Raw genomic sequence first — 57,374 nt, forward strand, 5'->3', positions numbered from 1 at the left:
GAAGCCCTCCTCCTCGATGAGATCCTCCAGGTCGCCGATGCGGGGAAGCACCGGCGGGCACCCGAAGGCCCCGGCCTGGTGCAGGACTCCGGAACTTCCGGTGGTCGCGGTGTACGGGAAGACGGTCAGGACGGCGTTGCGGAAGAGAGGTTCCACCTCCTCCTCGGGCACGTAGCCGAGGAAGTCGACGTCGGGGCCGCCGAGCTCGTCGGCCACAGCGTGCAGGTAGCCCGGCGTGTTGGGGCTGTCGGTGCCGGCGATGACGAGACGAAGCTCGGGTCGGTCCAGAAGCCGGAACGCGCGGATGAGGCCCTCGACCTTCTTGTAGGTCCCGAATTTCCCGAACGTCAGAATCGTCCGAGTCGGCGTGGAATCCGGCGGGGCGGCGGCGGTCGCGAAAGACCCGTGCGGGGTGAGCGCCACATTCCCGGCCCGATAGCGGCGGCGCAGGATCTCGACGTACCTCGGCATCGTGGTGGTGACCAGGTTCGAGGTGAGGATCATCCTCGTCAGGCACCACCCCACGGCACGCACCAGCGCCTCCCCCGCCCGGTTGCTGCGGAAGCCCGCGGCGCCGAGATCCACGGTCTCCATGATGTTGTGCAGGAGCGTCACCACGGGGATCCCGCTCAGCCGCAGCAGCGCCGGGGTCATCAACCCCAGGGCGGCGGCCGGCTTCGACGACCCGAAGCTGGTGAAGTGGGCGTTGACGATGACGACGTCCGCCCGGACCGCCCGGGCGGCCCGGAGGATCGAGAGCGGATTTCCGACGCTTCCGAACCGCCACGCACGGCGGATCTCCACCCCGTCGATGTCGGGGTAGGTCACCGGGAGGTCTTCCACGAGAGCCACCACCCGCACGCCGGGCTTGCGGCCGAGGGACGTGAGGAAGTGCAGGCCGTACTCGGCCAGGGTCGTGGGGCTCGGCGTCAGCGCCGTCACGACGGCGATCGTGGTGTCAGGCATGCGCGTACAGTCCTCTCGCGGCGTTCATCCGGATGCGGACGATCGAGGCCAGGAAGCGCACCGCCTCCTGCAGGGGGCGCACGGTCGAGCCCGGCGCGTCGTACCACCGCACCGGAACCTCCGCGACGGTGAGGCCCAGGCGCTCCGCCAGGTAGAGCATCTCGAGATCGAAGGCGAAACCGTCGATCGTGTGGACGGCGCACACCCTGCGCGCCGCGTCTGCGGTGAAGAGCTTGAACCCGCACTGGGTGTCGGTCACCGCGATGCCCAGGCCCAGCGAGACGAGTCGGCGCAGGCCGGTGGTCATCGCCGAGCGGAGGACGGAACGGTTGTTGACGTCGGCACCGTGCGCGGCGCGGGATCCCACCGCGACGTCCGCACCCGCGCGGAGCCGGGCGATGAGGCCGTCGATCTCCTGCACCGGGGTGGCGTTATCGGCATCGCAGAAGAGCACCATCCGACCGCGGGCCCCGGAGAACCCGCGGTGGACCGCCGCTCCCTTCCCGGCGTTCTTCGGCGCGCGCACGAGCCGCACGTTGACGTGCCCGATCAGCTCGATCAAGGCCGTCGTGGCGTCGGTCGATCCGTCGTCGGAGACCACGATCTCCCAGCACAGGTCGCGGGGCGCAAGATGCGCCACCCACGCGGCGATGGTCGGGATGATCCGCGCCTGCTCGTTGAAGGCCGGGATCACCACGCTCAGGTCGACGGGTCGAGAATTAGGGGTTTCGCGCCAGGCGACGCAGGCGGCGTAGGACGGGGATGGAGGGTTCATCGTCTTCTCATTTCGCGGAAACGGTGGGTGTGGTGGGGTGGAGCTCGCCCGCGTGCGGGCGGAGGGTGGGGCGTCGCATCCGGCGGGACACCACGAGAACGCCCTGGCCGGCGAGCGTGAGGGTCATGGTGAGCACCTGGAAGAGGATCAGGGACAGCGGGTCGGTGGCGAGGAACATCAGGATCGGCACCTGCAGCACCGCTCCGCCGAGCAGCACGGCGGCCGTTCCCGAGCGGCCGGCGGCCAGATCGACGGCGGCGATGAACGTCGACGCCGACAGGACGGTGGCGCAGAGCACCGAGGGGACGAGCAGGACGGTCGCAGCGCCGTAGGCGGGGCCGAACACGATGCGCACCGCCTCATCGCCCACTGTGGCGGCAGCGATCACGCCGAGCACACCGAGGGCGCAGATGACGCCGCCGGCGACCAGGATGATGCGTCTGCGGGCGGCCGCGGTCGCGGCGGAGGCCAGGAGCGGAACACTCACCTGGATCACGGTCCACGCCAGGAAGTACAGCGATCGGCACAGCACCGCGGCCGCGGCGTACGCTCCGGCGGCCGCCGGAGCGAACAGCGCCTTGGCGACCACCACATCCGCGTTGTTCACCAGTGCCTGCGCGAGGAGCATCATCGATGCCGAGGCCACTGCCGTTCCCAGCGCCGCGGCCGCCGTCTTGATGGAGCCGGACTCCGGACGCCGCGTCCAGGCGACGGCGGCCGATGCCAGGAACGACGCGAAGATCCCGAGGGCGGCGCCGATCGGGCCGAACCCCAACATGACGAGCGTCACGGCGATGAGGAGCCGGACACCCGCTTCGGCGGCGTAGCTCGCGGCGACCCGCGTGAACCGCAGCTGCCCCTGCAGCAGCCCACGATGAACGGCCTGGAGGAAGTACACCGGCAGGCCGGCGGCGATGATCACGAAGATCCACGGTGATGAGGTGCGCAGCAGATCGGCGAGGATCCACGCTCCGCCCCCGAGGAGGACGAGGGCCGCGGCACCGGCGACCGACGCGGCGCGCAGCAGGACACGCCGGACCGCCGGCGCGCTCGCCGGATCCGCCGCGACCGAGCGCGAGGCGACCATCTGCAGCGTCGCAGCGACGACGCTCGCGGTGAGGACCACCGTGATGGCGAGGGCGACGTCTCCGAACTGCGCAGGGTCGAGGAGGCGCACGAGCACCACGTTGAGCCCGTAGTTCACCGCACTCACGGCGACCATGGTCAGGGAGAGGACCGACGCACCGCCCAGGAGTCCGGGACGCATCCGCGCCGACAGCGGGCGAGTCATGCCGTCCTCGCTGAGATCCACGCCCGCACCCGGCCGAAATCCTGCTGGGCGCGCACGGTGAGCCGATCGACCGCGGACTGCTGCTGCTCCCGGGTCTCTCGCGGGGCGGCGGCGATCCGGCGGAGCGGCCCGAGAACGGCGTCGGCGGAGAACGGCACCGAGAGGTCGACGGCGCGATCGACGGCGCCGATCTGGTGGCTGATCTCGCGGACCTTGGTGTCGTAGATCAGAGGGACGACCGGGATGCCGAGCTTGGATGCGGTGATGAGAGCGTGCAGTCGCTCGGCGACCACCACGTCGCAGGAGCTGATGATCGACGCGACGTCGCGGTGGTCCTCGGGCGCGTGCTCGACGACGGGGACGCCGGGGAGGGAGCGGGCGAAGGCACGCAGGACGGTGGCGTCGTCGTGCTCCTTCCCGCGGGACTGCATGGGCAGGAGGTGAAGCTCGATGGACCGCTCCGCCGCGAGCACCGTCAACGCCTCGGACAGCGCCCGCATCGCGGCATCCCACAGCTCGGGTGCTTCGACATCGTGATTCAGGTTCAACGCGATGCGCCACGGCCCCGAGCCGTCGACGCGGTCGTCGTCGCCCCCGCGCAGCCAGCGAGGCGACACACCGAACACGGCATCGGTGGACGGACGGACGCGTCGGGCCGCGCCGATCCGACGGCACATCTCCAGCGAGGCCGCATCACGAACGGTGACGAAGGAGACCGAGGCCAGAATGAGCCGCGCGAGAAGCCGCCCGCGGCGCGTGCGGAGGGGTCCGACGCCGATGTTGAGCATGGCGATGGGCGTGCGGCCGGCGAGCCGCGCACCCAGAACCACCGCCCAGATCATCAGGAGCGTGGCGTACCGCGGGCGGCGGGTCGCCGCCGACAGCTCCTTCAGAATGCTCCCCCCGGCGAACACGACGAGCTCGGAGGTCCACAGGTGGCGCAGCAACGACCACCGGTCGCGAGCGGTGTCGATGAGCGTGTACAGGTAGCGGTCGCCCAGCCGCGCGGCGGTGTCTGCCCGGTCGTAGGTGTTGATCACGTAGTCGTGGTCGTCGCCGAGCTCGTGGAGGAAGGTCTCGAGCAGAAGCTCGTCGCCGATGTTGTGCTGCCCGTGGGTGCCGAGCAGCAGAATGCGACGCGGGTTCGAGCGGGATGCGTGAGATGTCATGGGGTGTCCTTCGTCGAATCGGGGAAAGGCGCGTCGTCGGGCGACGCAGCGGGTCGGGAGGGGACGACGGTGCCGACCTCATCCGGGCGCGGACGCGTCCGGGCACGGACGGTGAGTCCCGCGGCGAGCACGAGAGCCGCGGAGAGGATCAGCACCAGCCAGTCCGCCCCCAGCCCACCGGTCTCGTCGGGGGTGAGCTGTTCGACGCCGGAGGCGGCGAGATTGAGCAGCTCCTCCTCGGAGAGGTCCTCGTGCACCTCGCCGGCCGCGGGGTCGACATAGCCTTCGCTGTCGGGGCCGAAGACCTCGTAGGTGCGCGAGCACGACAGATCCGCCGCCGACACCGTGTCGGGGGCGCCGGCCTCGGTCACGCGACCGTACTCGTCGTCCGGAACGAGAAGCACGCCCTCCACGAGAAGCGGGTTGGCGTCGAGCTTGTCGAACCGCAGCGTGTGCGAACCGGCGCTGAGCTCCACCGTCCCGAGGTCGTGGTACTCGTAGCGGGAGTTCACCGGCACGAGCCCATCGGCCATCCGCTGCTCCAGGTCCGAGGGAGACAGTACCTCGGTCGCAACCGGCACGCGGTCGGACGAGTAGACCGTCTCCTCGGGGTAGAAGTCCAGCGATCCGGGAGTCGAGCGCATGTCGAGCGAGCGGACCACCTCGGCCGTCGGCGAGTCGAGGGTGAGCGCGTTGATGGTCGCCGCACCGCGGAGGAGCAGGCGGTAGCGCCCTGCCTCGGGTGCACGCAGCTGGATGGCGAAGTTCGTGGCCCGCGGCACGGCGACGAAGGAGCCCTTGAGCGTGCCGAACACCCCCGGGGTGATCATGCCGGTGCGGTTCCACTTCGTGGTCGAGAACATCAGGAACGCCCGGAACATCGGGGAGAGGTAGTAGCTGGATGCCACGATGTCGGAGTTGAAGGGGAACATCTTCGGCGACGGCGTGAAGAACGCATCCCGATGGGCGAGCGCCCATCCGTCGAGCGCCGTCGTCCCCGACGCCGCTCCGGAGAAGAAGAGCGTGTCGGGATCGCCACCCGCCGCGACGGTCTTGTCGGTGAACGGAAGGTACTCCAGGTCGTAGCAACGGCTGAGTTCCAGACGGTTCCACAGCAGGGCGAGATAGTCGCTCCACCCCGATGTGACGACCAGCGACGGCCGTTCCTCAGCCGGCGGGTCGACCAGTTCGTACAGCACGAAGCTGTCGTTCTCGAAACGCTCCTCGACGAACCCGAAGGCTTCCTGCCGCTTCATGGCCGGACCGATGTAGTCCTCCACGTCCGGCAGGTATTCCGCCCCCACTCCTCGGTTGTCCCGCAGCTTCTTGTTGACCACGAGGTAACGCAGATCGATGTCGCGGGCGACGTTGATCCACCAGTCCTGCTGGTAGTACAGGCCGCGCAGCAGCAGGAAGAACTCGAACTTGTTGGAGCTGTCACCGGTGAGCCCGTAGTAGTAGCTCGGAACATCGAGGTAGTAGATGAAGAACTTGTCGATGAACTTGTGATCGATGCCGTCCTCGGCGGTGACGAGCTTCGCCGTCTCCGTCGGAGGGAGCACGACGGTCTTCCCCTCTTCGAGCGTCTCGAGCTCGGCTTTGAGGGCGCGCAGGTCGTGCAGCGGGTATGGGGCGAGGAAGGTGCCGAAATTCCCTGAGAGCAGCACGGTGCGATAGTTCGTGTTCGACAGCAGGGGGGCGAAGAAGACGGCCCCCACCGCCACCACGGCCGCGCCCCGCAGCAGCATGGTGTCGCGGGACGACCGCCGGCCTTCGGTCACCGCCGCGTCTCGCCGCACCATCCACCGGTGGTGCAGCGCGTCGACCGACCACGCGAGGGTCAGCGACATGACCACCGGGGCGAGGACGAAGAGGAGGAGCTGGAAGCGGTGCGGGAAGCGGAGCACCTGGACGATCGTCGAGGCGATGTTCACGCTCATCGACCCGACAGGCCCCTCGACGCCCGCGAGCGTCCGCGTGACCGCCGCGAGAGACCGGTGGAAGCTCGGGAACCACTGCGGCTCGGCGTAGCCGATCGTCGCCCAGCCGGCGAACAGGGCGACGACCGCGAGGACGCCGAACAGCTGCCGGTGCGCCCGCGTCCGCAGGAGCGAGCGTCGCACGGCCGGCACGAGGAAGGGGATGAGGAAGACGAGGGTGTAGACGATGTTGCTGACCCTCGGCACCTTCGCCAGGTAGTCACCGTAGAGGACTTTGTCCATGATGCCGGCGAGGTCCCAGCTGAGGACATGGAGCCACGACACCGACGCGTCGCGGATGAAGTAGTAGTCGCCGGGCACCGTCTCGGAGAGGTTCTCCACACCGCGCAGCGCCACGAACTTCACGAAGAGGACGTACGGGATGAGCGTCACCAGCGCGAAGATGATGACGATGACGATGCCGCGGCCGAGGGTCGTGCCGCCCCAGCGGTGCAGGGCCTGCCGCAACCGCGGCATCCGGTCAGGGGATCGGACGCTGTCGAAGAGGGCGGCCGGGAACCTCTTCAACCGTCTGGGCCCGCCGGAGCGGATCCACCGGGCCAGCTCCCCGAGGGCGAGCGTGACGCCCGCGATCAGCAGGAACACCGCGAACAGCACGAGATAGTGCACCGCAGGGTTGAGCAGCACGAGCAGACTCGCGATCACCGAGCGCCGAACCCAGTGTTTCGGCTCGAACAGCAGGGCGTGCAGGACGATGAGGATCGCCATGGTCACCAGCGCCAGGCCGAGCACGAGCGTGTAGAAGTGGGTGATCTTGGCGTAGATCATGATCGCGTAGATCAGCCCGACCGGAAGGGCCGTGACGAGGGCGATCGTGACCGGCGAGAGGGTGCGGAAGACATCCGTGACGAACCACACCACCGTCCGATAGGCGGCGACGACGATGGTCGGGATCACGAGGAGGATCGCGAAGGGAAGCACGTGATAGTGCCGGAGCCAGGTGGTGAGGAACGAGTAGCGCACGCGGAACTCGTATCCGTGCGTGAGCTGATTGAACTCGCCCGCTGCCTGCTCGAGCAGCTGGCTGTTGACGTTGAAGAAGGGCACCAGCTCGTCGCCGACGATGACCGCGTCACCGCGCAGCACCGAGGGGATGGCTGCCAGGACGTCGCGGAAGACGACGAACGCGATGATGAAGAAGAGCACCGACACCACCCGAGCGACACGTCGGCCGGCGCGGACCTCCGACGAGCGGTCGGATGATGCGATGCTCACGTGACGATCGCCAGAACTGCGCGGTCGTCGACCGCAGGCATCCACCCCGCGTGGTTCTCGAGGGCGTCGAACGTGCGGGCGACGATCACGGAAGGGTCCGACGTCGGCGTCGATCGCAGCGCGGTCGCGAGACCGGCGAGACCCAGAGGCGATCCGTTCGGATCCTCCTGATCGACGACACCGTCGCTGACCACGACGAGGGCGCTGCCGGTCCCCCTGTCCCAGGCGCGTTCGACGCTGCCGCCGACGTCGACGCCCATGGGCGGGCAGGTGGCGGCGACGTGGCTCACCCGGCCGCGATCCACGCGCATGATCGGGTGGTGACCGGCGGAAACCAGGCGGACGAGCCCCGCGCGGGTGTCGACGGCGACGATCGCGAGGGTGATGATGCTGCTCGTCCGGTCGAGCGCGCCGCGCATCGAACTCGACACGGCGCGGAGGATCCGGGCGGGGTTCGGACCGAGGTCCTGCGCGTGGTGCTGCAGGCTCCCGAGCGCCATCGCGGCGAGGAGGGAGGCCGCGACACCCTTGCCCGACACGTCACCGAGCACGGCGATGAGGTGTTCGTCGACGCGGAGGACGTCGACGAAGTCCCCGCCGACGCCCGAGAGGTTCCGCACGTCTCCCGCCGCGGCGGTGCCGGCCGCGCGCTGGTGAGAGGACGTCGCCAGGGCGCTCTGGACGCGCGCGGCCTGGGTGATCGGATCGTCCCACGCGGCGGCGGGGGGTGCGGGGGCGAGGAGCGTCATCGTTCCACCGCGATCCGTGCGGGCCCGCGATCCGCGGAGACGTCCGCCACGACCGGGAACACACCGTCCAGTCGGGTGAGCTCGAGGATGATGCGGGCCGGGTCTGACACCGCAACGAGCGTCACGACGCCGCCGCTCGCGGTGCACGCCTTCAGGGTTCGCACCAGACATGCCAGCGCGCTCGAATCCATGAATTCCACGCCGGCCAGATCGATCTCGACGTTTGCGCGATCCGGGCCGATCTCGCTGATGACGAGACGCTCGTACTCTTCGGCGCAGTGCGCATCGAAGCGTCCGGCCAGCGTCACGGCGACGACGTCCGTGTCGGCGGTGACAGAGATGTCCATGATTCCTCCTTGGGGCCCGCCCGACGTCTTCGGGTGACGAGGGGCATCCGCTCACGCGGTGGCAGGTTGACTTTATAGTCCTTTATATACCCATGTCAACGCATGATGCGCCATTCTGGGGATCATGAGCGCGACGACGGAAGGCACCGGGCGCGCGGTGCCGGCGGCAGACCACGCGCTGCGGATCCTCGAGCTCATGGCGCAGCAGGCCGGGCCGGTGACGGCGCACGCCGTGGCGACGTCACTCTCGCTCCCCCGCTCGAGCGTCTACCATCTGCTCGGCACCCTCGCCCGGCGGGGATTCGTCGTCCACCTGCCGGATGAACACCGCTGGGGCCTGGGGATCGGCGCCTTCGAGCTGGCCGGGGGATTCGCGCGACAGCAGCCGCTCGCTCGCCTGGGGCGCCCCCTGGTGGCGAGCCTCGTCGACCGAATCGGGGAGAGCGCGCATCTGGCGGTGATGAGTGGGCGCGACGTGGTCTATATCGTCGAGGAGCGCGCGCCGCACCGGCCCACCCTGGTCACCGACGTCGGAGTCCGACTGCCGTCGCATCTGACCGCGACGGGCCGCGCGATGCTCGCCGGCCTACCCAAGGAGCAGGTCAGAGCCCTCTACCCCGACGCGTCGGTGTTCTCCGATCGGACCGGACGAGGACCCCGCACTCCCGGCGAGCTCCGGGAACTGCTCCGCCAGGCTCGTCTGGACGGGCTCGCCGTCGAAGAGGGCGAGGTGACCCTCGGCTTCCGCTCGATCGCGGCATGCGTCACCGATCACACCGGATGGCCGGCTGCCGCGATCGCGGTCACGTGGGACGAGGATCGCCCCCCGGCCCGCGATGATGTCGCCGACCTGATTCGCCGGACCGCGGCCGAGCTCTCGCGGCGCATCGGCGGATGATCGTCGCTTCGCCCCGCTCAGCGCACGACGAGGCGGGGTTGAACGAGCATCCGCTCGGGCGGACTCTCGCCGGTGGAGATGCGCCGCCCCGAATCGTCGGTCAACAGATCGAGCGCCGCGGCGGCGACGAGCTCCGGCGACTGCTCCACGCTGGACAGCCCGAGCGCCTCGGCGACGGGCGTGTTGTCGAATCCGAACAGTCCGATGTGCGTGGCGCCGGTGTCCATGGCCGCGAGATGCGCGCCGACGGCCAGCGAGTCGCTCGCGCAGACCACCGCGTCGATCCGGCTCCGCGTGTGCGGATCGGTGAACGCCGCGGTCATCACGCTCCGCGCTGCGGCGACACCGTCGGGCACGCGATACGCCGGCGCGGAGTCGGCGCCCGCGCCCATCGCCTCGCGCCACCCGCGCTCCCGGTCATCGCCCGTCCCTGCGTCCGCCGGCCAGCCGAGCCAGGCGACGCCGGGCCCGGAGGCCTGAAGCGCATACTCGGTGGCGGCGCGCGTTCCCGCCGCGCCGTCGACATCGACCCACGAGTGGCCGGACTCCCAGACATCGCCCCCGCCCCAGGGCCTGCCGAACGCGACGTAGGGGACGCCCCGGCCGTCCAGCCATCCGGCGCGGGGATCGCCGAATGCCGTTCCGGTGATCACGGCGGCATCGATCTCGCCCCCCTCGACCAGGTCGCTGAGCCGGGTGATCTCCTCTTCCCGACTGGCGGCGCTGTAGATGAGGACGCGCAGTCCGCGTTCGGTGGCATTCTCGGTCAGCGCATGGATGAAGCGGTCGAGGATGACCCCCGAGATCCCGCCGCTGAAGGGATCGATGTGCACGCCGATGGTGGAGCTCCGGCGCGTGCGCAGACTGCGCGCGGCCACGTGGGGTCGGTAGGCGAGCTCGTCGATCGCGCGCTGCACGCGTTCCCGCGTCTCCTCCCGCACGATCGCCGGAGTGTTGATCACGTTCGACACCGTCTGGCGCGACACCCCCGCGCGACGCGCGACGTCTTCGACGGTCGGAGCTTTCGCCATCTTCCGCCCCCCGGTGGTGTGGACAAAGACTGGATCTGAACGATCAAATCGTTACTTGAGCGTAGCCGTTCGGCGTTGACACCCGAAAGACCACCGACTTATTGTTTTCCCGACACCGGATTTGAACGTTCATATTTGATCGATCAAAGAACCCCGGACCAGCTCACCGGTGTCGCGACTTCATTCAAAGGAGAGGGAGACATGACACGCAGGAAGATGCGCGCCGCCTTCGGCGCGGGAGCGATCCTCACCGCCGGAGCCCTGGTGCTGACCGGATGCGGCGGAGGAAGCTTCGACGACGGCGGCGGCGGAGCCGCGGCCGACGGCGAGCTGACCTCCTCCGACGAGCCCATCAGCGTCCTCATCGCGTCGAGCGGCGAGGCCGAGGCCACAGCCGTCGAAGAGGCCGTCGCCGCGTGGTCGGCCGAATCCGGCGTCGAGGCGAGCGTCGAGATCGCCAGCGACCTCAACCAGCAGCTCGCGCAGGGCTTCGCCGCGGGGTCGCCGCCGGATCTGTTCTACCTCTCCCCCGACGCCCTCGCCGGCTACGCCGACAACGGCTCGCTGCGGGCGTATGGCGATGAGCTCTCCAATGCGGGCGACTTCTATGCGCCGCTGGTGGAGAACTTCACCTACGAGGACGAGTTCTACTGCGCCCCGAAGGACTTCTCGACCCTGGCGCTCATCATCAACACCGACCTGTGGGCGGCCGCAGGGCTGACCGAAGACGACGTGCCGACCACGTGGGAGGAGCTCGCCACGGTCAGCCAGACCCTCACCACCGGCGGTGTCACCGGCCTCGCCTTCGGTCCCGAGGTGCAGCGCGTCGGCGCCTTCATGGCCCAGGCCGGCGGCGGCCTCGTCACCGACGGCGCAGCCACGGCGAACAGCCCCGAGAACGTCGAGGCCCTGGAGTACGTCAAGACCAACCTCGAGGGCGGCAACTTCGCCTACGCCACCGACATCGGCGCCGGGTGGGGCGGTGAGGCGTTCGGCCTCGGCTCTGCCGCGATGGTGATCGAGGGCAACTGGATCGAGGGGGCCATGCGCAACGACTACCCCGACGTGAACTACCTCGTCGCCCAGCTGCCCGAGGGCCCCGGCGGCCCCGGAACCCTGCAGTTCACCAACTGCTGGGGCATGGCCGCCGACAGCCCCAACCAGCAGGCCGCCCTCGAGCTGGTGGAGTACCTGACCGCCTCCGAGCAGCAGCTGGCCTTCTCCGAGGCCTTCGGCATCATGCCGTCGCTGGAGACCACCGCCGACGCGTGGCGCGAGGCCAACCCCGACCTCGCCGCCTTCATCGACGGCGCGGAGTACGCGCAGTTCCTGCCGACGCAGGCCGACGCCGCGGCCGTCATCACCGACTTCAACGCGCAGCTGGAGTCGCTGGCCGAGTCCGACCCGACGACCATCCTCGACTCGGTGCAGGGCAACCTCGAGGCCGTGGTCGGCTGACATGACCGCCACGGTCACCACCCCCCGCGTCGGATCCCGCAACACCGGGATCCGACGCGGGGAGGCCGCCGCGGGGTGGGTGTTCGTCCTCCCCGTCATCCTCATCCTGGGTCTGTTCCTGCTGATCCCGGTACTGATGGCGCTCTGGGTGAGTTTCTCCGACTGGGCGGGACGGGGAAGCCCCCTGTCGGGATCGGTGAACTTCGTCGGCCTGGAGAACTACGCCGCGGTGACCACCGGTGGCGGGCTCGCCGAGCGCGACTTCGGGATCTCGCTGCGCAACATCGCCTGGTACGTGCTGCTCGTCGTCCCGCTCCAGACCGCGCTGTCGCTCTTCCTGGCGGTCCTGGTGAACCGCGCGGTCCTCCGCGGCCGCGGATTCTTCCGCACCGCGTTCTACTTCCCCTCCGTCACCTCCTCGGTGGCGATCACGATCCTGTGGCTGTTCCTCTTCTCGCAGACCGGTGTGGTCAACGCCGTCCTCGCCTGGATCGGCATCTCGGGGCCGAACTGGTTCCAAGAGCCGAGCGGCATCGTCCACAACGCCCTCGCCGGCATCGGGATCACCACCGGTCCGGAGGCGCTCACGCAGACCGACGTGCTCGGCGTGAGCCTGTGGGAGTGGCTCGCCGGCCCCTCCGTCGCCCTGTCGGCCTTCATCCTCATGGCCGTCTTCACCACGAGCGGCACGTTCATGCTGCTCTTCATCGCGGCCCTGCAGAACGTCGGCGGCGAGCTCGGTGAGGCCGGGATGATGGACGGCGCCAACGGCTGGCAGCGGTTCTGGCACATCACCCTCCCGCAGCTGCGCCCGACGATCTTCACCGTCGTGACCCTCGGGGTCATCGGCGGCTGGCAGGTCTTCGACCAGATCTACACCGGCACCGAAGGCGGCCCGGCCAAGACCACCGTCACCCCCGCCTACCTGTCGTACGAGGCGGCGTTCACCCGTCAGGAGTGGGGCGAGGGGTCGGCGATCGCCTTCCTGCTCTTCCTCATCATCATCTTCTTCACGATCATCCAGCGCTGGGTGCTGCGTGAACGCGGGGTGTCCAAGCGACGCGCCGCACGCTACGAAGTGAAGGGGGGCCGGTCATGAGCGAGACCCTGCCTCCGCAGGCGAAGGTCGCCCAGGTCGATCCGGGCCGACCCGCTCCCGCGCCTCGCCCCCGCCGCAACGGCCTCTCCCGCCGGGTCAGCGGTCAGATCTTCCTGTACGCGCTGCTGGTGATCCTCGCGATCATCTACATCTTCCCGTTCCTCGTGCAGGTCGCGACCTCGTTCAAGACCGACTCCGAAGCGGCGAGCAACGCGCTCTCCCTCTTCCCGCAGACGGTGACGTTCGCGGCGTACGAGACCCTCTTCGGCCGGAGCGACTTCCCGCTGTGGTTCGTCAACTCCACGATCGTCACGGTGGTGGTCACCCTCGGCCGGGTGTTCTTCGTCTCCCTCGCCGGGTACGCCCTCGCCCGTCTGCACTTCCGGGGTCGCGGTGCGATCTTCGCCCTCGTCGTCGCCGTCATGGCGGTGCCGGCGGTGGTGCTCCTCATCCCGAAGTTCCTCGTGCTCAATCAGATCGGCATCTACGACACCTATGCCGCGATGATCCTGCCGCTCCTCGTCGATGCCGCCGGGGTGTTCATCATGAAGAACTTCTTCGAGTCCATCCCGGTCTCGGTCGAGGAGCAGGCACGCATCGACGGCGCAGGCGCCTTCCGGGTGTTCTGGTCGGTGGTGCTGCCGATGGCGCGGCCCGCTCTCATCACCATCGTGATCCTGTCGTTCCAGGGATCGTGGAACGAGCTCAGCCACTTCATCGTCGCCACGCAGTCCCCTGAGCTGACGACCCTCACCAAGGGCGTCGCGTCGCTGGCCTCCGGTCAGCTCAGTCAGGGCACGCAGTATCCGATCAAGCTCGCCGCAGCGCTGATCATGACGATCCCCGTGGCCGTGCTGTTCTTCATCTTCCAAAAGCGCATCATGAACACCAGCGAAGGAGCCGTCAAAGGATGAACCCCCTCACCGAGCCCGCGACCCGCACGCGCCAGCCGCTGCTCGACGACGCGGTCATCGCGCTGCGCGCGCCCACCCAGGTGTGGTCGCGCGAGACCGGCGACGCCGGCGCGGGCGCGATCGACGGGGTCTACCACGGCGACGTCCGGCACGTGCGCGAGCTGGAGCTGACCTGCGACGAGTCCGATGTCGAATGGATCTCGATCGCTCCCGACGGCCCCTCGCGGGTGGTCTTCAGCGCGGTGCTGCGCGGGCTCGACGACGACACCCCCGACCCCAAGGTGCGGCTGCTGCGGGATCGCGTCGTCGCCCCCGGCGAGGTGCGTGAGACCTGGACGCTGCGCTCCGCGCGCGACGAACCGGTGTCGGCGACCCTCCGACTGCGCGTCGGTGCCGAATTCGCATCGCTCCACGACGTCAAGGGCGGCCGTCCCGAAGCGGCGGTCACCGAGGTGCACGGGACGGATGCCACGGCGTCGGCTCGTTCTCAGACGGCGTCGTTCCTTCTCAAGGCCACCGGCGGCGCGGTCGAGACGAGCGGATCCGACATCCGTGCGGCATGGTCGATCACCCTCCCCGCCCGCGGCGAGGCGACGGTCTCCTGGCGGATGATCCTGGAAGACACCACCGTCGTCGTATCCGGGGTGTCGCACCCGAGCCGCATCGACGTCCCGGCCGCCGTGCAGGCGGCCGGCGGCGGCGATCCGCGTCTCGGCCGGTGGCTGGAAGTCGCCCTCGGCGACCTCGAGGCCCTGCGGCTCACCCTCCCCGACGAGCGGGACGATGCGTTCTACGCGGCCGGCGCGCCGTGGTTCTTCACGCTGTTCGGTCGGGATTCGCTCTGGGCGGCACGCCTCGCCCTTCCGCTCGACGTCGGCATGACGGCATCCACCCTTCGCGTGCTCGCGCGTCTGCAGGGCGACCGCGACGAGCCCGACTCGGCGCAGGAGCCCGGGAAGATCCTCCACGAGCTGCGTTCCACCACCCTCGAACAGCCGGGTGAGGGAATCGCCCTCCCCCCGCTGTACTACGGGACGGTCGATGCGACTGCGCTGTGGGTGTGCCTCCTCGCCGACGCGTGGCGCGCGGGAATGCCCGAGGCGGAGGTCGCGGCGCTCGTGCCCGCTCTGCGCGGGGCTCTGGACTGGCTGGTGCATCACGGCGACAACGACGGCGACGGCTTCATCGACTATCTCGATCGCACCGGCCACGGCCTCGCCAACCAGGGGTGGAAGGACTCGGGAGACTCGATCCAGTGGCGCGACGGACGCCTCGCCGAGGGGCCGATCGCGCTGTGCGAGGTGCAGGGCTACGCCTACGAGGCGGCCCTCGCCGGGGCCGAGATCCTCGAGGCGTTCACGGGCGACGCCGAGGAGGCAGCCCGGCTGCGGGCCTGGGCGCGTGAGCTGCGTGAGCGCTTCGCTGCGGCGTACTGGGTGGAGACCCCCGAGGGACGCTATCCGGCAGTCGCCCTCGACCGGCACAAGCAGCCCGTCGACACCCTGACCAGCAACATCGGCCATCTCCTCGGCACCGGCATCCTCGACGCCGCCGATGAGGCGCACGTCGCTCGGCTGCTCCTGGGCGCGTCGCTGTCGAGCGGCTTCGGCATCCGCACGATGTCCACGGGCGCAGCGGGCTATTGGCCGTTGTCGTACCACGGCGGGAGCGTCTGGACGCACGACACGGCCATCGCCGCGCACGGGATGCTGCGCGCCGGCCTTCACACGGAGGCGGAGGAGGTCGTCGCCGGCATGCTCGCCGCGGCAGAGGCGTTCTCCTACCGGGTGCCCGAGCTCCACTCCGGCGATCCGATCACCGAGACCTCGCGCCCCGCTCCCTACCCCGCGGCCTGCCGGCCGCAGGCGTGGTCGGCGGCTGCCGCTGTCGTGGCGCTCAGTGCGGTGCAGGGGCGCTGACGGCCCGCCCGCTCAGTCGACCTTCGACACCGTCCCACCGGTGAGGCCGACCAGCTCGTCGAAGGTGAGCGGGAAGACGGTGTGCGGGGTGCCGCCGGCGGCCCAGATCTCGGGGTACTGCGCGAGATCCTCGTCGACCACGGTGGGAAGCGGCGCCGGATGACCGGTGGGGGCCACTCCCCCGATCGCCTGGCCCGTAGCATCCCGCACCTGCTCCGGCGTCGCACGTCGGATCGATTCGCGCCCGAGACGGGCTGCGAGGGCGACGGTGTCGACGCGGTGGGCGCCGCTCGTCATCACCAGGAGCGGTTCGCCGTCGCTCCAGAACACCAGGCTGTTCGCGATCGCGCCCACCTCGACACCCAGCGCCTCGGCGGCGAGGACGGCGGTCGACGCGGCATCGGGGAGCACGACGATGTCGCCGGCGATTCCGGCGGCGCGGAGGGCGTCATGGACGAGACGGCTGCGGGGCGGGAGCGAGGAGGTCATGCCCGCCAGCCTAGGGTCGCGGCGCGGCACTGTTGAGCGGGCACAGTTGAACCGCGGCGCCGGCGATGATGCAATGGAGTCGGATGCGGCGAAGCGGCCGCATCCGACAGAGCACGCCCACAAGGCCCGCCGAAAGAGGACGCGATGACGCACACCCTGCCCCTGCCCGATTTCACCCACGAGCGCGTGGAGGTGATCACGGGGCGGCGGAGCGGACTGTTCCTCGCGGTGGCCCTGCACTCCTCCGTCCTCGGCTCCGCGCTCGGTGGCGCCCGCCTGTGGACCTACCCGCACTGGAGCGATGCCCTCGGCGACGCCCTGCGCCTCTCGGCGGCGATGACCCTGAAGAACGCCGCCGCGGGCCTCGACGCCGGAGGCGGCAAGGCGGTCATCGCGCTTCCTGAGGGGACGATTCTCGACGCCGAGCGCCGGCGGGCCGCCTTCCTCGATCTCGGCGACGCCGTCGAAGCCCTGAACGGTCTGTACCGCACGGCAGAGGACGTCGGCTCGACCACCGACGACATGCTCACGGTCCACGAGCGCACCGAGCACGTCGTCGGCCTCCCCGACGCCGTCGGCGGCTCGGGTGAGCCGGCAGGCCCCACGAGCCTCGGGGTCTACGCGTCGCTCCGGGCGACCCTCGAGCGCGTGACCGGAAGTGCGGATGTCGCGGGCCGACGCATCACGATCTCCGGCCTCGGACAGGTCGGCAGTCGCCTCGCGCTGCGCCTGGCCGCCGAGGGAGCCGTCCTCACGGTGACCGATGTGAATCCCGCCAAGCGCGACCTCGCCCGCGAGCTGCAGGCCTCCTGGAGCGAGCCCGGATTCGAGCACCTCGTGCCGGCCGACATCTTCGTCCCCGCGGGGATCGGTGGCCTCCTCACCTCCGAGGTCATCGACGACCTCGACGCGCGCGCTGTCTGCGGCCCGGCGAACAACCCGCTGGCCGAGCACGCCGGCGCTGACCGGCTCGCGGCGCGGGGCATCCTCTACGCCCCCGACTTCGTCGTGAACGCGGGCGGGGTGATCTACCTCGACCTCGAGGCGAAGAAGCTCGGCACGCGCGAAGAGATCATGGACCGGGTCGCCGGCATCGGCGACACCCTCCGCCGGGTCTTCGACGACGCCGCCGAGCGCGGCATCACGCCGCTGATGGCCGCCGAGGGGCTCGCCGCGCAGCGGCTGTCGGTCGGACAGGAACAGCACACGCTCGCGCACTGATCCGGGTCACCACTCGGTGAGCGTCCACACCTCCGGGCGCGCCGCCGATCCCTGCACCTCCGAGAACGCGATGGCCGAGGCCCGGAGCTCGGCCATCGCTTCCTCGTCTCGCCCCGCCGCGTGGAGGAGGTCGGCCAGATGCGAGTGCAGAGCGCCCTGACGGTGCCTGTCTCCCTGTCGGTCCGCGCAGCGGAGAGCCTGGCGCGCGGCGTCGAGCGCCTCGTCGGCCGCCCCGCGCTGGGCGCGAGCGCGCGAGAGGTTGTTGAGCGTCGCGATCAGCAGATCATCGTCGGCGTAGGCGTCGGCGCGCGCTACCGCGTCCTCGAGGTGGGCCTCGGCGTCATCCTGCTCCCCCTCGGCGAGCGCGATCATGCCGAGGACGTTCCCGGCCTGGATGACCGCGGCAGCGTCACCTTCCTCCATGCCCGCCACGCGTGCCGTCGACGCCGTCGCCCGTGCCTCGTCGCGCCGGCCGAGACGGTGCAGCACGAGAGCGAGATCCGCCACCATCCTCGCCCGTCGCCCCCGCCCCTCCGGCCCGCTCGATTCGAGCGCTGACTCCAGGTGCGACAGCGCCAGCTGCAGGTCGCCGCGACGGTCGTGCACGCGCGCGATCGCATGGTCGATCTCGGCGCGACGGCCGGCGTCGGACTCCGCCGCCGCCGAGGCCTGATCGAGGGCGACGAGCGCTTCGTCGTACCGCCCGAGGCGAACCAGCGCCGTCCCGATCGACGCGTGGACGTCGCTGTCGCGCCGACCGAGCGCGAGCGCGGACCGCAGCTGGCCGATGGCCTCCTCGTGCGCGCCCAGGCGAGAGGAGTCCGACGCCGCGGCGAGGAACCAGTCGGCCGCCTCGTCCTCCCGTCCGGCGGATGCGAGGTGCCGCGCGACCGCACCGGCGGGCGTCAACGACGGATCGACGCCGTGCCGTCGGATGAGGACGTCGGCGAGCCTGCCATGCAGCAGACGGCGCCGCGCGAGCGACAAAGCCTCCTGCGCCGCGTCGCGCACGAGGTCGTGCGGCACGTCGTACCCCGCGGTCTCGGCGTGCTCGACGAGGAGTCCGCGCGCGACCGCCTCTTCGATCGCATCGACCGTCTCGCTCTCGTCGCGGCCGCTGACCGCACGGAGGAGCTCGGGGGGAGCCACCGTCCCGATGACGACCGCTGACGTCACCACCTGCCTCGCGGTGTCGGACGCGCCCGCGAATCGCGCCGCGACGATGTCGCGCACATCGGTTCCGGCGACCCCCGCAGGAGACCCGGCCTGCTCGGTGACGAGGAGCGGGATGCCGCGCGTGCGGCGCAGCACCTCGGCGGGGTCGAGGGCCTCCCCGACGAGATCGGCGATCTGATCGGCGTCGAGCGGCAGCAGCCTGCGGGCCTCGCCGGTCTCGGAGACGGCGTGCTGCAGCGGACCGCCCGTGGTGCCGGGACGCCAGGCGACGAGTGTGAGGACTCCGGGTGGCAGCCGACGAACGGCGTAGGCCAGGAGCAGCGCGGAGGGGCGGTCGATCAGCTCGGCGTCGTCGACGACCAGGAGCACGGGTCCGGCGTCGGCGATGCGCGAGAGCGCCGCACGCACGGCGTCGTGCACCCGCTGGAGGTCGCCGGCGGTCCGGATCCCTCGCGCGTGCGGCGAGGCGATCTCCGACGCCAGCGCGCCCAGCGCACTCACCGAGGAGCGCGGCTGCGTCGCGAGTGCGGGCTCGATGCTCAGCATCGCGCGCACGAAGTCGTTCGCCGCCGCGTAGGCGAGGGATGTCTCCGAGGCCCGACCGCCGACCCGGAGGATCCGGGCACCCGCTCGACGGGTCGCGACGTCGAGGAGCACCGTCTTGCCGAGGCCGGGTTCGCCGACGAGACCGAGCACACGCCCCGGACGCCCTTCCGCGGCGTCCCGCCAGGCCGCCTCGAGGGCGGCCAGCTCGGCCTCCCGCCCGACGAGGCGCACCCGCTCGCGCGGCGCTCTCGCGGCCGGGGTCACCGCCTCTCTCTCGCGTGGGGCCTGCAGCCGCCCGGCGCGGATGTCGTCGTGAAGCGCCATCGTCTCGGGGAGGGGGGCGACGCCGAGCTCGGTGTCGAGCAGGCGCACGAGCGAGCGGTAGGCCTGGACGGCGGCATGGCGGTCGCCGGCGAAGGCGGTCGCTCGGATCAGGTCCGCATGCGCCGGCTCCGAGAGCGGGTCGATCTGCACGCGACGTCGCGCCCAGTCCCGACCTTCCTCCCAGTCCCCGTTCGCCCCCGCATCCCGCGTGAGCCGGGCGAGCACATCGGAGAGCGCGTCGGTGAGCTCCGCCGCGACGCCGATCGCCCAGTCGTCGAAGGCCGGACTGTCTCGGAGGGAGAACCCGTCGAGAAACCGGTCAGCGGGAAGGAGCGCCGCGGACCGCCAGTCCTCCACCTCCGATGACGCGGCGAGCCGACGGAATCGGACCACATCGCAGTCGACTGGCTCGATGTCGAGGTCGAGACCGACCCGGTCGCCGCGCACCGCGAGGGCCGGGCCGACGGCCGCGGCGACCGAGAGCGTCCTTCGCAGCGTGGCGCGCGCGCGCGCCCGCTCGAGGTCGGGCCAGAGCAGGCTAGCGATGGCGTCCCGGCCGTGATCCTCGCCGGTCACCGCCAGCAGGCACAGCAGCGCCACCGCCTTCCGGGTGTCGAAGCGCACGACGGCGGCGGCTCGTCTCACGCGAGGCGGGCCGAGGAAATCGAGCTCTACCGCCACGATCGCCCACTCCGTTCACCGTCGGATGTGCTCACCGTAGCGCGCCCAGGCGTTCCGGTCATCAGCTCACCGCCGGCCCCGTAACGCTTTCGGAACGCCCCGCGGAGGATCATCGTTGCAGTACCGATCGCGGAACGGCGAGCGGGACGGGAGGATCCGATGACCGACACGCTCGAGACGCCCGAGACGCGGACCGCAACGCCCAGGGCGAAACGCGCGCGGCGGATCGACATCGAGATCGACCCGGACGATCCGCTCCTGGTGTACCTGGAGTCGGCATCCGGACCGGTCGAGATCGGCGCCCTCCCCACCGCGTCCCCCGCCGTGACGCGCCTCCTCGCTCAGGACGTCGAGCTGGTGGTCCCCCTGGTGACTAGCGGCGAGCTCGTCGGCATCCTCGCCCTCGGCCCTCGGCTGTCGGAACGCACGTACTCGCGCAACGACCGGCGCCTCCTCGACAGCCTGGCGCGCTATGCCGCCCCGGCTCTGCGCCTGGGTCAGCTGATGCGCACGCAGGAGAAGCAGGCGCGGGAGCGGGAGCGCATCGAGCAGGAACTCCACGTCGCCCAGCTGATCCAGCAGCAGTTCCTGCCGGCCGAGCTCCCCGAGCTCGGTGGATGGCACCTCTCGGCCTTCTATCGTCCGGCGCGCACCGTGGGCGGCGACTTCTACGACCTGATCGAGCTCGCCGACGGGCGCATCATGCTCGTCACCGGCGACGTCACGGACAAGGGAGTCCCGGCGGCGCTCGTGATGGCCAGCACGCACGCCCTGCTCCGCTCGACCGCCGGGGTCACGACGTCCCCGGGCGAGGTGCTGCGCCGCGTGAACGAGCTGCTCATCCCGCAGATCCCCGCCCATATGTTCGTCACCTGCCTCGTACTCGTGATCGACCTCGAGACCGGCCGCACCCAGTTCGCCAACGCCGGCCACAATCTTCCCTTCGTCCGTCGCGCACGCGGGGTCGCTCAGCTGCACGCACGCGGGATGCCGCTCGGGCTGATGCCCGGCAGCGTCTACGAAGAGCACGAGACCGTCATCGACCCGGGTGAGATCGTCCTGCTCTACAGCGACGGCATCACCGAGCAGCACAGCGTCGACGGCGAGATGTTCGGATTCGCCCGCACCGGCGACCTTGTCTCGCGCGCCGACGCCGGCCAGGGACTCATCGACGACGCCGTCCAGACCCTCGCCCGGTTCTCGGCCGGGGTCGAGCAGGAGGACGACATCACCCTGGTCGCGCTCGTGCGCGGTCGACGCGGAGGTGCGTCCGAGACGGTGCGTTTCGTCGTCGCCAGCGTGCCGGGAAACGAACGTGGCGCGATGGACCGGGTCACCGAGATCGTCTCGTCCCACCTGGCCGGCGCCCGGCTCGACGCTCTGCGCACGGCGGTCAGCGAGACGGTCATGAATGCGATCGAGCACGGAAACCGTGGGGATGCCGGTCTGGAGGTCACGGTGACCGTGCGATGCGCTCCGGAGATGGTCACGGTCGACGTCGAGGATTTCGGCCGGGGACGCCGCACCGAGGCCGAGACGCCCGATCTGGATCTGAAGCTCGCCGGTCTCCAGACACCACGCGGATGGGGACTCTTCCTCGTCCGCGAGCTGGTCGACCGTGTCGAGGAGCACGGCGATGCAGACCGTCACGTCGTCCGGCTGATGATGCGCACGCACGGGGCGGATGCGGCGGAAGCCGCGGCGCCGGAACGGAGGGGACATGAGTCTGAGTCATGAGATCCGGCGGCGCGACGACGTCGTCGAGATCGTTCTGAGCGGCCGGATCGACCGCGACGCGGCTGCCGCGCTGGAAGAGGCCGGCATCGCGGCATCCGAGGGTCCCCCCGCCTCGATGCTCCTCGATTTCTCGGGAGTCGACTACATCAACTCCACGGGCATCGCGTTGATCGTCGCGCTCCTGGCTCGCGCCCGCGCCCAGCGGATCGCCGTCCGGGCGACCGGCCTGACGGAGCACTACCGTCACATCTTCGACATCACCCGGTTGAGCGATTTCATCGAAATCGTCCAACCGACCCCGAGCTAGGAATCGACATGGGATCGGCACACATGGCGGTCACCCGCCCCGCACCCGGCGCCGCCGAGATCGCGATCGTGGGTGACGTCACCGCCGCATGCGAAGACGACCTCATGACCGCTCACGAAGAGGCCTCCGACGCCGGCGCGACCGTGATCGTCCTGGACTTCGCGCAGATGGAGTACATGAACAGCGGCGGCATCGGCATGCTCGTGACCCTTCTCGTCCGCGCGCAGCGACGCCAGCAGCGCATCGCCGCCGTGGGACTCACCGACCACTACCGACAGATCTTCGAGCTGACCCGGCTCGATGAGGCGATCGTGCTGCACGACGACACCGCCTCGGCGCTCCGCGCGCTCGCCCCGAAGGAGGGACGGTGATGGACGGGCCTGTCGGCAATGCGCCACGGGATGCCGCGAACTGGGCACGGAAGGTCGACCGCCTCCAGGTCACCGATCCCGCCGAGCCGCACGGCTACAACATTGAGGGCAAGCGAGTGGCGGGTCCGATGAACGGCTTCGGCCGGCTGTGGCAGCGCCTGTACCTCGCCGATCTGGGCACGACGGTCACGCCTGAGGCCGTCGTGGCAGACTGGCGCGCGCACTTCGGCGACTACTGGCCGCGCATGGGCCGCTTCCACAGTTCGCTCTCCACCATCCAGCCGGGCGATGTCACCGCGCTGACCGCGGGCGGTGTGACGACCGGGATCATGGTCCTCTACGCCGACGACACGTCGTTCACCTTCCTCACCCCGGAGGGCCACATGTTCGCGGCGATGATCACGTTCTCGGCGGATAAGGAGGCCTCTGAGAAGGATGCCGCGGAGCGGACGATCGCGCGGATCTCGATGCTCCTGCGCTGCTCCGACCCGCTCTTCGAGAGCATGTGGCCACTCGCACGGCGCGGCGAAGACGTCTTCTGGCCGGGGGTCCTCCGCAATCTCGCGCGCGCCCACGGAGTGACCGAGGTGACCATCACTGAGCGGACGGTCTGCGTGGATCGTCGACGCCTCTGGGCCAATTGGCGGAACATCCGCCACAACAGCGGCATCCGTACGGTCGTCCACGCTCTCTCCGCGCCGATCCGTCGCGCCCGGGCGGGAAGGACGACCTGATGGCGGCGCGCGAGGTCGGACGGCGGGCGGGCATCCTGATGCTGTTCGCCGGCTACCTCGCGCTCTGCGGGCTGACGATCGCCTCGACAGGCGAGACCTGGAGCCTTGTGGCGTGGGGAGGGTTCGCCGCCGTCGGGGCACTCCTGCTCCTGCGCCGCTCCGGCAACGCGATCGGGCGCATCCTCCTCGGGCTCGCCGTGTACTGGGGCCTCTACGGGGCGTTCACGATTCCGAGGGTCGCTGAGGAGCTGCCTGTCGTCTTCGAGCTCACGCTGTCCTCCCTCGGGTACGGCGTGTGGATGCTGCTGCCCGTCCTCATCGTCGTCTTCCCCACCGGCCGGGTGACCACCCGGCTCGGCAGGATCGTGACGGTCCTCGCGCTGGGCGTCGTCGCGATCGTCGTGACCGCCGCCGCAATCCATCCCGGGCCGCTCGCCTTCTCGGAGCGCCCGAACCCCCTCGGCATTCCGGCGGCGGCCCCGCTGTCGGCGGTCGTCCTCGGCGACGACACCTTCCTGGCGGTTCCTCTCGTCGGGGCCGTTGCCCTGGTGGACCTCGTCCTCCGGTGGCGGCGAGCGGACGGACCGACGCGACTGCAGTTCCGGTGGCTGGCGTACGGAACCGCCGTCACCGTGCTGATCCTCGGCAGCTCGCTGCTGTTCGAGGATCCGCTGCTTCTCGTCACGGTGGCGTTGACCCTCGGGATCAACGCGATCCCCGTCGCGATCTGGATCGCCGTGACGCGGCACGGGCTCTACGAGATCGGCCGGGTCGTCTCGCGGACGGTCTCGTATGCGATCGTGACGGCCGTCGTCATAGGCATCTACGTGGTGGCGGTCACCTCGACCACATGGCTGGTCCCCGACCTTCCCGCCCTCGGCGTCGCGGTGGCGACCCTGGCCGCGGCAGCGATCTTCCTCCCCGTCCTCCGCGTCGTGCAGCGTCGCGTCGACCGGCGCTTCGATCGCGAGCACTTCGACGCGCAGAAGACGGTCGACGGCTTCGGCGAGCGCCTTCGCACCGGCACCGACCCCGCCGCCACGAGCGATGATCTCCTCGCTGCGGTCGAGGGCACGCTCCAGCCTCGAACGCTCGGGATCTGGGTCGGGGGTGCGACGTGAGGACCGCTCCTCACCGTCGCGGGGCTCCCTGGGCGGCCGTCGCGGGTGCGACCCTGATCCTCGCGGCGATCACCCTCGCGATCAGCGCCGTCGCCTCCGGCATCATGGCCGACACCGTGGCATCCGTTATGACCACCCTCGTCGTGACCGCCCCCTCGATCGTCGTGGGGGCACTTCTCCTTCTTCGCCGGCCGTTCCTGTGGGTCGGCGCCCAGCTCGTCGCCGTCGGTGCGGTGCCCTTGATCACCACCGTCTGGGCGATTCCCTTGTGGCTGGCCGACACCGTCTGGACTATCGTGCCGAGCGCGATCTCGTGGCCGTTCTGGCTCATCGCGCCGCTGCTTCTGGCGTTCACCTTCCCCGATGGCAGGGCGCTCTCGCGGTGGTGGCGGCTTGCCCTCTGGGCCGTTCCGGCGGTCGTCGCGGGGTGCCTCGCCGGCATCCTCCTGTCTCCGTCGGAGTGGCGGTACTCGGGGCTCGAACCGCCCCCGCTTCCCGGGGAAGCTGTAACGACCGCCGTCTCCGTCGTCAGCATGGCGGGGCTGCTGGGCGTCCTCGTGCTCGCCGTGATCTCGGTGCTCCTCCGCTATCGCCGCGGTGACGACGTCGAGCGCCTGCAGGTGCGGTGGCTGGGGCTCGGATTCCTCATCCTGCCGATCGGGATGGTCCTGGCGCTCGTCAGCGCGGCCCTGCTGGGTGAGGCCGCCGTCATCGGTTCGGTCTTCCTCGCAGCCACCGCCCTCGCTCTCCCGCTGGCCATCTGGGTGGCGGTGACCCGTCACGGTCTCTACGAGATCGCACGGGTGGTCTCGCGGACGGTGTTGTATGCGATCGTCACCGCCATGGTCGTCGGCATCTACGCGGTTGTCGTCACCTCGGTGACGTGGCTGCTCCCCGGCCTTCCGGCCCTCGGCGTGGCGCTTGCGACGCTGGTGGCCGCCGCCGCGGCGCTTCCGGCGCTGCGGCTCGTCCAGCGCCGGATCGACCGGCGGTTCGACCGCGCGCACTACGACGCGGACGAGGTCGTCGGGGCGTTCGGAGAGCGACTGCGCACCGGCACCGACCCCCTGACGACACCGGATGACCTCACGCGCGCCGTCGAGCGGACCCTTCAGCCGACCTCCATCGGCATCTGGACGACGGGGGCGCGGCGATGAGCGGGCGCCGTCGCACGGTCTCGCGGACGGCGGCGTGGCCGGCGATTGTGGTCGGCGGGCTGGTGTGCGCAATGCTCGCCGTGACGGCCGTCACCTCGTTCGTGCGAGATCGTCCAGGGCCCGAGTCGGCACCGTTCCTCGTCCTCCTCGCCGTCTTCGTCGGCGTCGGCTCGCTGCTGGCGTGGAAGCGCCCGGGCAATCCCATCGGGTGGCTGCTGCTGGTCATCCCGGGCCTGTTCGCCCTGGCAACGCCCGCGATGCTTCTCGGTGAGGCCCTGCTCGATCCGGCTCCCTCTGTCTCGGCCTGGCTCTTCTGGTACGGGTACGACCGGGAGGACACGTGGATCTGGCTGCCGCCGATCGGACTGCTGCTCACCCAGATCCCGCTGCGATTCCCCGACGGCGCCCTCCCCTCGCCGCGATGGCGGTGGTTCTCGTGGTTCACCATCATCACGCTCGTCGTGGTCAGCGCCGTGCTCTCCACCGCGTCGGCGGAGGTGTACCCCGGCGTTCCGAATCCCGTCCACAGCGGAGCCCTCCCCGGTGAGCCGGTCGCCATCGTGGTGTGCTTCGGCGCCCTCGCCGTCGCCTTCGTCGGATCTCTGGCGTCGCTCGCGGCCCGGTACCGGAGCGCGGGCGAGATGCAGCGTGCGCAGCTGCGGTGGATGCTGTGGGCGGTATGTCTCGTCGTGGTCATCCTGATCTCCAGCTGGGTCGTCGCAGACGACTGGGCGGGGGCGAACACCCTCGTGCTCGTCTCGTACGGGCTGATCCCCGTCGCGATCGCGATCGCGGTGCTGCGCTACCGCCTGTACGAGATCGACCGGGTCATCTCTCGCACCTCGGCCTATGTGCTCGTCACCGCATCCGCGGTGTCGATCTACGCGCTGGTGGTCACGTCGGTTGCGTGGCTGCTGCCGGATGCGACGACACTCGGTGTGGCCCTGGCCACCCTGATCGCGGCGGCGGCCTTCCTGCCGCTTCTCCGCGTGGTACGTCGACTTCTCGACAGACGCTTCAACCGGACGCAGTACAACGCCGAACGCGTGGTCGACGCCTTCGGCGAACGCCTCCGGACCGGCGCCGACCCCCACACCGCGGCCTCCGATCTCGCCGACGCCGTCGACCGGACTCTCGAGCCTTCGGTCGTCGGCGTTTGGACGCGGCCGCAGGGGTCGTGACGTGCCCTCAACCGCCGCGAGCCGTCAGAAACCGCTGCTTCCGCCGCCTCCGAGCAGCAGTTCTCGACGGGTCGCGGCAGATAACACCGTCCAACGGAGAAGAGCCCGCCCTCCGGGGCGAGCTCTTCTCGGTGTGGTGGACCTGAGGGGATTCGAACCCCTGACCTCTTCATTGCGAACGAAGCGCGCTACCAACTGCGCCACAGGCCCGAGAACCTCCGTTACATTATCACCCCCGCCGGGCGACCGACGAATGCCGTCCGGCCCGCCCGGGGATCACGCGCCGGCGGCGCGACGCTCGAGCAGGCGACGAACGTGATCTTCGATCTCGGCATCGTCGACGTAGCCCATCCGAGCGAAGTTCGGCCCCGGCTGCACGGCGCGCGCAGCGCGGGCGACCTCGATCGACGGGGGGCGCTGGGCCTCGGCGCGCATCCGCGCCGCTTCGGCGACCGCGGCCTGCCGGAGCTCCTCGCGGGCGTCTTCGACGTCGCGCACCGCAGCGGCCTGCGAGCCCGCCGACACGGTGAGAGGCTTCGGCAGCTCGCGCGGTGCCCACACCGCCCGCTGGCGGGAGGTCGGGAGCGCGACATCCTGCACCACCGGCGCCTGACGGGCGATGGGAACAGTGGATGCCGCAGACCTGCGTGCCACCCGCACGGCGACGCGAGCCATCTGCGCCAGAACCGAGAGTGCCACCACGACGAGGCTCAATCCCCCGACGAGTGCGCCGATCGATCCGGTCGACACGGTCAGCCAGGCGCCCCATCCGGCGAGACCCAGGCCACCCAGACCCAACGTCGTCGCAACAAGCCGCACGCGGCGCCGAGCACGGGCCTGTCGGGCTTCGGGAGCAGCTTTGGCGGCGGCCTTCTCGGCGCGTGCCCGTTCGAGATCGACGCGGGCCTGTTCGAGTGCGGCCTCCTCGCGTTCGGCCATCGCGCGTTTGGCGAGCTTCTGCTGCGCTGCCGCCGTGCGGGCCGACAGCTCGAGGTGCACCTCGGCCGGCGTCTCACTCGTCTCTGCGAGGACGCGCAGGGCCTGGTTCAGTCGCACGGCGTTTCGTTCTGCGGCGTCGAACTGACGACGGCTGTGCCATGAGGGCAAGAGGTAGACCAGCCACAGCAGCACCGCCACGAGCACGATCACCCCGCCACCCAGCACCTGTCCGCCCATGCGCATAACGGTATGCGACACCGGCACCCCGGCCCGGCAAGGCGGTGCGTGTCGCGGTGTCTCATGCGGCTGCGCACGAAGAATGCTCCTGCCGCGCCGGTTCGACCTCAGAAGGGTGCGGGTTCGTGGGGGTCGTCGGCGGGTTCGTCGGTGATCCGGAATTCGCCGGTGAAGGTGGTCCATTTCACCCACAGGTCGTCGGGGACGTCCTCCTCCGGTGAGAAATGCACCCCATGGCCCGGTGGGTTGTCGGTGTAGACCCGCCCTGTGGGGGAGGTCCACTCGATGACCCCGCCGTCGAGTTGTTTCACCTTCCAGGCGGTGAACTGTTTCATGCTGTGGTGTCGTTGGCACAGGCAGCAGAGGTTGCAGATCTCGGTTCTCCCGCCGAGGGCGGCGTCGTGATTGTGGTCGACCTCGCATGTGCGGGCGGGCATCCGGCACCCCGGCCACCGGCAGTGCTTGTCGCGGCCCTTCAGGAACAGGACCATCGCCCCAGTCGGGCGGTACTGGTCCACTGCCATCGTCAACCCCGTCACCGGATGGACGAGCAGCCGCTCCCACACCCCGTCGCTGTTCCCCGCGAGCAGTCGTGCCGTCTCAGCGTCGATCGGTCCCACCCCGGCGAGATCGCACGGGACATCGCTCTGCCCCATGAGAGCCATCACGGGGATCACGACCTGCACTTTCGCGGTGATCGCCCCCAGCCCACCGGCGCTGTCGCCGCAACCGGTCGGCTCAAGGCTCGGGGCGGAGGTGAGGAGCATGTCGGCGAACACGTCGGCACGGACCTCGTCCAGAGACCGGGTGTCACCCGATCCCGGTTCCCGAGAGGCGATGACCTCGTTCGCCTGATCAGTGACCCGCTGGAAGATCCCCTCCACCAGCACCGTGGAATGCACCGACCGCAACTCCGACATCCCCTCCCCGAGGCTGTACCGGACGATCCTCCGCTCCCGAAACGCCCCCGCATGCCGCTCCGTCAGAGTCCGCGGGTGCATCCGTTCCGCGAGGATCTCCAGATCCGCACGCGCACGACCCGGCGTCTCGTCCAGGCAGATCTCCGCCGCGAGCTGATCGAACTCCCCCGTCACCTCCGGCGGCAGGCGCCGCCCGACATCCTCCACCACCGCGACATGCGCCCGCGTGATCAGCCCCTTCTCCCAGCAGTGCACCGTCGCCGGGTAGTCGTTCACCAGCGCGTACGCGGTGTCGATCTGGCGCTGCACCGACCGATCCGACAACCGCACCGCCGCGGCGATCTCCGCCGCCACACCCCGCAACGCCATATCCCGATCCCGCACCACCGCCGACGACCCCTCCGCCAGCCGCGCCGCGAACGCCCCCGCCGCAGCCAACACCCGTGCCTGCGCGGCCTCCGCCGCCGCCAACGCGACCTGCGCGGCCTCTACCTCACCGAGGATCCCCGTCAGCTCAGACCGGTCCTCGTCACTGAGGAGAGTGAGCCGCGGGTTCGAACGCATGTATGAATCATGGCACCACCCTCCGACATTCGACCTCGAAACCTTGAATCACAGGTTGAAGCAGATCGCTGACGGCAGGGGTGGCATCGGGACACCACGCACGCCGTGGGCGCAGGCGGCACGAACCACAGGCGATCCGGGTCAGGCGTGAAGTCGGTCCGCGGGCGGAATCGTCGCCGCATCCTGCGGAACACGCCCTTCGAGCCACCGGGCAAGCACTCCCCCGGGAACGTCCTCGCGCACCAGCGCGAAGCAGTAGTGATCGCGCCAGTCCCCGTCGATGTGGATGTACCGGCGCCTGAGACCCTCGTAGCGGAACCCGAGTTTCTCCACCACGCGCAGACTCGCCCGATTCTCGGGCCGGATGCAGATCTCCATCCGGTGCAGCCGCGCCTCCGTGAAGCACACGTCAGTCGCCAGCGCCACAGCGGTGGGCGTGATCCCGCGTCCCGCGAACCGCTCGCTCACCCAGTACCCGATGGTGGCGGTCGCCAGAGACCCCCGCGCGATCCCCCACACATTCAGCTGTCCGGCGATCTCGCCGTTGTACTCCATGACGAAGGGGATGCCGGCGCCGTCACGGTACTGCTGCAGCAGACGGCGGATGCCCGCGCGCATGTCGAACGACACCGGACCGTCGGGGCTGGTGGCCTCCCACGGGCGAAGCCATGACCGATTGGTCAACAGCTCGTTCTGCACGACCCGCGCATCGCGCTGGCGGATGAGCCTGATCGCGATCGGGCCGTGGTGACGAGGGGCTGACAGGTCCACACACCCCCCTCGCTACGGCGATGATGCCGTGTGTCAGGTCACAGCTTCGCCGCGAACTCCTTGAACCAGGGACGCAGCTCCGGACCGAGGTCCTCTCGGTCGGCGGCGAGCTGCACGATGGCCTTGATGTAATCCACTCTATCGCCGGTGTCGTAGCGCCGGCCGCGGAACACCACGCCGTACACGCCGGGCCCGTCGGGGTCGGCGGCCATCTCCTGGAGGGCGTCGGTCAGCTGGATCTCGCCGCCCTTGCCGGGCTCGGTGCGCTCGAGGATGTCGAACACCGACGGCGACAGCACGTAGCGCCCGATGATCGCGAGATTGGACGGGGCGTCCTCCTTCGCGGGCTTCTCGACGAGGCCCGTGACCTTCACGACGCCGTCGTCGTCGGTGGCTTCGACCGCGGCCGCGCCGTAGAGGTGGATCGAGTCGGGGTCGACCTCCATGAGCGCGACGATCGCCGCGCCCCGCTTGGTGTGCTCCTCGAGCATCGTGGTCAGCAGAGGGTCGCGCTCGTCGATGAGGTCATCGCCCAGCAGCACGGCGAACGGGTGGTCGCCGACGTGGGCGCGGGCGCGCAGAACGGCGTGACCGAGACCCTTCGGCTCGCCCTGACGCACGAAGTGGATGTCGGCGAGGTCGCTGGAGTGCTGCACCTTCGCGAGCTTGGAGTGATCGCCCTTGCGCTCGAGCGTGGATTCCAGCTCGGGAACGGAGTCGAAGTGGTTCGAGAGGTTGTTCTTGTTCCGGCCGATGATGATCAGCACGTCGTCGATACCGGCGGCGGTGGCCTCCTCCACGACGTACTGGATCGCCGGCTTGTCGACGACGGGGAGCATCTCCTTGGGCATGGCCTTGGTGGCGGGCAGGAAACGCGTTCCGAGTCCGGCGGCGGGGATCACGGCTTTGAAAGAGCTACGAGGCACGCCCCCGATTGTAGGGGGTCGATGTTTCGGGAAAGCACTCACCGCGCCCGACCGCCGGGATCCGCGCGAGCCGTCCGCCTAAGATCGACCCATGTCAGACGCGATCGCCGACGCCAAACGAGCGCTCCGCGCTGACCTGCGCGAGCGCCGGAACCTGATGTCGTCGACGGCCCGGGAAACCGCGGAACAGGGCATCACGGCCCAGCTGGACGCCCTGGTCGAACGCTTCGGCGTGAGCTCGATGTCGTGCTTCCTCTCCACCACGACCGAGCCGGGCACGCGACGCTTCGTCTCCGAGGCGGTCCGCCGCGGCATCCGGGTGCTTCTTCCCATCACCCGCACCGACGGACTGCTCGACTGGTCGGTCGCCACCCCCGACCTCGACATCACCGAGGGGATGTACGGCCTGCCCGAACCGGTCGGCGACGTGCTCGGCCCCATCGCGGTGAACGACGTCGACCTTCTCGTCATCCCCGCCGCCGCTGTCGGGCAGGACGGCACGCGCCTCGGCTGGGGACGAGGCTTCTTCGACAAGACGATCGGGTCGATGGAGCGATGCCCCCCGGTCTACGCCGTGATCTACGACACCGAGCTGCTCGACGAGGTGCCGCGCGACGTGCACGACCAGCCGGTGTCGGGCGTGGTCACCCCGACGCGTACCATCGATCTCGCGACAACCCGACGCTGACGCGGCGCACCCTCGACGAAAGACACCGACATGCCCACCTACGCCTATGCCTGCAAGCAGTGCGGGCACCGCTTCGACGCCGTGCAGTCCTTCGCCGACCCGGCCTTGACGACCTGCCCCGAGTGCGACGGGCCGCTGCGCAAGGAATACGGCTCGATCGGCGTCACCTTCAATGGTTCGGGCTTCTACCGCACCGACTCTCGGGCCGGAGGCGGCGGAGAGTCCAAGAAGAGTGAGAGCGCACCGGCGAGTTCCGGTGGCGATTCGACCGGCTCTTCGCCATCATCGAAGTCCGAGGCGAAGGCCTCGCCCGCGTCCAGCGGTTCGTAGTCCGGCGGCAGCCGGCGAGGTCGGAAGGCACCATCGATGATCAAAGGCTTCAAGGAGTTCATCCTCCGCGGGAATGTGATCGATCTGGCCGTCGCCGTCGTCATCGGCGCCGCATTCACCGGCATCGTGAACATCCTGGTCACAGCCTTCATCAACCCGTTGATCGGGCTGATCTTCCAGACCGGCAATCTGAACGACGCGCTTGTTCTGCGGGTTCCGACGTTGTTCGGGGGCGAGTCCGTCTTCTCCTTCGGCGCCATCATCGCCGCGGTGATCAACTTCCTCGCCGTCGCCACCGTGGTCTATTTCGTCTTCGTCATGCCGATGAACCACTGGAAGAAGCGCCAGGAAGCACGTGCGGGCGCGGCGACCGAGGCCGCAGCCGACCCCGTGCCGACCGAGCAGGAGCTGCTCATGCAGATCCGCGACCTGCTTGCGGCGCAGCCGGGCGCCGGCGCCGGCGCCTCGCGCACCACTCCCCCGACGCCGTAGCGGCTTCGCCGCGGGCGCCCCTCAGTAGTGGGGCGGCTTCTCGCGCCGCATCCGTTCGTCATTCGGCCCGGAAAGACCATCGGATGCCGCCTCGGCGGCGTCGTCGCGATCGTCGACGGCCGCGGGCTCGGCCACCGTATCGGGCGCAGGGGTCAGCCGCGCGCGACGCGAGCCTGGAACCCTTTCGATGCGCTGGCGGGGTTCGTCCTCGCTCACGGCATCACTCGATGAAATCGACCGGCTGCGTGTCGGGGTCGGCGGTGACCGTCGGTGCACCGAGCAGCTCGGCAATCCGGGCGGCGACCCCGGCCGGATCGCTGTAGAGGTCGAACGAGTGCACGCGCACGTAGTGCCAGCCGAGGCGCCGCAGGATCTGCGGGCGAAGGCGCAGCGCCTCGCGCAGCGACTCGCCGCGCGTCTCGGGATCGGTCTCGGCGACGACCGCCTTGCCGTTGTACTGGGCGACGAGGGGCAGAAGCCCCCGGTACTGCACGTCGACCGAGACGCCGAGGCGGCGGAGTTCGCGCGCCAGCGACCGGGTGAGGGGGTCGGCGAGGTCTTCCAAGCGCGCTTCGCGCGAGCGGGCGGCGATGCCGCCGAGGATGCCCATGAGGGTGGCCGCCCCGTGCTCGAGACGTCCCTCGTCGAACGCGGAGGGACGGATCGACGACACGATCACCATCGACCGGCGTGCCCGGGTCATCCCGACCGTGAGCAGACGCTCGCCGTCGGGGGTCGAGAGGTCGCCGAAGTCGCTGAGCACGCGACCGTGTTTGGTGAGGCCGAACCCGAGCGAGAAGATGACCCGATCGCGGCTCTCGGCCACCGACTCCTCGAGGCTGAGCACGGCGAACGGCTCGGCGGTGTCACGGCCGACGAAGTCCGCCACATCGGCTCGTCCGGCGAACGCCGCGCCGACCGCCGCGCGGATGCGCTCGGCGTGACGCCGCGAGGCGGTGACGACCATCAACGACTCCGACGCGCGGTTGACCGCGTGCTCGACCACCAGGGTGACCACGCGCGCCACCTCGGCGTCGGGGCTTTCGACGGCGCCGCTGATCGGGTCGGGAGCGCCCGTGCCGCCTTCGACGTAGTCGACGCTGAGACTTCCGCGACCGAGGTACGACCCAGCCCAGGGCAGCGACACGATCTCGCCGCCGTAGAAGGCGTCGTTGACGAGCGCCGCGAGGTCTTCTCCCCCGGCGCGGTAGCTGCGGGTGAGCGTCTCGACGGGGAACAGCTCGGAGAGCCGCACGAACACGCTCTCCTCATCGAACGGCTCGTCAGGCGCATCGGGGTCGTCGGTCGGTATGGCCGACGCCACGCGGAACGGCGTGGGCTTCTGCGTCACCGGGTCACCGAAGATCACCAGCTGCCCACCGCGCCGCAGCGCGGGCGTCGCCTCGGCGAGACAGAGCGCCCCGGCATCCGCGATGATCACCACGTCGAACCGGAGGGTGTCGGGAATCAGAGGCACGTCATAGGGCGAGGCCAGCCACACCGGCGCGAGGGCGCGGGAGAGGGTGGGAGCGGCCTCGAGGAACTGAGCGGGGCTGATGTCACCCGACTTCAGGGCGGTGCGGAGCGCCGCGGCCTCATCGGCTTCGTCGACGATGCCGATGCGCCACTGGGTAGCCAGCTGCGAAGCGAGGAGCGGGCCGGACGCGCCGGTGTGCGCCTCGTCGACGAGGCGGAAGTCGCGCTCGAGGCGATCCACGACCGCCGTGTTGGCGCCGAGGAGCGCGCGGTCGGTGCGCAGCAGGTACTCCAGCGCCGACTGCCACCAGGCCCATTCGAGCTCGGCGCCGACCTGCTGCTCGGGAACGTGGCGCACCGACAGCTCGGTGAGGAGCGGCTCGAGGCCGAGCCCGGCCAGCTCCGAACGCAGGGTCGCCCGCTCGACGAGGTTGTCGAAGACATCCGACTCGGCGGCGAGCTCGGCGAGGGTGCGCACCAGCTGCGACACCGGGATCGACGCGAGCGCGTCGGCACCCGTGCGCCCGAGCACCTCATCAAGCTCCGCCAGGTCGGCGTCGACACGCTGCCACGCGACCTGGACGTCGGCCAGCCCGAAGGGTACCTCGGGGATGACGCCGGCCTCGACGTAGCGGTGCCATTCGGTGCGCTGCTGCTGCACGCGCAGCAGAGCCTCGTGCATGTCGACGATGTGCACTCCGGGCCGGATGTACTCCCGCGAGAGCCGCTTGAGTCGGCGGCGATTGGCCGCATTCATCGATGCCGCATCGCGTCGCGGACCGTGGGCCTGGATGAGCTCGCCGAGCGGTCGCTCGAACACGGTCGGGCTGAACCGGTCGAGCGAATCGCGGATGCCCGACAGCAGCCGCAGCTGCACCCCGAGTTCGGCGACACTCTGGAACGGGCGCATATGGGTCTGCCCGACCATGGCGTATCCGCGCTCGAGGAGGGCCGGCACGTCGGCGCGATGCAGGCGGGCGGCGAGGCCATGAGCACGACGGGCTTCGGCGGTGGTGGCGAACGAGACGCCGAACCACGGCGAGTCGTGCGGGCCGAACCGGAATTCACCCAGCCGCGCGGCGGTGGCGAGCTTCGTCGCAGCCTCTCGGCGTTTCCCGGCCAGGCGGATGAGCGTGCTCACGTCGAATCGTGCGGCGGTCGACGGGGTGGGCTCGAGTGCCGAGAGCTCGGCGAGCCGGCGCAGCACGTCGAGGGTGCAGACGCCGAGGTCGGAGTGCGTGGTGGTGAGGGCGTGACGGTAGTCGCGCAGCACGGTCCGCAGCCGCACGAGGGCGTCATCGACCTCGGCGACGGCCGGCTTCTCGGCCTTCTCATTGCGCCCGATCGCGCGGATCAGGTCGCGACGCACGTGGCGGGGCGAGACGGTGAGGCCCGGCAGGCCCACCCCCGCGAGGCGGTGGCGAACGCCCTCGAGCGTGGCACGGCGAGCGCTCACGACCAGCACGCGGCGCCCCTCGCGAACGAGCGAGCCGACGGCGTTGATGACCGTCTGGGTTCCGCCGGTACCGGGGAGTGTGTGCACGACCAGCGACTGGCCCGACGCGATCCGCGCGAGCACGCCCTCCTGCTCGGCGTCGGCATCGAGAAGCAGGGCGTCGGCGGCGGGGGGACGTTCATCGGCGGGGAGGATCGAGGGGATCTCGCGACGGTGCATCACCCGTTCGCGATCGGCAGGATGCCCCGCCAAGGCGTTGAGCACGGGGTGATCGAGGTGGGCGGCGTCGCGCGACATCACCGAGGCGACGTCGGCGAAGGTCGACACCACCAGTCGGGGCTGCACGGCGACGTTCGGCAGCGAGGCGGTGAGGGCCCGAAGGTGGTCGATGACCGGCTGGGGCTTGAAGACGCCTCCGTCGTAGGCGAGTGCGGCGAGCGCCCGCGCATCGACGGTGATGCCGAAGTGGGTCTTGAGCGCCCGGATGAGCTCGGGGTTGACGTGGAACGAGCCGCGGAGCTTCAACTCGAAGTCGGAGTGGTGCCGCCGGATGGCGAGCGGGCGCAAGAGCACCGGTGCGGTGCACGCGAGCCCACCCAGTCGCCAGGAGGCGAGGCCCACCGCGAGGTGCACGGCGTCGATTCCCCGCGACGTGCGCAGTTCGACGTTCTTCGCGGTGATGCGCTCGGCGGCGAGCCGGGCGTTCCGCAACGCGACCTCGTCACGGAACAGGCCCGAGAGCAGTGTCGAGCGCCCCGTGATGAACTGCGGGAGGCTCCCGGGGTGGGCCCCCGTGATCTCGATACCCTCCTCGCGGGAGTCGCTGTAGTGCAGCAGGGTCGATCGTCCGCCCAGCTGCGACGCTTGGCGGCGCAGGGTCTCCCGCACGGGGTCGGCGATATGCGCGACCGTGACACCGGGCTCTGAAAGACCGAGGTCGCCGGGGTTCACGGCCGGACCGGACACGGTTCCTCCCCGGTTCTCCATGACATCGGACTCGACTCGCCACACGTCAGCCACACTAAGCGCCCGCCCGGTCAGGCGCGGTTAGGCGGGGCGGGTTTTCGCGGTATTGACGACACGCCGAGTGATCGGCCTTTCCTGCACAGGCGCCCCCGGTGACCGATCGCTCACAGATGACGCGCCGGCACCCGCGGGCGCGGGCGTGACGGGCGAGGATGTCGTCATGATCGCCGCCCTCGCCCCTCGGTTCCTCCTGCACCCCTCCCCCGTCGGCGAGGTGCTGATCGTCGCGCGCGACGACGCCCTGCTCACGGTTCATCCGATCCACGGGCCGGCAGAGCCCGAGCTCGAGGGCCTCGCCCGCCGATACGGCGATGTGGAGCCCGGTCCCGCGCATCCGCTCGCCCGCCGTGCGGCCGATCAGCTGGACGAGTACTTCGCCCGAGAGCGCCGGGACTTCGACCTCCCTCTCGACCTCGGTGCGACGACGGGCTTCACCCGGCTCGCGCTGGAGGCGATCCGGCAGATCCCCTACGGCGAGACCGCCGGATACGGCGAGGTGGCGATCGCGGCGGGAAGCCCCGGCGCGGCACGGGCGGTCGGCACCGCCTGCGCCCACACGCCCTTCTCCATCGTCATCCCGGTGCACCGGGTGGTGCGGGCCGACGGGTCGCTCGGCGAGTACGGCGGCCATCCCGAGGTGAAGCGGTTCCTCGTCGACCTCGAGCGCGCGACAGGCGTGTAGGCCGCCGGTCGCGCGCAGCGGCCCCGCGGGAGTTTCCTCTCCGCGGGGCCGCTGCGCCGTGGCATCCGGATCGAAGACGCCCTAGTGGTTCGTCGCCTTCTCGGCACCGAAGCCGGTCAGCGAGCGCACCTCCATCTCGGCCGCCTTCGTGCGGTTCTCCCCACCGCGCGAGGTGACCGATCCCAGCCAGCCGAGGAAGAACCCGAGCGGGATCGAGACGATCCCGGGGTTGTTCAGCGGCCAGATGGCGGTGCCCACCTTGAACACGCTCGTCTCCGATCCCCAGAAGACGGGCGAGAGCACGATCAGGATGATCGCGGCGGCGAGGCCCCCGTACATGCTCCACACCGCGCCGCGCGTGGTGAAGTTCCGCCAGAACAGCGAGTACAGGATGGTCGGGAGGTTGGCCGATGCCGCCACCGCGAAGGCCAGCGCCACCAGGAACGCGACGTTCTGACCCTGCACCGCGATGCCGCCGAGGATGGCGAGGATGCCGATCACGATGACGGTGCGCCGGGCGACCTTCACCTCACCGTCGGGCGGCACGTTGCCCTTCTTCACCACGTTGGCATAGATGTCGTGCGCGAACGACGCCGCCGCGGTGATGGTGAGCCCCGCGACCACCGCGAGGATCGTCGCGAACGCGACCGCGCTGATGAAGCCGAGCAGCAGCGGGCCGCCGAGCTCGAGCGCGAGGAGCGGCGCGGCCGAGTTGACCCCGCCGGGTGCCGAGGCGATCCGCTCCGGGCCGACGAGCGCCGCAGCGCCATAACCCAGCACGAGGGTGAGCAGGTAGAACAGGCCGATCAGCCAGATCGCCCAGACCACCGAGCGACGGGCTTCCTTGGCCGTCGGCACCGTGTAAAAGCGCATCAGCACGTGCGGTAGGCCCGCGGTGCCGAGCACGAGGGCGATCGCGAGGGAGATGAAGTCCCACGGGTTGCCGCCGTACTGCAGGCCCGGCCCGAGGATCGCATCGGCGGGCTCGGTGACCGATGCGGCCACGGCGTTCTCGAGCAGCGTGTTCAGGCTGAAGCCGTTGATCGCGAGCACCCAGATGGTCATGATCAGCGCACCGCCGATGAGCAGGAACGCCTTGACGATCTGCACCCAGGTGGTGCCCTTCATGCCGCCCACCAGCACGTAGACGATCATGATGACGCCGACGACAGCCACGACGATCGACTGACCCACCGTTTCGGTGATGCCGAGGAGCAGGGCCACCAGTCCGCCCGCCCCGGCCATCTGCGCCAGCAGATAGAAGAAGCACACCGCGAGCGTCGTGATCGCCGCCGCCATGCGCACGGGGCGCTCCTTCAGTCGGAAGGAGAGGACGTCGGCCATCGTGAATTTGCCCGTGTTGCGCATGAGCTCGGCGACCAGCAGAAGCGCGACGAGCCACGCGACGAGGAATCCGATGGAGTAAAGGAAGCCGTCGTATCCGTTGATGGCGATCGCGCCGCAGATGCCCAGGAAGGATGCTGCGGAGAGATAGTCGCCCGAGATGGCGAACCCGTTCTGCGGCCCGGTGAAAGACCGACCGGCGGCGTAATAGTCCGCGGCGGTCTTGTTGTTCCTACTGGCGCGGATGACGATGAACAGCGTCACCGCGACGAAGGCCCCGAAGATCGAGATGTTCAGGATCGGATTGTTCTCGGCGGTGTCCACCGCCGCGCTGACCGCCGACCCGACGGAGGCGAAGAAGTCGTTCATGCGCCGGCCGCCTCTCGCTGCTCGAGTTCTTCGCGGATCTCCTCGGCGATGGGGTCCAGCTTCCTGTTCGCGAACGACACATAAAGCATCGTGATGCCGAAGGTGGTGACGAATTGTCCGAGCCCGAGGAGCAGGCCGACGGTGATGTCACCCCACACGCGCTGCGACATGAAGTCCACCGCGAAAGACGACAGCAGCACGTAGGCGAAGTACCAGACGAGGAAGGCGATGGCGAAGGGGAAGATGAAGCTGCGTTGCCGCCTCTTCAATTCAACGAAACGCGGTGATTCCTCCACCGCGATGTAGTCGATTCCACCCGGCGGGGCGGATTCGGTGCGTCGATCGGACATGTGGCCTCCTTGCACACAATCCCTGGGCGCGCGTCGCGCCGGTCCCGAACTGAAGACGCCCGCCGTCGTCGGAGAGCGCCTGCTATGGTCGACGCTACGAAAGGCGGCGACGCAGCCGTCACCCCCGGAAGTAGGTAGTTCGTGGTCGGTTCGTCGAACGCTCCGAGCGACGTGCAACTCGTCTCCCGTGCGGTGGGAGATCTGACTCGCCGCACCGGCTTCCCCGTTGCCTTCGGCGGCCTCTCGCGAGACGACGCGATCCATGTGTCGTCCATCTCCGGTGCCCGCACGCGCTACCTCGAGGGACTTGTCGTCCACCCGATGAAGGGGCTGGGCGGCCGCGCTTATGTGGAGAAGCGACCCCGGCTCGCCCTGGATTACCGCACGTCGCGCAGCATCACGCACGACTACGACCGCGCGATCCTCGGCGAGGGCATCGCCACGCTGTTCGCGGTGCCGGTCCTCGTGTCAGGCAAACCGCGCGGCGTCATCTACTGCGGATCGTGGGGCGAACGCCGCGTCGGCGACGTCATCGCCCGCCCCGCCTTTCAGGTTGCCGAAGAACTCGCGACCGAGCTCCGCGTCCGCGACGAGGTGGCGCGGCGACTGGAGACCTTCACCCCGTTGCAGCTTCCCGCGGCCGCGATGCCGGCCGCCGCGCGCGAAGAGCTGCGGGAGAGCTACGCCGAGCTGCGCAGCATCGCCGCAGGAGTGGATGACGACGGGTTGCGCCAGCGCTTAGCGCGCGTCGAGCAGCGGCTGGCCGCCCTCTCGCACGATGAGCCCCACCCGGCGATCGGCGACATCCATCTCTCCCCCAGGGAAACGGATGTCCTCGCCCGAGCCGCCCTCGGAGAGACGAACGCCGAGATCGGCGACACCCTGGGACTTCGCGAAGCGACGGTGAAGTCGTATTTGAAATCGGCGATGGCGAAACTGGATGTCTCGACCCGCCATGCCGCGGTGATGCAAGCGCGTCGTGCGGGCCTTCTCCCCTGAAAAACCGAAATTCTGCGGTGCCGCGCCTTTCGCGTCTTGGGCACCCCATAATGTGTGACCATGGCCCGAAAAATTGTGCATCAACTCGTCGACGATCTGGACGGAACCGTCCTCGAAGTCGGCGAAGGTGAAACCGTTCTCTTCTCTCTCGACGGCGTCGCGTATGAGATCGACCTCACCGTCGATAACGCCGCCGAATTCCGTAACGCATTGTCGCGATATGTGGATGCCGCGCGCTCGGTGTCGACCGGTCGACAGGCCGAATCCGCGGCATCCCGCAAGCGTCGCCGCACCGGACAGGCGGACTACACCGCCGTTCGTCAGTGGGCGAAGGAACGCGGAATGTCGGTGTCGGAGCGAGGCCGCATTCCGGCATCGGTCATGGAGGCGTACGAAGCCGCGAATTAGCCACGTGCTCGAGGTTTTCGCACTGGATCAGGCGTAGCCTCGCGGCGTGACCGAACAGCAACCGTACGAGGTCGTGCGCGACGAGGACGGCTGGCAACTGCGCCGCTATCCCGCGCACGTCGTCGTGGAGACGACGGTGCGGGGAGCGGCGTTCGAGAACGCCGCGAACCGCGCCTTCGCGTTGCTCGCCGGCTACATCAAAGGGCAGAACACCCGCCGAGAGTCCATTGCGATGACGGCGCCGGTCGTGCAGTCGGCACAGAAGATCCCGATGACCGCACCGGTAGTGCAGTCCGGTGGCGACGGTGCATTCGTCGTGGCCTTCGTGCTCCCGGCGGCGATGCGTGAGGTCGATGCGCCGGTGCCGACCCACCCCGAGGTGACCCTGCGCACGGTCCCTGAGCAGCTCGTCGCCGCCACCCGCTTCTCGGGGCGGTGGACGGAGCAGTCCCGGCGCACCCACCGCGACGAGTTGCTCGGGCGCCTGTCCGCCGCCGGCCTCGACGTGGTCGGCGAACCGCGCTTCGCCCGGTTCGATCCCCCGTTCACCCCGTGGTTCTTGCGACGCAACGAGGTGCTGGTCGACGTTGCGGCCTGAGCGTCGTCAGGCGCTCAGCGGCAGAGCTCGAAGATGTCCGTCGGCACCGTCCACGCGGGGCGTTGGTGTCAGGGGCTCGGCGATATGGCGGCCGCGGTCGGCGGAGTCGGCGGGTTGGCTCCGCTTCCGTGTTCCGTGAGTGTTCCGTCAGAGAACCCTGGGTGTCGGCGCTCTCGCTTGCGATCGAGCGTGATTCTCGGAAGCGTGGCTGACTCCACCACGGAAGGAGAAGCACATGCTCACTCTCACCGAGAACGCCGCCACCGCCGTCAAGGCTGTGGTCGCAGGCACCCCCGACGTCCAGGCCGCAGGTATCCGCATCCGTGGAGCCGAGGCACCCACCGCCGGCTTCGAACTGACCCTGGCCCCGCAGCCCGAGCCTGCGGACGCCGTTGTCGAAGCGGACGGCGCTCGCGTCTTCCTCGACAGCACCGCGCAGGCGGCGCTGGACGACCAGGTCCTCGACGCGCAGATGAACGAGGACGGCTCGGTGCGCTTCGCCCTCGCGGCGCAGGCGTAACGACCTGAAGTTTGACGGCGGGCCTCGGTGCACACGCACCGGGGCCCTCGTCGTCGGCGGATAGACTCGATCCGCCAGCCTCTGTAGCTCAATGGAAGAGCAGTTGCGTCCTAAGCAAACGGTTGGGGGTTCGAGTCCCTCCAGGGGCACAGTCTTTTTTTAGCTCTGATCAGGACTTCTTTCTGTGGTCAGACCACGCAGATTGCGTTCTTGGCCGCCTCTTGGCGGCATTTTGAGGAACCTGTGAGCCGACACCGACGCAGGGTTTGACGCCCTTCACGGACCGTCGTTCGACGTCTCAGAACGACGAGATCGAGCATTTCCGGCGTCCTGTGCCTCGTCGAAGATTGAGCAGTCTGCTCTCCGGCGTTACGCCGGTCGGGCGTAGCGGGTCTGCGAGGTGACAGTCATCCGGGAGGAATGGCACGACTCAGACGTTGAGACTTGGTCCTTCTTCTACCCTGAGCATGTCCCGACCGGATGGATGTTGACGACGCTCGAAAAGTAGGCCATTGCGACGTGGTGGTTTCCAGTGACGGTTGCAACGAGGACCATCCGAAAGGGGTTCTCGCATGTCGTCTCGTCGTGTTCCAAAGGGGCCAGGTCGTGGCCCGAAGTCGTTGGCTCGGAAGCGGTTCATGGAGCTGCTTGCCGAGGGCTGGCCGATGTCTGCAGCCGCGCGGGAGGTGGGCGTCAGCCGGTCCGCTGCGAACATCTGGAAGAACGGCACCACCGTCCGGCGCAAGGATGGCGGCGTCAAAGTCGTGCCACCGCTTGAGCCACTCTCCGTTCGTGTCATCTCGCCTCGATTCCTCTCGGAAGAGGAGCGGGTTCAGATCGCTGACCTCTCGCATCACGCGGGATGGGTCCCACGGCGATTGCGACGGTACTGGGGAGAGCGCCGTCGACGATCAGCCGGGAGCTGCGACGCAACTTGCACTCGTCCGGGCAATACCGGCCGTTTCACGCACACCCGATCGCCGCGAACCGACGTCGGCGCACGCGACCGCTGAAGCTGACCACCAACCAGGTGCTGCGGTCCTACGTCGTCGCGAGGCTGAAGCAACGGTGGAGTCCACAGCAGATCGCCCGGGCGTTGCGGCGCACGCACCCGCAAGAGCCGGCACGGCGGGTCGCGACAGAGACGATTTATCAAGCGATCTACCGCCCTGCGAGCGGCATCATCCGCGAGCCGGCGCCGTCACCATTGCGGACCGGACGCGATCACCGGCGCGGTCACACCCGTCAAATCCGCGCCGGGAGACGGTTCGCCCAGCCGATGCTGTCGGTGCATCAGCGCGGCTTGGAACCCACCGACCGTTCTGAGGCGGGTCACTGGGAAGGCGACCTCATCGTCGGTCCCCATAACCGTTCCGCGATCGGCACGCTCGTGGAACGGCAGACTCGCTACGTGAAGTTGCTGATCTGCCGGCGTTCAACTCGATCGAGATGCACGCCGCGCTTGTTCGCGCCCTCGGCGAGCTGCCGCCGCGGTTGCGGCGCACGCTGACATGGGACCAGGGCACCGAGATGGCCAAGCACCTCGACGTCACTGCCGACACAGGAACACGGATCTACTTCTGTGACGCCGCAAGCCCGTGGCAGCGAGGTAGCAACGAGAACGCCAACGGCCTGTTGCGGCAGTACTTCCCGAAGTCCACCGCCCTGTCGGTGCACTCGCCGCACGACCTCGCCCGCGTCGAACTCGAGCTCAATCGCCGCCCCCGAATCACTCTCAACGACCGAACACCGCACGAGCTCTTCAACGCCTTGCTAGCCTCCGAGAATCACCCCTCGTTGCGATGACTGCTGGAATACAAGCAATGGAGAACTGGACACCACGTTTCCCGCAGGGGGCTGCTAGCGGCGCCCAACGAAGTGCTCTGCTCGGATTGCTCTATTCGGCCCGGTGGGCTCGACGTGTTCGTCATGCGGTCAGATCCTGACAGCAGACGACTGGTTCCCGATCGCAATCACGCTCCTCGCGCATCTGCCGAAGAGTGTCGCGACCACACCTCAACGATGGCGTGAGCCACCAGGTCGGGGGACTCGTGCTCCCAATACCGCAGAACGTGCCAGCCCGCCTGCGTCAACGTGGCTGTGGTCTCAGTGTCACGAGCGGTGTTGCGTGCGAGCTTCGGGACCCAGTAGTCGGCGTTTGCTCTCGGTGTAGTTCCATGCAGCGGGCAGCCGTGCCAGAAGCAGCCGTCGATGAAGATGGCGATCCGTCGCCGGGTAAAGACGATGTCCGCTCTCGACCGAAGCATTGGGATGGGCGCCACGTCCACGCGGTATCGCAGGCCGGCAGCATGCAGAAGTTTTCGGACACGCAGTTCCGGCATGGTGTCCCGCCGGCGATTTGCGAGCATGGTGCGCCGCGACGTTTCACTCGAGGCCCAGGATTCGGCCATACCCGAGAGTAACTCGCGTCAGTCAGTCCGTGGCTTGTCAGGGCACCTTCACTGGAAACATGCTAGCGAGCAGCGCGCGTAACTCCTCGTCCCGCATCGCCGATAGATCGGTGACGCGGAGTTCGAACTGGAGTGTCTTGAACGCAGTTCTCACAGCGTCGCGGCGGTTGGACACGCGACTCAGGGACATAATCTGTTCGCTCATGAGGCGAGCGAGGCGATGATCCGACGACAAATTTCGGTCGATCAGACCGACGAGCTCATCTTCATAGAGAGGTAGGTCTGGGTCGTTCAGTAGGTCTCCCAGGATCCAGGATCGAAGGTACAGACGCTGGAAGACGTTGCGTCTTCCGCCTCGATACCGATCCGCCGGGAGCTTCCCCCGTGAATCCGGGCCAAACCGCTGGACTGCCAAGTCTGGAAGCACGACGAGAGTGAGGTAGGGCCAGACGTCGGGATGCGACGCCTGTAGGCGGCCTTCCTCTTCGAACCAGCGCGCGAGCGCATTACCCGCAGCTTTGTCGAAGGCCCGGTCTCGATCGCTCCTCCGACGGGAGGAGTCGGGGGCGACCGCGTTTCCTATCGCGTCATGCAAGGCTCTCAAGCGAGAGGCAGGAACTGGGATTCCATCTCCGGGAAAGGTTGCTGCTGGATGGTGCCCACCGTCCTGAAACGGCCGCGCAATCCCTCCGGACTGAATAGTCCGCTCCAGCCGAGTGATTTCGCTTTCGACTTCTGCACGTGGCAGTCGGGGGTAAATGTAGCTCATCGGGGGTCCTGCTCTTGGAGGAAGTTGAGGGCCTCGCGGGAGCGATCGGCCAGCTTGAGTGGCTCCTCCATGGCAAGGCGGCATCCCTCCTCGATCGTGATTCCTAGCGAGGTTGTGATGCCGAGTCCGAGTGCGGCGATGCAGCGAAAGTCATCATCAGCGAGCGCCAAGATGCCACGGCCGTCGACCACGTTCTGCCAGCTGCCGAGTAGCCGCAGGACCGCCATGTGTATGTCGCATTCAATCGCGGCATACGTGCTCGCTCCTGCCGTGCCTTCGAGGATCGGGTGACACACTTCCATGTCGGTATTGACGAAGAGGCGAACCGACGAACTGATGCTCCAGTGAGGTTCAGCGTCGGGAACCGTCTCCACGACCCACGGAACTGCTCGGCGCCCAGTCTGCGAGAACGACAGCGCTGAGGTCGGAAACTCCGCGTCGTCGTGCTCCAACGCAAGTATCAGCGGTGTGGCGAGCTGCCAAAGCTTGGCGCTCCCGTGTACGGCGTTCTCCTGAACCGCGCTGCCGGTTCGCCCCGGGCCAACGACCCAGAGGTCCGCCGTCAGAGACACTGCGATGTCGCTCCCGTTCGCCGTCAGATCGACGAAGGCCGTCCACCCTTCTTCGCTGGCCTCGAAGCGGGAATTCGCACGCCACCTGATTCGAGCGGGCGCGCAGGTCGCAACAGCGACCAGGCGCACGTCATCGCCTTTGTCGATGCCGGTCTCTATCCAGAATTGATCCGAGAGGGTTGCCACGCCGCGAAGCGCAATATTGTCGCCCGGGCTCCAAACGTCGGCGATCTCTTCGTTGCGACATGCAGGGGCGATGATCTCCAGCCGCCCTTGCACGGACGTTGGAGAAGGCGTGCGGTACGGGCGTGACTCAGTGGTCGCCATCGACGTCCTCCGCGCTCAAGTCGATACGTAGCGCTCGCCTGGCCGTGCCCGTGAATTGCACGACTACGGGCACTCCATTCGCAGCGACGGCCGTCGAGGGGCTAGATGCGTCTGCTCCGATCCATTGAACCTCGAGCTCATCGACGTCGAGCGGCTCGTGCACGCCTTCGTCGCCGACCACGCTGACACTGATACGTACTAGGGATTGCGCTGGACCGCCTTGAACGACAAACCCCACACTCTGCCTCTGACGGCCATCCTCGTAGGTGGCAATCAACCGGGGAGGGCTCGCCTCGATTCGGCGGATCCGAGCAGAAGCCCTGCTACGACGATCACCTCGATCGGGTGGCCCTAGGCCGGTGTCAGTGCGGGGTTCATGGGGTGTTGGTAGGAGAGCGCCCAATCGCCGCGAAAGAGCGCCCGTTCGGACTCGCTCTTGTGCCGGCTGAATCACCGCCGGCTCTGGGTAGAGAGCCTCTCGGATGGCGCTAATTATCTTCGTTCGAGTGGCCTTGACGACAAGGCCCTCTTCACCGCCTGAGCTCGCGATCCACGAGTCATGGGCAGGCGGCTCTGTTCGGGCGTAGACGGCGTCCCAGTCGTCGGCCGATTTGTAGACGGCCAGCCACTCGAGACCCTCCAACGGCGTTTGGGCGATCCAGTCGACGGTCGCCACGATCAGCTCGGGCTGACCCCGCATGAGCGCGATACGCGAGATCGCAGGGTTCCGGGTCGGGTCAAGGTCGTCATGCTCCGCGGTTCGCTCAAGGGCTTGGAATCGCTGAACGAAGGCCAGGTGGCCGAGGGTCTGCTGGTATCGAGTGATGGGGACGACGTGCACCGGAAACCCCTGCGGAGTCTTTATCGACGCGTCGGTCCGCGCGCGATGAGCACGAATGGCGTTCAGTCCTGCGCCCCAAAGAGCCAGCGTCCCAATCTCAGCATCGATCAATCGTTGGCGGGAGTTGTCAATCTCCAGCAGGAGCTCCATCGGTGGCTCGTCGGTGTCTGGAAGGGTGATGAGCTTGGGCCACAGATGGACTCGAATCGCCGAACGGGCCTTCGCCGCGAAGGTCGTCGCCTGCGTTGCCAGATCGAGAACAGGATCCTCCTCGTCGTCTGTTGCCCCCAGGCTCTCTCGGGTGAGATCAGGGTCGACAATAAGCATCGAGGTGCCAGTCTCGTCATCCTCATACCCGCGGGCGAACAGCCGTGAGCCCAGAGCCTCCGCGGCGTCGCCGATGAGGGGAAGGATCGTGTCTCCATCGCGTACACCCCACCAGTGGCGTCCGGTGAACTGAACGCCAGCCTCAACATAGGAGTCGCGGAACGCAGACGCGATCAGCCGATGCTCGAGGACCCCTTGCTCGTTGAAACATCGCGTCCAATAGACGACCGTGCCTCGTTGGCTGAAAGCATAGGACGCGGTCTTCCCTAAACCATAGGTGCCCCCGCCCTTACCGTCATCGCGCGGAACGCCAACTTTCAGAATGAGGTCCTGAAAGTTGCGAGGGTTGTCTCCCAAAACGGGTCTCAGTGTGACGGGCCCGTTTAGACCTGTCGTCCCGCGATCGTAGATCTCGAGAACGTAAGGATTATCGGGCAGTCCCCCAGCGGGAACTGGTTCATTGTCTGGAAGCAACCGAGCGAGGTCCGCTCGCATCCGCCAGTCGATGCGGCGCAGATGGAGGCCGTAGGTCGACTTCCGACCATCACGGCGGGCGTCCCAGCTGTTCTGCGCGGTCTCCCTGATAAGAATTTCGAGAGGAGAGAGCTCCGTCCTGCCCAGCAGGCGATCGCCCCCGGTCGAATCCATATCGCCCGGCTGGAACTGCTTTGGGAACCAATCGAGAGGCTCGATAGCACCCAGCGCCGAGGCGCTCACAGGTCCACCAGCACGTCGGCCAGTTTGGACGGATCCACTTCGCCGGGGCAGGCGTCCAGGAGTAGCGAATAGCGAAGACGCTGAACTGCTGAGAATGCGGTCTCTCCCAGTGTGGCGACGCGCAGGCCGGGAAACTCCGGGGTTACTCGAAACAGGCGCTCGCTCGCCACTACGAACCGCATGGTGCCCTCGCTGACGATAGGGGAAGAGTCAGTTGACCGCTCAAACAGCATGCCCTTCGGCAGCCCGGATGCGTCGATTCTCTCGATGAGTTCAGAGACCGTCTGACCGTCGGCGCTTTCCTCGAGTCGCATCGCGAGCAGATGGAGGGAGGCGCCTGACGGTGGATCGAGTTGGTGAGCACCGTGGATATCCACGGCAGGCGAGTCTCCGCCGGTGTATGCCTTGACCTCCAGCGCGTTTCGCAGGAAGAAGTCGTGCCTGTAACCTTCCTGTCCGCGCCATGCGGCTCGAGCGCGTGGCGGATCGAGCTGCGCGAGTCTGAAGAGGACCGTGAGCTCACCGAAGAGACCGATCGCTCGTTGCCGCGAGAGCCCCCGCTGACCCCGGGCGAGAGCTGCTCGCCATGCATGGAGGACTCGCATCAGTGCATCGATGCACGGCTCCCCGGACTCGTCGACGCGGCTAAGCATCTCGCCGACCAGCGATAGGAATGTCGGGGTGAGCGTTGGATCGTGACTAGCGATGTCGAGGGACGTCAACGACCCGTCGTCAAGCGGTTGTCCTATCCATTCGGCCGGCAGGACCTCCCCGAGAGGCAACTCGAATGGCTTACGACCGGGCGGGAGCGCGACGAGTAGATGAACGACTCCGGCGTGATCTCTTGCAAGTCGAGCTTCATGGATGTCACGATCGGGGCCGACCGGAGCTGCGTTGATCTGACCGGGCGAAGTAGTCGCCCGGTCGAGTAGTCCGAGGGCGTGGGTGACGCGTTCGTATGCGGTCACGCAGCACCTGGCTCTACGAAGTCTCCCTCTGTATCGGTGAGAGTTGCCACGTCTGCGTCGGCATCGTCGTCGCTGAGCGTGGGCCGGACCTCGGCCGCGATGTACTCGCCATCATCCTCCGCCTCGGCGTGCGGATAGATCACCCCTATTCCAATCAGATCCTCTTGAGCGTCCATCGCCCGACGCGTCTTTGAGCTTGGGCGCGGCTGGGAGTTCGCGCTCAGGGCGTAGAGAACGATCACGCCCGTGCTGGGCGCCAGAGCCTGACGAACGCGTCGAACGCTGGTGACGTCGTTCGTGTCGGCGGAGTCGAGGAGACCGTCTGGGTCCTCAAGCACACCGTTGTCTTCGAGAATCCGGAGGTCGAGGAGCGAGTCCGTGCTTGACATCAGTGCCCGAATGTTTACGACGTCGGAGCCTGAGGGTGGAGAGGTGGGGAGCCGATCCGGTGTCCAGAATTCGGCCTTGAGCGGGGCGCGGCTGACGAGCCCTACGTCGATTCCGTCCGCATAAGTGAATCGCCCGAGGCGTCCAGGGCCTGAGACGAGGACGAGGTTCCAGGTCACACCGTCACCGTGCAACGTAAGCCACTCCTGCATCGCCGACGGCTGCAACCAAGGATCCGAGTCCGCGACCCAGTAGTGCTCAAGGAAGTCGATGAGGTCGTCGTTCGTGAGACCCGCGAACAATTGTGATGCGCTTGTCGTTCGAGACTTCGTCGCCTGGACGTGATGGGCCAACCCACGCCCGACTGCCGCGCCCACGATCGTCCTAGCTGCTTCCTGCGCTCGAAGAGCTCCCGCGCGAGAGCGGTCGAGGTAGATCGTCTGGCGACGGCTTCCGCCCAGGCCGGCGTGGACGACGATCGTGTTGGACATTTTCCCGGTGGACGTGATCTGGAGCCGTCCGGGGTGCGCAAGTACGCGTATCGCCAGTTCGCGCGGAGTCTTCCCCTCCGCCTCGAGTGCTGCAACCTCTGAGCGGAGCTCGCGCTCGACACGCGCGAGATGGGAGTAGTCGTCCAAGAGCCCTGGCCCCACCCACACGCGCGCGAGGTCTTGGTATCCAGGCCTAAATCCGAACCATCGCCCCATCTGCAGAAGCGTGTCGTAGGTATTGGATGCACGTAGAAAGTAAGACACAACGAGTCCCTCGAGCGTGAGTCCGCGGGAGAGGGTGCCGCCTCCGATCGCGATCACGAGCTGTGGCTCATCATCGGGATACGTCAGTCGATCGTCGGACTGCCCGTTGTCGATCTTGACCGTGACGTGGCCGATGATTTCCTTCGTCTTCTCCCATACTTGCGCCCACCCTGGTTCATCCTGCGCCCCGCGGAGGTGGGCAGCGCGACCGATCTCTCGATCGAAAACCAACCGGAACTGCTCCTCTTCGTCGGCACGGTTGAGGGCGAGGCACTCTGTGAAGCCAGCGACTGCATCCTTGAGCAGTTGGTGAGCGCGCACTCGGTGCGAGGTGTGAAGCAGCATCGACGAGTGAGCGACTTTGCCGGTCCGCAGCTGACGCACCGCGGTCGCAAGGATGAACCATCGGATCGCATCGCTGAGCGAATCCGTTATGGCTGGCTCGAAGGCCTCGATGTCCCTACCGTGCGGCACAAGGACATCGGCATCGTCTTGGCTGATTAGGTGAGACAAGGAATAGATGTCCTCGTCCTCATCGTGATCTGCATCCTGATTGACATCGAAGAAGCTGTCGGCGCCCATGTAACCGTCGGGCTTAGGGAGGACCATCGCGAAGTCGTCGGGGTACAGATCCTCCTCGTCGCTGGGGTCGATGAAGATGTTCGCGAACGGCGTCGCCGTGTAGGCGACGTATGTGCCGGTTGGGACCTCTTTCCAGATGTCCCGCACTCGGCGATTGATGGTCGACACGAGATCTTGATCGCTCTTCGTGTTCGGCGTCGCCTGATCGGACTCGTCATCGATTATCAGAACTGCGCGATTGCGCAGCGTCTCGTCGGGGATATCCCGGAGGAATTTGGCGACGTTCGCCAGTCGGCTTTCGTGCTTCTTCACGATCATGATCGCGACGTTGCTCGTGCTGGCCATGATGCCCACGTTGTTCTTCGGGGCGATGTCTGTGTCTTTGCCCGTCATGAGCGACCAAGCGACGCCCGCCTTCTCATTGGCATCGTTGACATTCAGATCCGACTCGAGTCGAAGCTGAGTCTGAGCACGCAGATTCGTGTACATACCGGCGAGGACGATCACGATGCGATAGCCCGCGTCGACCGCCTTAGCGATCAAGCCTGCGTAATTGGCGGTCTTTCCGGACTGGACGTACCCAATCACCAGCCCTTTGCGTCTAGCACCGGGCTCCTTTGGGTTGGCGCAACGCGACAGGATGAGCGTCGTGGAGTCGTCGATGGCCTTCACAGCTGATTGAGGGAGACGTGAATTCAGGACCTCTCTGTACGCGGGCCATTCGCCGACAGCCGTGCGTGGCCCGCTGTACCAGGAGCTGTATCCGCCGTCCTTCTTGACCAGATTGCCGATCTGTATCGTCTCGATGATGTTCCGCTGATCCTGCAGATACACGTCGTAGGCAAGACCGAAACCCGGGAACATCCGCTCGATGAGCGCCTTCGCCTCGGCTTCTGCAGCAGAGCCCTTTCTGCCGGGCTGGCTAGCAAGCATGCCCTCGAGTGCCCCTAAGCCAGTTCGGAAGTCAGCTTCGGACAGCGGTGAACTCGACATCATCTCTCCTGATTGGCGGCGTACGTCGGGACCTGAGGATGTTCGGTAGCCATGACCGGACGACTGAAGTACGGCAGAAGCGTGCCCCTGTTCGCCACTAGGCGTCAATCAACTGAGGACGTCCGACCGCCGAACCGTCCTGGTTGAGGTTCTGCGGGATCGAGGAATAGGCCGTGCCCTTGAAGGACAGGAAGAGCGCACGAAAGATGTGAAAGGCGCCGAGAGGGGGAACGGCCATACCAACCTGTCGGCGCACGCTCCCTGGTTCGCCCATGAACTCGAAATCATCGGGAAACGTCTGAATTCGAGCACGCTCGCGATTTGTAAGTGCGCGGGGCTCTGCCCAGTGATATCCGTGCGTACCACCTCCACCCGATCCAGTGATGGTGTAGGACGGTCTGTCTGGATGAAGACGCTTGTATATCTGGCTCAGAGTGGCACCCTTGACGTTGAGTCGGTACTCGTCCGTCATCCGCTTTGCGTTGAAAGCGTTCTCACCCGGGTCGATCAGCTCCAGTCGCCGGACAACCGATTCAGGGTGACGAATGATCCTGTGATTCGGCGCCCCCGGGGGGATGTCACTGAGCGCTTCCGAAGCTGTCTTCCACTGATCGCGATCGGGGTGAGTCGGTGCGGGGACGCGGAAGGTAACAGGGACGTCCTCGCGCACGCCCACCACGATGATGCGGTGGCGTCGCTGAGGAACGCCGTAGTCTTCGAATCGGTAAAGGTGGGGAGTGAGCTTGTAACCGCGGCCGGCTCCTCGCATCGCGTCGAGGATTCTCTTGAAATCCCGTCCACCGTTCGAGCTACGGAGTCCGCTGACGTTCTCGGCGACAAACCATTCAGGCTGATGGTGTTCCAGGACTTTCACGCCGTAGGCGAAGAGCGGCCCGAACTCGCCTTTCAGTCCACGATTCTCGCCAACAAGGCTGTAGTCGTTGCAGGGGAAGCCGAAGGCGAAACCGTCTATGTGTGGTAGCGATTCGAAGTCGAGTGACCTGACGTCCTGACAGATCACTGAGTCCGTAGTGGCGCCGCTGATGTTGGCGATGTATGTGGAGACGGTGTTCTGGTCGTAGTCGTTGGCCCAACCATGCCGGAGCAGGGTGCCCGTCGCTCGCGCCGCCTCGTGAGCGCCGAGAGCCATGCCGCCCGGTCCCGCGAAGAGCTCTCCAAGTGTGAATCCAAGCGCCACCGTGCGTGTCTCCTAAGCCGTTGTTCCTCTTGGGAGGTCCGTCAGTGAGCCTAGCGAGACTGTGCGACATCGCCTCCGCTCCACGCGGGTGGTCCCTTGAAACCCACCGCTATCGCGAGTCGCACGGCGTATACCACCGATGGCACATCCCGTCGTCGCGCGCGCGGCTCCGATCAAGCACGCTCGCACACCGCGCCATCGATGCTTCAAATGCAGAGCGATGCACGCAGGCACCGCGGGTGAGCGATACCGTTTAGAAGCACTCCGCTACACGCACCTACACGCCGGAAAAATCCCTGGAAGATCCGCAAAACGCGTCCTATCCTGGCAAATCGCCTCCCGGCGCGGATCTGACGGGTGTGACTGCGCCGGTGATCACGCCCGGTTCGCAGGGGTGATGGCGTCGGTTTGCGGACGATTCCGGTGGCGGGCCGGTAAATCGCCTAGTAGATCGTCTCCGTCGCGAACCGCCGTGCCGGCTCTTGCGGGTGAGCGCGACGCAGTGCCCGCGAGGTCCGCTGTGGACCCCACGGTTCTTTCACGCTCGCGACCACGTACGAACGCAGCACCTGATCGGTGGTCAGCTTCAGCGGTCGCGGGCGCCGACGTCGGCTCGCGGCGGTCGCGTACGCGTGGAACGGTCGATACTGCCCGGGCGAGTGCAGGTTGCGCCTCAGCTCCCGGCTGATGGTCAACGGCGCCCTCTCCAGCACCGTCGCAATCGCCGTGGGACCCATCCCGCATGACGCGAGGTCAGCTATCTGATACCACTCCTCCTCCGAGAGGAATCGAGGCGAGATGACACGAACAGAGAGTGGCTCGAGCGGTGACACGACCTTGACGGTGCCATCCTTGCGCCGGACGGTGGTGCCGTTCTTCCAGATGTTCGCAGCGGGCCGGCTGGCACCCACCTCCCGTGCGGCCGCGGACATCGACCAGCCCTCGGCAAGCAGCTCAATGAACCGCTTCCGAGCCAACGACTTCGGGCCACGACCCGGCCCCTTCGGAACACGACGAGACGACATGCGAGCACTCCTTTCGGATGGTCCTCGTTGCGACCGTCACTGGAAACCACCCCGACGCAAATGTGCAATTTTCGAGCGCCGCCGATAACAAGCGCACGTGCGACGATTCGGCCCGCGCTACGGCTAAGCCCTTGGAAAAGCGCTCGGGTTGGATGCCATCGTCAGGGTCGCAGTTAGCTGGGCGAGCGACTCAACTCGAGTAAAGAAGAACCGTTCGACTCCGATGCGCAGCAACTCACGCGACTTAGCCCGAGACGAGTAGACAAGCTCCGGGACGACTACGAATCCGTCGATTTCATACCCGGTGAAATCGTAATTGTCACCGATTGGGGAGCCGCGGATGATGCGGATACGTTCTGACCACTCGTCCAACGCGCTGTCAACCCGCGACTGAGCATTGCGAACGCTCCGATAGTCACCGGCCAGGTAGTCGACTCGGAGTGTTACGCGCTTGCACGAGATCAAAAACAACTTCCGCCCGACAACGACTAATGCGTCGACGTCCGTGATGGGTGCGCCAGCCAGGCGGAGAGTCCTGCCGCGCAACTTCCTAAGATCTGGAGGTGGCGCGAACGGAGTGCCGTCGATTACAGATTGCGTTACCAGTTCGAACTCTTCGGCACTCGCGTTGACTAGCGCCCCACCAATCGAAGGATCGATTCGAAGCCCCACCGTCATGTGCCAACTGAGAGCCCAAACGTCTACCAAGACATCGTCCTGAACCGAATGAAGTATCGGGCCAGGGTAGCTCCGCCGACCGAGATGAAACATGCCGTCAACCAATCGCAGGACTTGGTCCACCCCAAGGGCTGCCCTGCCGTGCAAGCTCAGCCACTCTGACACGTTCGATTCTTCTAGCGCCTCTGCGACTTCAGACTCCAGCTCGTGCGCCGGGATCCGGAGTGTGCCGTAGCGAGTCAGGGACTGCCCTGCTGCCGTGTCTCGTTCGAGCACACGACGAAGAAGCGCATGGCCGAAGACGACGATGGCAGCTGTCGCGTCGGGATCATCAAAGGCGTCCAGGGCACCCTGACCGAGGACGGCGTTCGTCGGGTCGCCCGTAGTGAAAACACGGACGGTGAACTGCGCAAGGTCATCCGTCAACGTTGCGCCCCGGAATGCACCTGTCCAGGTCGGGTTGAGCGCGAAGCCGTCTGGAAAACGAAAGACGGCGAGGACCGCAGGATCGCCGGGAAGATCGTAGGTGCCTCGTTGATCCAGGTATGCGTGGTGCTCGACGTTGCTGTAGCGATTGCGTAGGTCGAACTCCGCGAGGGCGTCGCGCAACTCGTCGTTCTTCGTTATCCGTGGACGTCGTCGACGGTACACGCGGAAGGTGGCGCCCTTCGTGGATGATCTGATCGCGCCCTCGAGGTCATCCACCAGGCCAGCGAGCGCCAGGAGCCGAGCGAGCCGCATCGAGACCGCGGTGGGGACACCCGTCTCGGACAACGAATGGAGCGTCGCCCCGTTCGCGGAGCCGACGAGGTTCTCCGCAACCCGAAACAACGACTGGAAGTCTGCATCGGCTCCGTAAGGGCCGATGTCTCTAGTCGCCGCCGGGTTCAGTAACCGGAGGAGTTCCAACCATGACGCGGAGTGGTACTCGTCAGCGAGATCACTAGCCGCGACCACAAGCGCCTCTCGAAGCGTCACAAGGTAGTCGAACGCCAGTGCGCCCTCCAATAGCTCACCGTCCACAACAGAGGGAAGCAACTCCAGGTAGCGCCGTTGCGCCCACTCGACGGCCGACCCGAAGCACGCCCGAAATGCCCGATCGTATGGCGTGAGGGCGCGAATTGGTGCTGTGGGATGACGGGAACCAGGAGTTCGTAACAGCGTCGGCAGAGCTTTGAACTCCGGCAACTGAGCAACGGGATGCCGGAATGAGTCACCGATCCCCATGTGTAAAGTCTGCTGCCTGCGGCGAGCGGTAGCGGCTGCGACACAGGCGGCGTCGCGCGACTCCATCCTCTTACGAGCCGGATACGAAACGAGAAGCAGACGGCGTTGACATCCCGATTGCGCTTCGCGAACCAACCGCCTTCGGCTCAATCGGCTGACGGCCCTTCAGGCGCGTCAGTCTCCCTTCGTCGCAGGTACCACGCGGGTGAGCCAAGATCGACAGTCTTTCTCGCGAATCGTCAATGACGGGGATGGTGAGCTTCATGGCAGACGTCGGTGTGTATGACTTCAGCGACGAGCGCGTTGATGTCGGCAGCGGTGTGACGCTTCCGAAGTCCTGGCGCGCGCGTGTCGGGTGAGCAGGACGCGCCCGGCACGATCACCGTCCGCGTGGAGTGGGATGACGCGCTCGGACGCATGGTCGTCGTCTTCGATGCCCTCGAGCGCAAGACGGAGGGTGTCGACATCACTAGCCAAGTGCTCCGCGAGGTGCGAACGCATTGGATCATGACAAGGTCAGCTCTCGACGTCGTCACCGTCGACGTCGACGATGAGGGCGGTGACCAGGTCGACCGCATATCGGTGCGCGATTTTCTCAGCCGCGTGCGGGCACACGAGGAGCGCGACCCCATGGAGTCCCTCCACGCCGCGATCTCGGTCTATAGCGTCGCGACAGCAATCAGCTATCCGCCGCTGAAGCTGGTCGCCGACACTCTCCAGATCAGCCAGAGCACCGCGACCCGCCTCATGAGTCGCGCACGCGACTCGGGCCTGGCACCCGAAATCCGCATTCAGGAGCCACGACGGGCGCCGGCGGTTGACCCCTACAACCCGGGCGGGTTCTACAACCCCACGGCGCCCCACTTCGGGTCCCCCGACCCGAAGGGCCTTCGATCGGCCCATGAGAGACGCGGTGTGGACGCCGTCTGACTGCCTTCAACGCATCCCTGAGGGTCGCTTAAGCATGTTGCTGAATGTCGATCGAAGATCCAAGCAGAGTGCCCAAAATTGGTGCTTCGAGAATGTGCTCAGAGCGAGCTTGCCCGCAGTCGCTCGCCGCATGGGCCCGGATCACGCCCCTCGGTGGGCAATTCTTGCCCGCATCTTGCCCCCATTCCATTCGCAGCTGGCCGTTTTTGGCTGTCGCGCGATGCCGCCTGACTCCCGGAAATCTGCGCGATCCCGCGCTAAAGTTGTCGTTTCACGTCGCTATGCAAAATGCTCAAAACGTGGCCGAGTCCCTCCAGGGGGCTTCGACGAAAATTACCCCCGTATCCGTCACGCCCGCGGGGTGGATGGGTCGCCTACGCGTGGAGCCTCTGTAGCGCTCTGCGTTGTGTTGGCCAGAACGCTCTGGGCTCGCAGCAGCTCGTCAGACCGGACAGTGACGTCCCAGCGCTCCGCGAGGAACTGCTTGACGGAGCTGAAGTCGCGGCGGCCCCGGGTGGCCGCATGCCCGACGAAGCCGAACACCGCTCCCCAGAGAGCGCCGAGTCCGAGGCCGAGGATCAGCAGCAGGATCCACGCCGCGATGTTGTCGGACAGAAGCCCGAAGAGCAGGCCGATGAGAAGGCCGAACCAGGCACCTGACGCGGCGCCGTAGCCGGCGGCCGTCCAGTTCGTCAT

At 67.9% G+C, this 57,374-nt stretch carries 50 protein-coding genes, 2 tRNA genes and 1 pseudogene (2 of these 53 only partly in view); 24 read left to right on the top strand and 29 right to left on the bottom strand.

All coding sequences use genetic code 11. The annotated features are described in order from the left end of the window. The 7 genes in view from DT073_RS12610 to DT073_RS12640 are tightly spaced (at most 7 nt apart) and all read right to left on the bottom strand, a layout consistent with a single transcriptional unit that may run on beyond the window. Positions 1-966: the 5' portion of a glycosyltransferase gene (locus DT073_RS12610; RefSeq protein WP_124293700.1), read on the bottom strand. It extends 228 nt beyond the left edge of the window; the window shows 966 of its 1,194 coding nt (coding positions 1-966); it begins with the start codon at positions 964-966; the stop codon falls past the left edge of the window. After that, a complete protein-coding gene (locus DT073_RS12615; protein WP_124293701.1) occupies positions 959-1,741 on the bottom strand; it encodes a dolichyl-phosphate beta-glucosyltransferase in 783 nt (260 codons plus the stop codon). The genes DT073_RS12610 and DT073_RS12615 overlap by 8 nt, the downstream gene beginning before the upstream one ends. A 7-nt stretch (positions 1,742-1,748) precedes the next feature. Beyond that, positions 1,749-3,032 (bottom strand): oligosaccharide flippase family protein, encoded by a 1,284-nt coding sequence (locus DT073_RS12620; protein ID WP_124293702.1) that lies wholly within the window; start codon positions 3,030-3,032, stop codon positions 1,749-1,751. After that, positions 3,029-4,201 carry a polysaccharide pyruvyl transferase family protein gene (locus DT073_RS12625; RefSeq protein WP_124293703.1) on the bottom strand — a complete coding sequence of 391 codons (1,173 nt, stop codon included), beginning with the start codon at positions 4,199-4,201 and terminating at the stop codon, positions 3,029-3,031. The genes DT073_RS12620 and DT073_RS12625 overlap by 4 nt, the downstream gene beginning before the upstream one ends. After that, positions 4,198-7,416, bottom strand: a complete 3,219-nt coding sequence (locus DT073_RS12630) for a hypothetical protein (RefSeq protein WP_124293704.1) — start codon at positions 7,414-7,416, stop codon at positions 4,198-4,200. The genes DT073_RS12625 and DT073_RS12630 overlap by 4 nt, the downstream gene beginning before the upstream one ends. Beyond that, the gene (locus tag DT073_RS12635) at positions 7,413-8,165 is read right to left on the bottom strand and encodes a PP2C family protein-serine/threonine phosphatase (RefSeq protein ID WP_124293705.1); all 753 of its coding nucleotides are present in this window, start codon (positions 8,163-8,165) and stop codon (positions 7,413-7,415) included. Before DT073_RS12635 ends, DT073_RS12630 begins: the two co-directional genes overlap by 4 nt. Next, on the bottom strand, positions 8,162-8,512 hold the full coding sequence (locus DT073_RS12640) for an STAS domain-containing protein (protein ID WP_124293706.1): 351 nt from the start codon (positions 8,510-8,512) through the stop codon (positions 8,162-8,164). Before DT073_RS12640 ends, DT073_RS12635 begins: the two co-directional genes overlap by 4 nt. Before the next feature lie 124 nt (positions 8,513-8,636). Between DT073_RS12640 and DT073_RS12645 the strand changes: the two genes are divergently transcribed. Then, complete coding sequence (locus DT073_RS12645; RefSeq protein WP_124293707.1) at positions 8,637-9,410, top strand: IclR family transcriptional regulator; 774 nt, start codon at positions 8,637-8,639, stop codon at positions 9,408-9,410. 17 nt (positions 9,411-9,427) lie between these two features. On the opposite strand, the gene DT073_RS12650 is transcribed toward DT073_RS12645, so the two are convergent. Further along, complete coding sequence (locus DT073_RS12650; protein WP_124293708.1) at positions 9,428-10,441, bottom strand: LacI family DNA-binding transcriptional regulator; 1,014 nt, start codon at positions 10,439-10,441, stop codon at positions 9,428-9,430. 201 nt (positions 10,442-10,642) lie between these two features. Here DT073_RS12650 and DT073_RS12655 point away from each other — a divergent pair, with 201 nt between their 5' ends. Genes DT073_RS12655 through DT073_RS12670 form a run of 4 tightly spaced genes read left to right on the top strand, consistent with a single transcriptional unit; the run spans position 10,643 to position 15,831 of the window. Beyond that, positions 10,643-11,899, top strand: a complete 1,257-nt coding sequence (locus tag DT073_RS12655; protein WP_124293709.1) for a sugar ABC transporter substrate-binding protein — start codon at positions 10,643-10,645, stop codon at positions 11,897-11,899. Between the two features lies 1 nt (position 11,900). After that, entirely contained in the window at positions 11,901-12,998 is a 1,098-nt protein-coding gene (locus DT073_RS12660; protein ID WP_124293710.1) for a carbohydrate ABC transporter permease, read from the top strand. After that, positions 12,995-13,912, top strand: a complete 918-nt coding sequence (locus DT073_RS12665) for a carbohydrate ABC transporter permease (protein WP_124293711.1) — start codon at positions 12,995-12,997, stop codon at positions 13,910-13,912. Before DT073_RS12660 ends, DT073_RS12665 begins: the two co-directional genes overlap by 4 nt. Continuing rightward, positions 13,909-15,831, top strand: a complete 1,923-nt coding sequence (locus DT073_RS12670) for a glycogen debranching N-terminal domain-containing protein (RefSeq protein ID WP_124293712.1) — start codon at positions 13,909-13,911, stop codon at positions 15,829-15,831. The genes DT073_RS12665 and DT073_RS12670 overlap by 4 nt, the downstream gene beginning before the upstream one ends. A gap of 12 nt (positions 15,832-15,843) precedes the next feature. Here the strand turns inward: DT073_RS12670 and DT073_RS12675 are convergent, their stop codons facing one another. Then, the gene (locus DT073_RS12675; RefSeq protein WP_124293713.1) at positions 15,844-16,320 is read right to left on the bottom strand and encodes a YbaK/EbsC family protein; all 477 of its coding nucleotides are present in this window, start codon (positions 16,318-16,320) and stop codon (positions 15,844-15,846) included. A 144-nt stretch (positions 16,321-16,464) separates the two neighbouring features. On the opposite strand from DT073_RS12675, the gene DT073_RS12680 reads away from it, so the two are divergent. Then, the gene (locus DT073_RS12680; protein ID WP_124293714.1) at positions 16,465-17,541 is read left to right on the top strand and encodes a Glu/Leu/Phe/Val dehydrogenase family protein; all 1,077 of its coding nucleotides are present in this window, start codon (positions 16,465-16,467) and stop codon (positions 17,539-17,541) included. 6 nt (positions 17,542-17,547) lie between these two features. On the opposite strand, the gene DT073_RS12685 is transcribed toward DT073_RS12680, so the two are convergent. Then, entirely contained in the window at positions 17,548-20,268 is a 2,721-nt protein-coding gene (locus DT073_RS12685) for an ATP-binding protein (protein WP_124293715.1), read from the bottom strand. Positions 20,269-20,427: 159 nt separating this feature from the next. On the opposite strand from DT073_RS12685, the gene DT073_RS12690 reads away from it, so the two are divergent. The 7 genes from DT073_RS12690 to DT073_RS12720 are packed head-to-tail and all read left to right on the top strand — an operon-like array spanning position 20,428 to position 26,876. Continuing rightward, positions 20,428-22,005: an ATP-binding SpoIIE family protein phosphatase gene (locus DT073_RS12690; RefSeq protein ID WP_124293716.1), complete on the top strand. Its 1,578-nt coding sequence runs from the start codon at positions 20,428-20,430 to the stop codon at positions 22,003-22,005. Next, entirely contained in the window at positions 21,989-22,312 is a 324-nt protein-coding gene (locus DT073_RS12695) for an STAS domain-containing protein (RefSeq protein WP_124293717.1), read from the top strand. The genes DT073_RS12690 and DT073_RS12695 overlap by 17 nt, the downstream gene beginning before the upstream one ends. An 8-nt stretch (positions 22,313-22,320) precedes the next feature. After that, a complete protein-coding gene (locus tag DT073_RS12700) occupies positions 22,321-22,683 on the top strand; it encodes an STAS domain-containing protein (protein WP_124293718.1) in 363 nt (120 codons plus the stop codon). Next, positions 22,680-23,417, top strand: coding sequence for a hypothetical protein (locus DT073_RS12705; RefSeq protein ID WP_124293719.1), 738 nt, complete (start codon positions 22,680-22,682; stop codon positions 23,415-23,417). Before DT073_RS12700 ends, DT073_RS12705 begins: the two co-directional genes overlap by 4 nt. Continuing rightward, entirely contained in the window at positions 23,417-24,538 is a 1,122-nt protein-coding gene (locus DT073_RS12710) for a hypothetical protein (RefSeq protein WP_124293720.1), read from the top strand. Before DT073_RS12705 ends, DT073_RS12710 begins: the two co-directional genes overlap by 1 nt. Beyond that, on the top strand, positions 24,535-25,695 hold the full coding sequence (locus DT073_RS12715; protein WP_124293721.1) for a hypothetical protein: 1,161 nt from the start codon (positions 24,535-24,537) through the stop codon (positions 25,693-25,695). The genes DT073_RS12710 and DT073_RS12715 overlap by 4 nt, the downstream gene beginning before the upstream one ends. Further along, the gene (locus DT073_RS12720) at positions 25,692-26,876 is read left to right on the top strand and encodes a hypothetical protein (RefSeq protein ID WP_124293722.1); all 1,185 of its coding nucleotides are present in this window, start codon (positions 25,692-25,694) and stop codon (positions 26,874-26,876) included. Before DT073_RS12715 ends, DT073_RS12720 begins: the two co-directional genes overlap by 4 nt. A gap of 134 nt (positions 26,877-27,010) precedes the next feature. Here DT073_RS12720 and DT073_RS12725 read toward each other — a convergent pair. From DT073_RS12725 to galU, 5 genes are all read right to left on the bottom strand, one after another. After that, positions 27,011-27,086 (bottom strand) — tRNA-Ala (locus DT073_RS12725). A gap of 66 nt (positions 27,087-27,152) precedes the next feature. Beyond that, the gene (locus DT073_RS12730; RefSeq protein ID WP_124293723.1) at positions 27,153-28,052 is read right to left on the bottom strand and encodes a large exoprotein; all 900 of its coding nucleotides are present in this window, start codon (positions 28,050-28,052) and stop codon (positions 27,153-27,155) included. A 107-nt stretch (positions 28,053-28,159) separates the two neighbouring features. Then, positions 28,160-29,536, bottom strand: a complete 1,377-nt coding sequence (locus tag DT073_RS12735) for an HNH endonuclease (RefSeq protein ID WP_124293724.1) — start codon at positions 29,534-29,536, stop codon at positions 28,160-28,162. 141 nt (positions 29,537-29,677) lie between these two features. Further along, positions 29,678-30,307, bottom strand: a complete 630-nt coding sequence (locus DT073_RS12740) for a GNAT family N-acetyltransferase (protein WP_124293725.1) — start codon at positions 30,305-30,307, stop codon at positions 29,678-29,680. Positions 30,308-30,345: 38 nt separating this feature from the next. After that, positions 30,346-31,233, bottom strand: a complete 888-nt coding sequence (galU, locus tag DT073_RS12745; RefSeq protein WP_124293726.1) for a UTP--glucose-1-phosphate uridylyltransferase GalU — start codon at positions 31,231-31,233, stop codon at positions 30,346-30,348. A gap of 91 nt (positions 31,234-31,324) precedes the next feature. On the opposite strand from galU, the gene DT073_RS12750 reads away from it, so the two are divergent. The 3 genes from DT073_RS12750 to mscL are packed head-to-tail and all read left to right on the top strand — an operon-like array spanning position 31,325 to position 32,743. Then, positions 31,325-31,921 carry a 5-formyltetrahydrofolate cyclo-ligase gene (locus DT073_RS12750; RefSeq protein ID WP_124293727.1) on the top strand — a complete coding sequence of 199 codons (597 nt, stop codon included), beginning with the start codon at positions 31,325-31,327 and terminating at the stop codon, positions 31,919-31,921. 30 nt (positions 31,922-31,951) lie between these two features. Then, positions 31,952-32,251: an FmdB family zinc ribbon protein gene (locus DT073_RS12755; RefSeq protein ID WP_124293728.1), complete on the top strand. Its 300-nt coding sequence runs from the start codon at positions 31,952-31,954 to the stop codon at positions 32,249-32,251. Positions 32,252-32,287: 36 nt separating this feature from the next. Continuing rightward, a complete protein-coding gene (gene mscL, locus DT073_RS12760) occupies positions 32,288-32,743 on the top strand; it encodes a large conductance mechanosensitive channel protein MscL (protein WP_124293729.1) in 456 nt (151 codons plus the stop codon). 21 nt (positions 32,744-32,764) lie between these two features. On the opposite strand, the gene DT073_RS12765 is transcribed toward mscL, so the two are convergent. Together DT073_RS12765 and DT073_RS12770 are read right to left on the bottom strand one after the other, a co-directional pair. After that, positions 32,765-32,959 (bottom strand): hypothetical protein, encoded by a 195-nt coding sequence (locus tag DT073_RS12765; protein WP_124293730.1) that lies wholly within the window; start codon positions 32,957-32,959, stop codon positions 32,765-32,767. 4 nt (positions 32,960-32,963) lie between these two features. Next, positions 32,964-36,662 (bottom strand): ATP-binding protein, encoded by a 3,699-nt coding sequence (locus DT073_RS12770; protein ID WP_124294517.1) that lies wholly within the window; start codon positions 36,660-36,662, stop codon positions 32,964-32,966. Between the two features lie 199 nt (positions 36,663-36,861). Here DT073_RS12770 and DT073_RS12775 point away from each other — a divergent pair, with 199 nt between their 5' ends. Beyond that, positions 36,862-37,383, top strand: a complete 522-nt coding sequence (locus DT073_RS12775; protein WP_124293731.1) for a methylated-DNA--[protein]-cysteine S-methyltransferase — start codon at positions 36,862-36,864, stop codon at positions 37,381-37,383. Between the two features lie 81 nt (positions 37,384-37,464). Here DT073_RS12775 and DT073_RS12780 read toward each other — a convergent pair whose 3' ends face one another. Together DT073_RS12780 and DT073_RS12785 are read right to left on the bottom strand one after the other, a co-directional pair. Then, positions 37,465-39,096 (bottom strand): monocarboxylic acid transporter, encoded by a 1,632-nt coding sequence (locus DT073_RS12780; RefSeq protein ID WP_124293732.1) that lies wholly within the window; start codon positions 39,094-39,096, stop codon positions 37,465-37,467. Then, positions 39,093-39,446, bottom strand: a complete 354-nt coding sequence (locus tag DT073_RS12785; RefSeq protein ID WP_124293733.1) for a DUF485 domain-containing protein — start codon at positions 39,444-39,446, stop codon at positions 39,093-39,095. Before DT073_RS12785 ends, DT073_RS12780 begins: the two co-directional genes overlap by 4 nt. A gap of 171 nt (positions 39,447-39,617) precedes the next feature. Here DT073_RS12785 and DT073_RS12790 point away from each other — a divergent pair, with 171 nt between their 5' ends. The 6 genes and pseudogenes from DT073_RS12790 (at position 39,618) to DT073_RS12815 (ending at position 43,777) form a co-directional block, all read left to right on the top strand. Continuing rightward, positions 39,618-40,445: a LuxR C-terminal-related transcriptional regulator gene (locus tag DT073_RS12790; protein WP_240638608.1), complete on the top strand. Its 828-nt coding sequence runs from the start codon at positions 39,618-39,620 to the stop codon at positions 40,443-40,445. Positions 40,446-40,505: 60 nt separating this feature from the next. Further along, positions 40,506-40,853: a histone-like nucleoid-structuring protein Lsr2 gene (locus DT073_RS12795; protein ID WP_124294518.1), complete on the top strand. Its 348-nt coding sequence runs from the start codon at positions 40,506-40,508 to the stop codon at positions 40,851-40,853. Positions 40,854-40,899: 46 nt separating this feature from the next. Beyond that, the gene (locus tag DT073_RS12800) at positions 40,900-41,451 is read left to right on the top strand and encodes an SOUL family heme-binding protein (protein WP_124293735.1); all 552 of its coding nucleotides are present in this window, start codon (positions 40,900-40,902) and stop codon (positions 41,449-41,451) included. Between the two features lie 235 nt (positions 41,452-41,686). Continuing rightward, entirely contained in the window at positions 41,687-41,971 is a 285-nt protein-coding gene (locus tag DT073_RS12805; protein WP_124293736.1) for a Fe-S cluster assembly protein HesB, read from the top strand. A gap of 77 nt (positions 41,972-42,048) precedes the next feature. Beyond that, a tRNA-Arg gene (locus DT073_RS12810) sits at positions 42,049-42,120 on the top strand. 423 nt (positions 42,121-42,543) lie between these two features. Then, positions 42,544-43,777: pseudogene (locus tag DT073_RS12815) on the top strand (IS30 family transposase). 167 nt (positions 43,778-43,944) lie between these two features. Here the strand turns inward: DT073_RS12815 and DT073_RS12820 are convergent. The 9 genes from DT073_RS12820 to DT073_RS12855 all read right to left on the bottom strand — a co-directional run bounded on the left by DT073_RS12820 (position 43,945) and on the right by DT073_RS12855 (position 55,748). Next, complete coding sequence (locus DT073_RS12820; RefSeq protein WP_124293737.1) at positions 43,945-44,382, bottom strand: very short patch repair endonuclease; 438 nt, start codon at positions 44,380-44,382, stop codon at positions 43,945-43,947. 37 nt (positions 44,383-44,419) lie between these two features. Next, entirely contained in the window at positions 44,420-45,235 is an 816-nt protein-coding gene (locus tag DT073_RS16185; RefSeq protein WP_502697153.1) for a DUF6339 family protein, read from the bottom strand. Continuing rightward, positions 45,148-46,050: a hypothetical protein gene (locus DT073_RS12825; protein ID WP_124293738.1), complete on the bottom strand. Its 903-nt coding sequence runs from the start codon at positions 46,048-46,050 to the stop codon at positions 45,148-45,150. The genes DT073_RS16185 and DT073_RS12825 overlap by 88 nt, the downstream gene beginning before the upstream one ends. Next, positions 46,037-47,935, bottom strand: coding sequence for a hypothetical protein (locus DT073_RS12830; protein WP_124293739.1), 1,899 nt, complete (start codon positions 47,933-47,935; stop codon positions 46,037-46,039). The genes DT073_RS12825 and DT073_RS12830 overlap by 14 nt, the downstream gene beginning before the upstream one ends. Then, positions 47,932-48,903 carry a PD-(D/E)XK motif protein gene (locus DT073_RS12835; RefSeq protein ID WP_124293740.1) on the bottom strand — a complete coding sequence of 324 codons (972 nt, stop codon included), beginning with the start codon at positions 48,901-48,903 and terminating at the stop codon, positions 47,932-47,934. Before DT073_RS12835 ends, DT073_RS12830 begins: the two co-directional genes overlap by 4 nt. Next, positions 48,900-51,620 (bottom strand): Z1 domain-containing protein, encoded by a 2,721-nt coding sequence (locus DT073_RS12840; RefSeq protein ID WP_164478189.1) that lies wholly within the window; start codon positions 51,618-51,620, stop codon positions 48,900-48,902. Before DT073_RS12840 ends, DT073_RS12835 begins: the two co-directional genes overlap by 4 nt. A gap of 97 nt (positions 51,621-51,717) precedes the next feature. Beyond that, entirely contained in the window at positions 51,718-52,818 is a 1,101-nt protein-coding gene (locus DT073_RS12845) for a DNA cytosine methyltransferase (RefSeq protein WP_240638609.1), read from the bottom strand. A 443-nt stretch (positions 52,819-53,261) separates the two neighbouring features. After that, positions 53,262-53,750: a helix-turn-helix domain-containing protein gene (locus DT073_RS12850; RefSeq protein WP_164478190.1), complete on the bottom strand. Its 489-nt coding sequence runs from the start codon at positions 53,748-53,750 to the stop codon at positions 53,262-53,264. A 216-nt stretch (positions 53,751-53,966) separates the two neighbouring features. Further along, positions 53,967-55,748: a hypothetical protein gene (locus DT073_RS12855; protein WP_124293743.1), complete on the bottom strand. Its 1,782-nt coding sequence runs from the start codon at positions 55,746-55,748 to the stop codon at positions 53,967-53,969. Positions 55,749-56,096: 348 nt separating this feature from the next. On the opposite strand from DT073_RS12855, the gene DT073_RS12860 reads away from it, so the two are divergent. Continuing rightward, complete coding sequence (locus DT073_RS12860) at positions 56,097-56,678, top strand: hypothetical protein (RefSeq protein ID WP_240638610.1); 582 nt, start codon at positions 56,097-56,099, stop codon at positions 56,676-56,678. A 348-nt stretch (positions 56,679-57,026) separates the two neighbouring features. Here the strand turns inward: DT073_RS12860 and DT073_RS12865 are convergent, their stop codons facing one another. Further along, positions 57,027-57,374: the 3' portion of a general stress protein gene (locus tag DT073_RS12865; protein WP_124293744.1), read on the bottom strand. 168 nt of this gene lie beyond the right edge of the window; only the last 348 of its 516 coding nucleotides appear in the window; the start codon falls outside the window, past its right edge; the stop codon is at positions 57,027-57,029.

Source organism: Microbacterium sp. ABRD28, assembly GCF_003850245.1.
In the GTDB taxonomy this organism is placed as follows: domain Bacteria; phylum Actinomycetota; class Actinomycetes; order Actinomycetales; family Microbacteriaceae; genus Microbacterium.

Coding starts and splice junctions, on each gene's coding strand:
- DT073_RS12785 (WP_124293733.1), bottom strand. CDS start 39,446: ATGTCCGATCGACGCACCGAATCCGCCCCGCCGGGTGGAATCGACTAC.
- DT073_RS12670 (WP_124293712.1), top strand. CDS start 13,909: ATGAACCCCCTCACCGAGCCCGCGACCCGCACGCGCCAGCCGCTGCTC.
- DT073_RS12750 (WP_124293727.1), top strand. CDS start 31,325: ATGTCAGACGCGATCGCCGACGCCAAACGAGCGCTCCGCGCTGACCTG.
- DT073_RS12660 (WP_124293710.1), top strand. CDS start 11,901: ATGACCGCCACGGTCACCACCCCCCGCGTCGGATCCCGCAACACCGGG.
- DT073_RS12640 (WP_124293706.1), bottom strand. CDS start 8,512: ATGGACATCTCTGTCACCGCCGACACGGACGTCGTCGCCGTGACGCTG.
- DT073_RS12720 (WP_124293722.1), top strand. CDS start 25,692: ATGAGCGGGCGCCGTCGCACGGTCTCGCGGACGGCGGCGTGGCCGGCG.
- DT073_RS12620 (WP_124293702.1), bottom strand. CDS start 3,032: ATGACTCGCCCGCTGTCGGCGCGGATGCGTCCCGGACTCCTGGGCGGT.
- DT073_RS12680 (WP_124293714.1), top strand. CDS start 16,465: ATGACGCACACCCTGCCCCTGCCCGATTTCACCCACGAGCGCGTGGAG.
- DT073_RS12690 (WP_124293716.1), top strand. CDS start 20,428: ATGACCGACACGCTCGAGACGCCCGAGACGCGGACCGCAACGCCCAGG.
- DT073_RS12635 (WP_124293705.1), bottom strand. CDS start 8,165: ATGACGCTCCTCGCCCCCGCACCCCCCGCCGCCGCGTGGGACGATCCG.
- DT073_RS12820 (WP_124293737.1), bottom strand. CDS start 44,382: ATGGCCGAATCCTGGGCCTCGAGTGAAACGTCGCGGCGCACCATGCTC.
- DT073_RS12770 (WP_124294517.1), bottom strand. CDS start 36,662: ATGGAGAACCGGGGAGGAACCGTGTCCGGTCCGGCCGTGAACCCCGGC.
- DT073_RS12840 (WP_164478189.1), bottom strand. CDS start 51,620: ATGTCGAGTTCACCGCTGTCCGAAGCTGACTTCCGAACTGGCTTAGGG.
- DT073_RS12615 (WP_124293701.1), bottom strand. CDS start 1,741: ATGAACCCTCCATCCCCGTCCTACGCCGCCTGCGTCGCCTGGCGCGAA.
- DT073_RS12825 (WP_124293738.1), bottom strand. CDS start 46,050: ATGGCGACCACTGAGTCACGCCCGTACCGCACGCCTTCTCCAACGTCC.
- DT073_RS12645 (WP_124293707.1), top strand. CDS start 8,637: ATGAGCGCGACGACGGAAGGCACCGGGCGCGCGGTGCCGGCGGCAGAC.
- DT073_RS16185 (WP_502697153.1), bottom strand. CDS start 45,235: ATGCCGCCTTGCCATGGAGGAGCCACTCAAGCTGGCCGATCGCTCCCG.
- mscL (WP_124293729.1), top strand. CDS start 32,288: ATGATCAAAGGCTTCAAGGAGTTCATCCTCCGCGGGAATGTGATCGAT.
- DT073_RS12665 (WP_124293711.1), top strand. CDS start 12,995: ATGAGCGAGACCCTGCCTCCGCAGGCGAAGGTCGCCCAGGTCGATCCG.
- DT073_RS12675 (WP_124293713.1), bottom strand. CDS start 16,320: ATGACCTCCTCGCTCCCGCCCCGCAGCCGTCTCGTCCATGACGCCCTC.
- DT073_RS12755 (WP_124293728.1), top strand. CDS start 31,952: ATGCCCACCTACGCCTATGCCTGCAAGCAGTGCGGGCACCGCTTCGAC.
- DT073_RS12780 (WP_124293732.1), bottom strand. CDS start 39,096: ATGAACGACTTCTTCGCCTCCGTCGGGTCGGCGGTCAGCGCGGCGGTG.
- DT073_RS12805 (WP_124293736.1), top strand. CDS start 41,687: ATGCTCACTCTCACCGAGAACGCCGCCACCGCCGTCAAGGCTGTGGTC.
- DT073_RS12795 (WP_124294518.1), top strand. CDS start 40,506: ATGGCCCGAAAAATTGTGCATCAACTCGTCGACGATCTGGACGGAACC.
- DT073_RS12775 (WP_124293731.1), top strand. CDS start 36,862: ATGATCGCCGCCCTCGCCCCTCGGTTCCTCCTGCACCCCTCCCCCGTC.
- DT073_RS12700 (WP_124293718.1), top strand. CDS start 22,321: ATGGGATCGGCACACATGGCGGTCACCCGCCCCGCACCCGGCGCCGCC.
- DT073_RS12695 (WP_124293717.1), top strand. CDS start 21,989: ATGAGTCTGAGTCATGAGATCCGGCGGCGCGACGACGTCGTCGAGATC.
- DT073_RS12650 (WP_124293708.1), bottom strand. CDS start 10,441: ATGGCGAAAGCTCCGACCGTCGAAGACGTCGCGCGTCGCGCGGGGGTG.
- DT073_RS12850 (WP_164478190.1), bottom strand. CDS start 53,750: ATGTCCGCGGCCGCACGGGAGGTGGGTGCCAGCCGGCCCGCTGCGAAC.
- DT073_RS12855 (WP_124293743.1), bottom strand. CDS start 55,748: ATGGGGATCGGTGACTCATTCCGGCATCCCGTTGCTCAGTTGCCGGAG.
- DT073_RS12710 (WP_124293720.1), top strand. CDS start 23,417: ATGGCGGCGCGCGAGGTCGGACGGCGGGCGGGCATCCTGATGCTGTTC.
- DT073_RS12655 (WP_124293709.1), top strand. CDS start 10,643: ATGACACGCAGGAAGATGCGCGCCGCCTTCGGCGCGGGAGCGATCCTC.
- DT073_RS12730 (WP_124293723.1), bottom strand. CDS start 28,052: ATGGGCGGACAGGTGCTGGGTGGCGGGGTGATCGTGCTCGTGGCGGTG.
- DT073_RS12625 (WP_124293703.1), bottom strand. CDS start 4,201: ATGACATCTCACGCATCCCGCTCGAACCCGCGTCGCATTCTGCTGCTC.
- DT073_RS12735 (WP_124293724.1), bottom strand. CDS start 29,536: ATGCGTTCGAACCCGCGGCTCACTCTCCTCAGTGACGAGGACCGGTCT.